Origin of the sequence: Pseudomonas sp. Q11, assembly GCF_024494355.1 — a bacterium.
GTDB classification, from domain to species: Bacteria; Pseudomonadota; Gammaproteobacteria; order Pseudomonadales; family Pseudomonadaceae; genus Aquipseudomonas; species Aquipseudomonas hefeiensis.
Map to the genome: position 1 here is coordinate 1 of NZ_JAKNQY010000031.1, position 57,671 is coordinate 57,671.

45 protein-coding genes, 3 tRNA genes and 1 pseudogene (1 of these 49 running past the window's edge) are annotated in these 57,671 nt (G+C 59.5%); 24 read left to right on the forward strand and 25 right to left on the reverse strand.

Features of this window, described 5'->3' with window-relative positions; translation table 11 throughout:
• Positions 1 to 805 precede the first annotated feature (805 nt).
• The 11 genes from glgA to MA884_RS24410 all read left to right on the forward strand — a co-directional run bounded on the left by glgA (position 806) and on the right by MA884_RS24410 (position 19,475).
• A complete protein-coding gene (gene glgA / locus MA884_RS24360) occupies positions 806 to 2,377 on the forward strand; it encodes a glycogen synthase GlgA (protein ID WP_256232908.1) in 1,572 nt (523 codons plus the stop codon).
• A gap of 7 nt (positions 2,378 to 2,384) precedes the next feature.
• Entirely contained in the window at positions 2,385 to 4,187 is a 1,803-nt protein-coding gene (treZ, locus tag MA884_RS24365; protein ID WP_256232909.1) for a malto-oligosyltrehalose trehalohydrolase, read from the forward strand.
• On the forward strand, positions 4,184 to 6,262 hold the full coding sequence (gene malQ / locus MA884_RS24370) for a 4-alpha-glucanotransferase (RefSeq protein ID WP_256232910.1): 2,079 nt from the start codon (positions 4,184 to 4,186) through the stop codon (positions 6,260 to 6,262). Before treZ ends, malQ begins: the two co-directional genes overlap by 4 nt.
• Positions 6,259 to 9,045: a malto-oligosyltrehalose synthase gene (locus tag MA884_RS24375; protein ID WP_256232911.1), complete on the forward strand. Its 2,787-nt coding sequence runs from the start codon at positions 6,259 to 6,261 to the stop codon at positions 9,043 to 9,045. Before malQ ends, MA884_RS24375 begins: the two co-directional genes overlap by 4 nt.
• A 20-nt stretch (positions 9,046 to 9,065) precedes the next feature.
• Positions 9,066 to 9,407 carry a DUF2934 domain-containing protein gene (locus MA884_RS24380; RefSeq protein ID WP_256232912.1) on the forward strand — a complete coding sequence of 114 codons (342 nt, stop codon included), beginning with the start codon at positions 9,066 to 9,068 and terminating at the stop codon, positions 9,405 to 9,407.
• A gap of 276 nt (positions 9,408 to 9,683) precedes the next feature.
• Positions 9,684 to 11,843 carry a glycogen debranching protein GlgX gene (gene glgX, locus MA884_RS24385; RefSeq protein ID WP_256232913.1) on the forward strand — a complete coding sequence of 720 codons (2,160 nt, stop codon included), beginning with the start codon at positions 9,684 to 9,686 and terminating at the stop codon, positions 11,841 to 11,843.
• A 250-nt stretch (positions 11,844 to 12,093) separates the two neighbouring features.
• Positions 12,094 to 12,858, forward strand: a complete 765-nt coding sequence (locus MA884_RS24390; RefSeq protein WP_256232914.1) for a PIG-L deacetylase family protein — start codon at positions 12,094 to 12,096, stop codon at positions 12,856 to 12,858.
• A gap of 215 nt (positions 12,859 to 13,073) precedes the next feature.
• Positions 13,074 to 13,838, forward strand: a complete 765-nt coding sequence (locus MA884_RS24395) for an endonuclease/exonuclease/phosphatase family protein (protein ID WP_371134816.1) — start codon at positions 13,074 to 13,076, stop codon at positions 13,836 to 13,838.
• A gap of 165 nt (positions 13,839 to 14,003) precedes the next feature.
• Positions 14,004 to 16,427, forward strand: a complete 2,424-nt coding sequence (locus MA884_RS24400; RefSeq protein ID WP_256232916.1) for an autotransporter outer membrane beta-barrel domain-containing protein — start codon at positions 14,004 to 14,006, stop codon at positions 16,425 to 16,427.
• Positions 16,428 to 16,721: 294 nt separating this feature from the next.
• Positions 16,722 to 17,636 (forward strand): autotransporter outer membrane beta-barrel domain-containing protein, encoded by a 915-nt coding sequence (locus MA884_RS24405; protein ID WP_256232917.1) that lies wholly within the window; start codon positions 16,722 to 16,724, stop codon positions 17,634 to 17,636.
• Between the two features lie 213 nt (positions 17,637 to 17,849).
• Complete coding sequence (locus MA884_RS24410) at positions 17,850 to 19,475, forward strand: NADP-dependent glyceraldehyde-3-phosphate dehydrogenase (protein ID WP_256232918.1); 1,626 nt, start codon at positions 17,850 to 17,852, stop codon at positions 19,473 to 19,475.
• A gap of 18 nt (positions 19,476 to 19,493) precedes the next feature.
• On the opposite strand, the gene MA884_RS24415 is transcribed toward MA884_RS24410, so the two are convergent.
• A complete protein-coding gene (locus MA884_RS24415) occupies positions 19,494 to 20,387 on the reverse strand; it encodes a DMT family transporter (protein WP_256232919.1) in 894 nt (297 codons plus the stop codon).
• Between the two features lie 134 nt (positions 20,388 to 20,521).
• Between MA884_RS24415 and MA884_RS24420 the strand changes: the two genes are divergently transcribed.
• Positions 20,522 to 20,959, forward strand: a complete 438-nt coding sequence (locus tag MA884_RS24420; protein WP_256232920.1) for an Lrp/AsnC family transcriptional regulator — start codon at positions 20,522 to 20,524, stop codon at positions 20,957 to 20,959.
• A 41-nt stretch (positions 20,960 to 21,000) separates the two neighbouring features.
• Here MA884_RS24420 and MA884_RS24425 read toward each other — a convergent pair whose 3' ends face one another.
• Entirely contained in the window at positions 21,001 to 22,350 is a 1,350-nt protein-coding gene (locus MA884_RS24425) for a hypothetical protein (protein ID WP_371134815.1), read from the reverse strand.
• Positions 22,351 to 22,756: 406 nt separating this feature from the next.
• Positions 22,757 to 23,428: a Bax inhibitor-1/YccA family protein gene (locus tag MA884_RS24430; RefSeq protein WP_256232921.1), complete on the reverse strand. Its 672-nt coding sequence runs from the start codon at positions 23,426 to 23,428 to the stop codon at positions 22,757 to 22,759.
• A gap of 124 nt (positions 23,429 to 23,552) precedes the next feature.
• On the opposite strand from MA884_RS24430, the gene MA884_RS24435 reads away from it, so the two are divergent.
• The 3 genes from MA884_RS24435 to MA884_RS24445 all read left to right on the forward strand — a co-directional run bounded on the left by MA884_RS24435 (position 23,553) and on the right by MA884_RS24445 (position 25,232).
• Positions 23,553 to 23,640: transfer RNA gene (locus tag MA884_RS24435), tRNA-Ser, on the forward strand.
• Positions 23,641 to 23,906: 266 nt separating this feature from the next.
• Complete coding sequence (locus tag MA884_RS28115; RefSeq protein WP_256232960.1) at positions 23,907 to 24,011, forward strand: hypothetical protein; 105 nt, start codon at positions 23,907 to 23,909, stop codon at positions 24,009 to 24,011.
• Between the two features lie 237 nt (positions 24,012 to 24,248).
• Positions 24,249 to 25,232, forward strand: a complete 984-nt coding sequence (locus MA884_RS24445) for an LLM class oxidoreductase (protein WP_256232922.1) — start codon at positions 24,249 to 24,251, stop codon at positions 25,230 to 25,232.
• 43 nt (positions 25,233 to 25,275) lie between these two features.
• Here MA884_RS24445 and MA884_RS24450 read toward each other — a convergent pair.
• A pseudogene (locus MA884_RS24450) lies at positions 25,276 to 25,473 on the reverse strand (putative quinol monooxygenase); the annotation flags it as partial.
• 84 nt (positions 25,474 to 25,557) lie between these two features.
• Positions 25,558 to 26,565, reverse strand: a complete 1,008-nt coding sequence (locus tag MA884_RS24455) for a zinc-binding alcohol dehydrogenase family protein (protein WP_256232923.1) — start codon at positions 26,563 to 26,565, stop codon at positions 25,558 to 25,560.
• Between the two features lie 110 nt (positions 26,566 to 26,675).
• Between MA884_RS24455 and MA884_RS24460 the strand changes: the two genes are divergently transcribed.
• A complete protein-coding gene (locus tag MA884_RS24460; RefSeq protein WP_256232924.1) occupies positions 26,676 to 27,575 on the forward strand; it encodes a LysR family transcriptional regulator in 900 nt (299 codons plus the stop codon).
• Between the two features lie 6 nt (positions 27,576 to 27,581).
• On the opposite strand, the gene MA884_RS24465 is transcribed toward MA884_RS24460, so the two are convergent.
• Positions 27,582 to 29,360, reverse strand: coding sequence for a monovalent cation:proton antiporter-2 (CPA2) family protein (locus tag MA884_RS24465; RefSeq protein ID WP_256232925.1), 1,779 nt, complete (start codon positions 29,358 to 29,360; stop codon positions 27,582 to 27,584).
• A 586-nt stretch (positions 29,361 to 29,946) separates the two neighbouring features.
• Here MA884_RS24465 and MA884_RS24470 point away from each other — a divergent pair.
• Complete coding sequence (locus tag MA884_RS24470; protein WP_256232926.1) at positions 29,947 to 30,690, forward strand: SPOR domain-containing protein; 744 nt, start codon at positions 29,947 to 29,949, stop codon at positions 30,688 to 30,690.
• Between the two features lie 70 nt (positions 30,691 to 30,760).
• Positions 30,761 to 31,054: a DUF6388 family protein gene (locus MA884_RS24475; RefSeq protein ID WP_256232927.1), complete on the forward strand. Its 294-nt coding sequence runs from the start codon at positions 30,761 to 30,763 to the stop codon at positions 31,052 to 31,054.
• A 96-nt stretch (positions 31,055 to 31,150) separates the two neighbouring features.
• Here the strand turns inward: MA884_RS24475 and MA884_RS24480 are convergent, their stop codons facing one another.
• From MA884_RS24480 to MA884_RS24520, 9 genes are all read right to left on the reverse strand, one after another.
• On the reverse strand, positions 31,151 to 32,005 hold the full coding sequence (locus tag MA884_RS24480; protein ID WP_256232928.1) for an AraC family transcriptional regulator: 855 nt from the start codon (positions 32,003 to 32,005) through the stop codon (positions 31,151 to 31,153).
• 188 nt (positions 32,006 to 32,193) lie between these two features.
• Positions 32,194 to 33,165 carry an XdhC family protein gene (locus MA884_RS24485; RefSeq protein WP_256232929.1) on the reverse strand — a complete coding sequence of 324 codons (972 nt, stop codon included), beginning with the start codon at positions 33,163 to 33,165 and terminating at the stop codon, positions 32,194 to 32,196.
• A gap of 218 nt (positions 33,166 to 33,383) precedes the next feature.
• Positions 33,384 to 34,736, reverse strand: a complete 1,353-nt coding sequence (locus tag MA884_RS24490) for an MFS transporter (RefSeq protein WP_256232930.1) — start codon at positions 34,734 to 34,736, stop codon at positions 33,384 to 33,386.
• A gap of 183 nt (positions 34,737 to 34,919) precedes the next feature.
• Positions 34,920 to 35,723, reverse strand: coding sequence for an enoyl-CoA hydratase/isomerase family protein (locus tag MA884_RS24495; protein WP_256232931.1), 804 nt, complete (start codon positions 35,721 to 35,723; stop codon positions 34,920 to 34,922).
• A gap of 19 nt (positions 35,724 to 35,742) precedes the next feature.
• Positions 35,743 to 37,281 (reverse strand): AMP-binding protein, encoded by a 1,539-nt coding sequence (locus MA884_RS24500; RefSeq protein WP_256232932.1) that lies wholly within the window; start codon positions 37,279 to 37,281, stop codon positions 35,743 to 35,745.
• A 5-nt stretch (positions 37,282 to 37,286) separates the two neighbouring features.
• Positions 37,287 to 37,787 carry a (2Fe-2S)-binding protein gene (locus MA884_RS24505; RefSeq protein ID WP_256232933.1) on the reverse strand — a complete coding sequence of 167 codons (501 nt, stop codon included), beginning with the start codon at positions 37,785 to 37,787 and terminating at the stop codon, positions 37,287 to 37,289.
• Between the two features lie 2 nt (positions 37,788 to 37,789).
• Entirely contained in the window at positions 37,790 to 38,596 is an 807-nt protein-coding gene (locus MA884_RS24510) for a xanthine dehydrogenase family protein subunit M (protein WP_256232934.1), read from the reverse strand.
• The gene (locus tag MA884_RS24515; protein WP_256232935.1) at positions 38,593 to 41,592 is read right to left on the reverse strand and encodes a molybdopterin cofactor-binding domain-containing protein; all 3,000 of its coding nucleotides are present in this window, start codon (positions 41,590 to 41,592) and stop codon (positions 38,593 to 38,595) included. Before MA884_RS24515 ends, MA884_RS24510 begins: the two co-directional genes overlap by 4 nt.
• A gap of 162 nt (positions 41,593 to 41,754) precedes the next feature.
• The gene (locus tag MA884_RS24520; protein ID WP_256232936.1) at positions 41,755 to 43,965 is read right to left on the reverse strand and encodes a bifunctional diguanylate cyclase/phosphodiesterase; all 2,211 of its coding nucleotides are present in this window, start codon (positions 43,963 to 43,965) and stop codon (positions 41,755 to 41,757) included.
• Between the two features lie 518 nt (positions 43,966 to 44,483).
• Between MA884_RS24520 and MA884_RS24525 the strand changes: the two genes are divergently transcribed.
• Positions 44,484 to 46,280 (forward strand): DAHL domain-containing protein, encoded by a 1,797-nt coding sequence (locus tag MA884_RS24525; RefSeq protein WP_256232937.1) that lies wholly within the window; start codon positions 44,484 to 44,486, stop codon positions 46,278 to 46,280.
• 93 nt (positions 46,281 to 46,373) lie between these two features.
• Here MA884_RS24525 and MA884_RS24530 read toward each other — a convergent pair whose 3' ends face one another.
• Together MA884_RS24530 and MA884_RS24535 are read right to left on the reverse strand one after the other, a co-directional pair.
• Positions 46,374 to 46,565 (reverse strand): DUF2188 domain-containing protein, encoded by a 192-nt coding sequence (locus MA884_RS24530; RefSeq protein WP_256232938.1) that lies wholly within the window; start codon positions 46,563 to 46,565, stop codon positions 46,374 to 46,376.
• Between the two features lie 103 nt (positions 46,566 to 46,668).
• Entirely contained in the window at positions 46,669 to 47,568 is a 900-nt protein-coding gene (locus MA884_RS24535) for a polysaccharide deacetylase family protein (protein WP_256232939.1), read from the reverse strand.
• Between the two features lie 208 nt (positions 47,569 to 47,776).
• Between MA884_RS24535 and MA884_RS24540 the strand changes: the two genes are divergently transcribed.
• The 3 genes from MA884_RS24540 (at position 47,777) to MA884_RS24550 (ending at position 48,956) form a co-directional block, all read left to right on the forward strand.
• Positions 47,777 to 48,031, forward strand: a complete 255-nt coding sequence (locus MA884_RS24540) for a DUF6555 family protein (RefSeq protein WP_256232940.1) — start codon at positions 47,777 to 47,779, stop codon at positions 48,029 to 48,031.
• A gap of 146 nt (positions 48,032 to 48,177) precedes the next feature.
• Entirely contained in the window at positions 48,178 to 48,408 is a 231-nt protein-coding gene (locus MA884_RS24545) for a hypothetical protein (protein WP_047226593.1), read from the forward strand.
• Positions 48,409 to 48,530: 122 nt separating this feature from the next.
• On the forward strand, positions 48,531 to 48,956 hold the full coding sequence (locus MA884_RS24550; RefSeq protein WP_256232941.1) for a hypothetical protein: 426 nt from the start codon (positions 48,531 to 48,533) through the stop codon (positions 48,954 to 48,956).
• 15 nt (positions 48,957 to 48,971) lie between these two features.
• Here MA884_RS24550 and MA884_RS24555 read toward each other — a convergent pair whose 3' ends face one another.
• Complete coding sequence (locus tag MA884_RS24555; RefSeq protein WP_256232942.1) at positions 48,972 to 49,199, reverse strand: PLD nuclease N-terminal domain-containing protein; 228 nt, start codon at positions 49,197 to 49,199, stop codon at positions 48,972 to 48,974.
• A gap of 92 nt (positions 49,200 to 49,291) precedes the next feature.
• Positions 49,292 to 49,477, reverse strand: coding sequence for a hypothetical protein (locus MA884_RS24560; RefSeq protein WP_214912223.1), 186 nt, complete (start codon positions 49,475 to 49,477; stop codon positions 49,292 to 49,294).
• 270 nt (positions 49,478 to 49,747) lie between these two features.
• On the opposite strand from MA884_RS24560, the gene MA884_RS24565 reads away from it, so the two are divergent.
• The gene (locus MA884_RS24565; RefSeq protein ID WP_256232961.1) at positions 49,748 to 50,110 is read left to right on the forward strand and encodes an NUDIX hydrolase; all 363 of its coding nucleotides are present in this window, start codon (positions 49,748 to 49,750) and stop codon (positions 50,108 to 50,110) included.
• An 85-nt stretch (positions 50,111 to 50,195) separates the two neighbouring features.
• Here the strand turns inward: MA884_RS24565 and MA884_RS24570 are convergent.
• A tRNA-Leu gene (locus MA884_RS24570) sits at positions 50,196 to 50,282 on the reverse strand.
• A 194-nt stretch (positions 50,283 to 50,476) separates the two neighbouring features.
• Positions 50,477 to 50,550 (reverse strand) — tRNA-Cys (locus MA884_RS24575).
• Between the two features lie 378 nt (positions 50,551 to 50,928).
• On the opposite strand from MA884_RS24575, the gene MA884_RS24580 reads away from it, so the two are divergent.
• Entirely contained in the window at positions 50,929 to 51,708 is a 780-nt protein-coding gene (locus MA884_RS24580; protein ID WP_256232943.1) for a TSUP family transporter, read from the forward strand.
• On the opposite strand, the gene nudC is transcribed toward MA884_RS24580, so the two are convergent.
• The 4 genes from nudC to MA884_RS24600 form a co-directional block, all read right to left on the reverse strand.
• Complete coding sequence (nudC, locus tag MA884_RS24585) at positions 51,676 to 52,506, reverse strand: NAD(+) diphosphatase (protein ID WP_256232944.1); 831 nt, start codon at positions 52,504 to 52,506, stop codon at positions 51,676 to 51,678. The two genes, MA884_RS24580 and nudC, sit on opposite strands and share 33 nt — an antisense overlap.
• Positions 52,507 to 52,512: 6 nt before the next feature.
• On the reverse strand, positions 52,513 to 53,325 hold the full coding sequence (locus tag MA884_RS24590) for a crotonase/enoyl-CoA hydratase family protein (RefSeq protein WP_256232945.1): 813 nt from the start codon (positions 53,323 to 53,325) through the stop codon (positions 52,513 to 52,515).
• 249 nt (positions 53,326 to 53,574) lie between these two features.
• Positions 53,575 to 55,050: an efflux transporter outer membrane subunit gene (locus tag MA884_RS24595; RefSeq protein ID WP_256232946.1), complete on the reverse strand. Its 1,476-nt coding sequence runs from the start codon at positions 55,048 to 55,050 to the stop codon at positions 53,575 to 53,577.
• A protein-coding gene (locus MA884_RS24600; RefSeq protein ID WP_256232947.1) for an efflux RND transporter permease subunit crosses the window boundary here: on the reverse strand, positions 55,047 to 57,671 show its 3' portion. It continues 480 nt past the right edge of the window; only the last 2,625 of its 3,105 coding nucleotides appear in the window; the start codon falls outside the window, past its right edge — the gene reads right to left on this strand; the stop codon is at positions 55,047 to 55,049. The genes MA884_RS24595 and MA884_RS24600 overlap by 4 nt, the downstream gene beginning before the upstream one ends.

Sequence of the window (57,671 nt, forward strand, 5' to 3'; positions counted from 1 at the left end):
CAGCTTGCATCCATGCTGAATGTGCCGCCGTCATCGCGGGCAAGCCTTGCTCCCACACTGGTTTTTCAGGGTTAACCGATTCGGTGTTCACCTCAAATCCCTTGTGGGAGCGGGCTTGCCCGCGAAAGCGCTGGGTCAGCTTGCATCCTTGCTGAATGTGCCGTCGTCATCGCGGGCAAGCCTTGCTCCCACAGGTTTTTTTCAGGGTTAACCGATTTGGTGTTCACCTCAATTCCCCTGTGGCGGGCTTGCTCGCGAAAGCGGTGTTAAGTGCGCCACAGAAACAGCACATTTCCAGTGCCAACAATGGCCACTAAAATGCCTCCATCTCGCTCGCCCCCCGATGGTGCATCCCGCCATCCCAGCGCGCACGCCGATGAAACAGCCCCTTCCCCATACACCCATTTCATTTCCAGAAACTGCACTTCGTCGGTGCGTATCCCCCTTTGTCGCGTAAGACATTACCGACAATGAACCTGATTGTCGGACAATTCGACGAAGCGCGCCGCACCGCTCTAGGTTCTGACCTAGACTGCCCAACCGGGGAGAAAACCGACCAGTCACCCAGACGAAAAAAAGTGGAAACTTTTCGCAACGGCGACTGGTCAGGTTAGAGGTAGGGCAACAGCGGCTGGTGCAGTCCTTGCAAGTCCTTGTAGCAGCCCTTTCACCTGATTCGCTTAACCGCATTGGGCAGCGTTTTGCTTACCTTGCGTAGCGCTTGTGCGCCTGGCCGCAGGATTCGGCCAATGAAACAACAGCTCTGGCGCTTGCCGGAAACAGATCGAGAAAATGGGAGAAATTTATGATCAGTGCTGCCTTGGAACCACAACAAGTCCGTTCTCAACTTCCGCCGGCGGCTGAATCGCCGACGGCACCGGTGCTAGCCACCGGCGGCAAGGCACTGCTCCCCGTCGTCAGGCAGAACCCCAATCGCAAGAAAGTATTGTTCGTAACCTCGGAAATCGCCGATCTGGTGAAGACCGGTGGCCTGGGTGACGTCTCGTCCGCCCTGCCCCGAGCCATGGCCGGCCTGCATGATGTCCGGGTGCTGATCCCCGGTTACCCGCAGGTAATGAACAGCGGCAACCCGATCCACATCATCGGTGAACTGGGCGGTCACGCAGCGCTGCCTCCTTGCAAGATCGGTCGTATGGACATGGCCGACGGTCTGGTGATTTACGTACTGATCTGTCCGGAACTCTTTGCCCGTGAAGGCTCACCTTACGGCGCCAACAACGGTCGCGACTGGCCCGACAACCACATTCGCTTCGCCCGACTGGGCCTGGCCGCGGCTGACATCGCCGCCAACCTCGCCCAAATCCACTGGTGCCCCGATCTGGTCCACGCCCATGACTGGCCGGCCGGGCTGGCGCCGGCCTACATGCACTGGCGCGGGCAACGCACGCCCACCCTGTTCACTATCCACAACCTGGCGTACCAGGGCGTGGTGAGTCTGGCATCCTGCCCGGAGCTGGGTATCCCGGAGCATGCATTGCAACAGGAAGGCATGGAGTTCTACGGCAAGTTGTCGTTTCTCAAGGCCGGCATGGCCTACTCCAGCCATATCACCACGGTCAGCGCCACCTACGCCCAGGAAATCACCACGCCGGCATTCGGTTGCGGGCTCGACGGTTTCCTCGCGGCCAAAACACAACAGGGCCTGCTCAGCGGCATTCCCAATGGCATCGATGAGAGTTGGGACTCGGCCACCGATACGCACCTGTTCCGCCAGTTCGCCATGGGCGACTGGGAGGGCAAGGCAGTGAATGCTGCCCATGTGCGCGACCTGTTCGGCCTCGACGATTCCAGCGGCCCGCTGTTCGCCGTGGTTTCGCGCCTGGTGTACCAGAAAGGCCTGGACCTGACCGAAGCCGTCGCCGAGTTCATCGTCGAATCCGGGGGCCAAATCGCGATTATTGGTCGCGGTGAACCGGAGGAAGAACAAGCCATGCGTGAGCTGGCACTGCGTTTTCCCGGACGAATCGGCGTGCGCATCGGCTTCAACGAAACGGATGCGCGGCGGATGTTCGCCGGCAGCGACTTTCTGCTGATGCCTTCGCGCTACGAGCCCTGCGGCTTAAGTCAGATGTACGCCCAGCGCTTTGGCTCGTTGCCGGTGGCACGCAATACCGGCGGGTTGGCGGACACCATCGAGGACGGCATCACTGGTTTCCTGTTCGATGAATCCACTGCCGACAGCTACAAACTGGCATTGAGCCGGGCCTTCAAGGTCTTCGAGTTTCCTGACCTGCTCAACGCGATGCGCTGCCGGGCCATGTCGGCGCCATTCAACTGGTGCAAGGCCGTGGAACCCTACGCCGAACTCTATGAACAGCTAGTGGCCAAGTCACTGGGTAAATCGGCCAGACAATGAGGTAACAATGCCGTCAAGGACGCCTGAAACCTGGACCCATGGCGCGGTCATGCTCGATGCCGAGCACACCCGCTTCGCCCTCTGGGCCCCGGATGCTTTTTTTGTGAGTGTCGAACTCGACACTGGAGACTCAATACCGCTACTGCCCCAGGCCGATGGCTGGTTCATGATCCAGACCCGCTGCCCCGCCGGCACCCGTTATCGCTACAACATCGACGGCGAACTGGAGGTGCCCGACCCGGCGTCCCGCGCCCAGGCCGGTGACATTGACCGCCACAGCGTGGTGGTCGATCCTCATGCTTACCCATGGCGCCATACCCACTGGTCCGGGCGCCCCTGGCACGAAGCCGTGATCTATGAATTGCACGTCGGCGCCCTCGGTGGTTTCCAAGGCGTCGAACAGCACTTGGCGCGCCTGGCCGGATTGGGCGTGACCGCCATCGAACTGATGCCGCTGTCGCAATTTCCGGGTGACCGCAACTGGGGCTACGACGGTGTCCTGCCCTACGCACCCCAGGCCTCCTACGGCACGCCGGAACAGCTCAAGCACCTGATCGACAGCGCCCACGGCCATGGGCTGGCGGTGATTGTGGACGTGGTCTACAACCACTTCGGCCCCGACGGCAATTATCTGCATCGCTACGCAAAAGGTTTCTTCCGCGAAGACAAGCACACGCCCTGGGGCGCGGCGATTGACTTCCGGCGCCGCGAGGTGCGGGACTTCTTTATCGACAATGCGCTCATGTGGCTGTTGGAATACCGTTTCGACGGTCTGCGCCTGGACGCCGTGCATGCGATCGAAGACCCGGACTTCCTCCAGGAACTGGCCGCCAGGGTGCGCGAACAGGTAGACCCGGTACGGCATGTCTGGCTGACCGTGGAAAACGAACACAACCAGGCCAGCCTGCTGGAGCACGGCTACGACGCCCAGTGGAACGATGACGGGCACAACGCGCTGCACGTGCTGCTGACCGGCGAAACCGACGCCTATTACGCTGACTATGCCGAGGAGCCGACGGAACAATTGGCACGCTGCCTCAGCCAGGGTTTTGTCTTCCAGGGCCATATCAACCGCCACGGCGAACCTCGGGGCGAACCCAGCGGCCACCTGCCCCCCAGCGCTTTCGTATTGTTCCTGCAGAACCATGACCAGATTGGCAACCGCGCCCTGGGTGAACGCCTGCATCAGTTGGCGCCACCCCAGGCTCTGCAAGCGGCGACCGTATTGTTGCTCTTGTCGCCGATGATTCCGCTGCTGTTCATGGGCGATGAGGTGGCGGCCGGGCAACCCTTTCTGTTTTTCACCAGCCATCACGGCGAATTGGCGGAACTGGTTCGCGAAGGCCGGCGCAACGAGTTCAAGGCGTTCAGTGCCTTTGCCGATCCCGAAAAGCGCGCGCGCATTCCCGATCCCAATGCGGCCGACACCTTCGACGCATCGCGCCCTAACCTGGAGGCGCAACACCCTGAACAACACGCCAGCGAGGCACTGTATCGCCAGTTGCTGAAAATCCGCCGTGAAGCGATCGTCCCGCGCTTGCCTGGGGCTCAGGCCCTGGGCGCCGAAGTGCTGGGCCATGGCGCAGTCAGCGCACGCTGGCGACTGAGCGACGGCAGCGTATTGCGCATTGACCTGAACCTCAGCAATCAGTCGGTCAGGTACACCGCTCACGAAGAGGCCGAGATTCTTTTCGAACATCCGCAGCATGCCGTGGGTCTGTTGCAACAGGGCGCCCTTGCGCCCTACAGCGCGCTGGTCAGTCTGACGCAAGCGGCAAACTTGCCCAACACCACTGGAGAGCGCCTATGAGCGATGCGCAACTGGAGATCCTCGCCGGCCAGGCCGGCCTGGCGGTGGACTGGATCGACGCCAACGGCCGGGCACAAAAAGTCTCGCCCGCCGTCTTGCGTTCGGTCCTCACCGGTCTGGGCCATCCAGCCGGTACCGCCCAGGAAATCGATGCCAGCCTGCTGCAATTGCAGCAGGCTCAACAGAACCATCAACTGCCACCGCTGATCACCGCCGATGTCGGGACCAGCGTGGACCTGAGCCGCTATTTCGCAGCTGCAACGCCCTGCGAAATCCAGCTCGAAGATGGCGCCACGCTGAACCTGAAACTCGACGCCGAAGCCAGGTTGCCGGGGATGGTCCCGGTGGGTTACCAGCACATCAGCATCCAGGACCAGCATTTCATCCTGGCGGTCGCACCGGCACGTTGCTACAGCGTCGCCGACGCCGTGGATGACCCGACGCCCCGCGCCTGGGGCCTGAGCGCGCAGCTATATGGGTTGCGCCGTCCGGGCGACGGCGGTTTTGGCGATACCCAGGCCCTGGAAGAGTTGGCACGAGTGGCCGGCGAGCGCGGTGCCGATGCCTTGGCCATCAGCCCGATGCACGCGATGTTCAGCAGCGACACCGGCCGTTACAGCCCCTACTCACCGTCCAGTCGACTCTTCCTCAACAGCCTCTATGCCGCGCCGGGCACCATCCTGGGTGAACGCGCGCTGCGCACCGCCATCGATGCCACTGGCTTGACCAATCAACTGCGCAACCTGGAAGAGCAGCCGCTGGTGGATTGGCCTGTGGCGGCCCAAGCCAAGCAGAAGGTCCTGCGAGCCCTGTACGACGGCTTTAGTCAGGGCGAGCACCCACTGCATGAGGACTTCAGCAGTTTCCGCCATACCAGCGGCGAAGCCCTGGAGAACCATTGCCGCTTCGAAGCTTTGCAGGCCGAACGCGCGGCTCGGGGAGAAAGCCTCGACTGGCGCCACTGGCCCGAAGAATGGCGCAACCCTCGCAGCGCGACGCTGGCGCATTTTGCCGAGGAGAACGCCGACGAAATCGGCTTCTACGCGTTTTGCCAGTGGCTGATCACCCGATGCCTGGAGCGCGTCCAGAGCGCGGCTAAATCCAGCGGCATGGGCATTGGCCTGATCGCCGACCTGGCGGTAGGCGCCGATGGTGGAGGCAGTCAGGCCTGGAGTCGACAGGATGAACTGCTCGCCTCGCTGACCGTGGGCGCACCACCGGACATCCTCAACCGCTCCGGCCAAGGTTGGGGCATCTCGGCGTTCTCGCCGGAGGGATTGGTACGCAACGGCTTTCGCGCTTTCATTGAAATGCTGCGGGCCAATTTCGCCCACGCCGGCGGCTTGCGCATCGATCACGTGATGGGCTTGCAGCGCTTGTGGGTGATTCCCAACGACGCCCCACCCTGCGATGGCGCATACCTCTATTACCCGGTGGATGACTTGCTGCGCTTGCTGGCCCTCGAATCCCATCGCCATCAGGCCATCGTGCTGGGCGAAGACCTCGGCACTGTGCCTGAAGGCCTTCGAGAAAAACTCAGTGCCCGGTCAATCCTGGGCATGCGCGTGCTCTTGTTCGAACAGGACAATACCCACTTCAAACCCATTCTCGACTGGCCGGACAACGCACTGGCCACGACCAGTACCCATGACTTGCCGACCCTCAATGGCTGGTGGCACGGCCATGATATCGACTGGAACGCACGACTGGACCTGATCGACTCCCACACCGAGATGGACTGGCGCAGACACCGAGAACGTGAACGTGAAGGCCTGAGCAATGTGTTGAATCAGGACCCGCAGAACTTTCGGGAAGAACACCGGGAACCCGACGAGATACTCGATGCCAGTGTGCGCTTTCTCGGTCACACCCGTGCGCCGCTGGTGTTGCTGCCACTGGAGGACGCCCTAGGCATCGACGAGCAGGCTAACCTGCCCGGCACCACCGATACCCACCCCAACTGGCGGCGTCGCCTGGCGTGCGACAGCCAGGCGTTGCTGGATGACCCGGACGCTGCCCGGCGTCTGGAAATACTCGCCTGCGCAAGGCTTCAGGCGAACGAGCGTGACCAATGAATCAAACGTTGATCCAACCGCTGCGGGCAACCCTTCGCCTGCAGTTTCATAAAGGCTTTACCCTGGACGACGCCATACCGCAGGTGCCCTACTTCGCATCGTTGGGCATCAGCCACATTTATGCCTCGCCGCTGCTTAAAGCCCGGGCCGGTTCCATGCACGGCTACGATGTGGTCGATCCGACCCAGGTCAACCCGGAACTGGGCGGGGAAGACGCCCTACGGCGCCTGGTCGCCAGCCTGCGTGAGCATGGGATGGGACTGATCCTCGACATCGTGTCCAACCACATGGCCGTCGGCGGCAACGACAACCCGTGGTGGCAGGATCTGCTGGAGTGGGGACGCTTGAGCCCCTACGGTCAGTTCTTTGACATTCAGTGGCATTCCCCCGACCCGTTGATGGAGGGCCAGCTATTGCTGCCATTTTTGGGCAGCGACTACGGTGTGGCCTTGCAGGAAGGCACGCTGAAGCTGCGTTTCGATGCCGGGCAAGGCAACTTTTTAGTCGAACATTACGAACATCACTTTCCGATCTGCCCGATGCAGTATGGCGAATTGCTCAAACCCGCTGAAACGCTGCCATCCGAACAAGCCGAATCCCTCAAGGCTCTGGCCGAGCGCTTTACCACGCTGAACTACCAGACTGACGCCCATACCCTGTCCCGGCCACTGCAACAGCAATTGCAAGCACTGGCCAGCCAACCGGGCATCCTGGCCGCCATCGAAGAGAACTTGCGCGCGTACGACTCCCGGCAACCCGAGGGCTTCGAGCGCCTGCATCAGTTGCTGGAGCGCCAGAGCTACCGGCTCGCCAGTTGGCGCACGGCGGCGGACGACATCAACTGGCGGCGTTTTTTCGACGTCAATGAGCTGGGCGGCCTGCGGGTCGAGCGCCCGGCAGTGTTCGAAGCCACCCACGCAAAAATTTTTGAATTGATCGCCGAAGGCCTGGTGGACGGGTTGCGCATCGATCACATCGACGGTCTTGCCGATCCTCGTGGTTATTGCCGTAAATTGCGCAGGCGTGTCGATTCGCTTTCACCCTCGCGGCACCTGCCCATTTTTATTGAAAAAATCCTCGGCGATGGCGAAACCTTGCGTCAGGACTGGAACATCGACGGCAGTACCGGTTACGAGTTCATGAACCAGATCTCGTTGCTGCAACATGACCCGGCCGGTGCCGAGCCCCTCGCCCAATTGTGGAGTCGCCACAGCGAACGGCCGGCGCACTTCATCGAAGAAGCCCGCCTGGCCCGTCAACAGATTCTCAACGGTTCCCTGGCCGGAGACTTCGAAAGCGTTGCCCAGGCCCTGCTTCAGGTCGCGCGGGACGACGTGATGACCCGTGACCTGACCCTCGGCGCGATTCGCCGGGCGTTGCAGGAACTGATCGTGCATTTCCCGGTGTACCGCACGTACATCAACCCGTTGGGGCGTTCAAGCGAAGACGATGTGTTTTTTCGCCAGGCCCTGGAAGGCGCCCGACAAACCCTCAGCGAAGCCGACTGGCCGGTGCTCGACTACCTGGCCGACTGGCTCGGCGGCATGCCCTGGCGGGATCGTCCACGGGGCAGCCAGCGCAAACGGCTGCGCCATGCCTGCGTGCGCTTCCAGCAACTGACCTCGCCAGCCGCCGCCAAGGCCGTGGAAGACACGGCGCTTTATCGTTCGGCAGTGCTGCTGTCGCGCAACGACGTGGGCTACAACACCGAGCGGTTCAGCGCCCCGCCCCAGGAATTCCATAATGCCTGCCTCGAACGGCTGGAGCATTTCCCTGACAACCTGATGACCACCGCCACCCACGACCACAAGCGCGGCGAAGACACCAGGGCAAGGCTTGCGGTGCTCAGCGAACGGGCTGACAGGTACACCGCATACGTGGAGCAATGGCGCATCCTTGCGCCTTCATTGCACAGCGACCCCGCCGCCCCTTCGGCCGGTGATGAATTGATTTTGTACCAGGCGCTACTGGGAAGTTGGCCGCTGGACCTTGATGTGCGCGACCACAAGGCATTGGCCGACTACAACGAGCGCCTGTGGCAATGGCAACGCAAGGCTTTGCGCGAAGCCAAGTTGCAGAGCAGTTGGGCGGCCGTCAACGACGCCTATGAGCAGGCGACCCAGATGTTCCTGGAGCGGCTGTTGCTCGGTGATGAGGGGCTGCCCCTGCGCAGCGCCATCGCCGAAGCGGTCCAGGCCATCGCCCCGGCGGGCGCCCTCAACAGTCTGGCGCAAACCTTGCTGCGTATGACCGTACCCGGTGTGCCGGACCTGTACCAGGGTAACGAGTTCTGGGATTTCAGCCTGGTGGATCCGGACAACCGCCGTCCGGTGGACTTCATGGTGCGCCGCGAGGCGATACAAGCCCAAAGCACCCCGGCGCAACTGCTAGGCACCTGGCGCGATGGCAGGGTCAAGCAAGCATTGATCGCCAGGACGCTGGCCATGCGCACCGAACACCCGCAACTGTTCCAACAGGGTCGCTACCAGCCACTCCAAGTGGTTGGCGAGCAGTCAGAACGGGTCTTGGCGTTTATGCGTGAGCATGAGCAACAAAGGGCGATCATAGTGGTACCGATCCATGCGGCCACCCTGCTGGAAAACGGTGCTGTGCCACTGGTAGCTGCATCGCGTTGGGGCAATACCCGCGTGTCGTTACCGTTCGCCACCGGGGATGCAAAACTGAAGGGACTTTTTTCAAGCGCAGCAGTCACACCCCAAGGAGAGCTGATGGTCAGCGCCGCGCTGGGGGACTTCCCGGTCAATGTCTTTATCCAATGTTGAGTTCAGTCAGGAGCACTGCGATGAGTACCGACGATAAACGCATTCGTGAGTTCGCCTATCAGATCTGGGAATCCGAGGGTAAGCCTGCGGGGCAGGAAACACGCCACTGGGAGATGGCCCGCAAACTTGCCGAAGCCGAAGCCCTGGCACCGAGCAAACCTGCCAAGGCGGCCGCAAAACCAACGGCCAGCAAAACTGATGGCGTCAAGTCAGGCGTAGCCAAGAGCAGCGCCGCCAAAACCGCCACGAAAAGCACGACGCCCAAGGCCAAGCCTGCGGCAAAACCTGTTGCCACTACCTCGGCGGCTCAAAAGCCTGCCGACAAGAAGCCACGAGCGCCGCGCAAGCCACCGGCGAGTTGATTCATCGGCTGATCGGTCTCAAGCAAGCGCTTCTTCGTGGCCGTGTGACGAGGGAGGTATCCCGCTAGGAGCTGACGAGTAGAACAAGGCTGCGATCTTGTCCCAGACAATTGAATCTGGAGCGAAAGATCAAGATTCAAAGATCGCAGCCTTCGCCAGTTCCACACAGCGCACGCCACGGGGCGGTGCGACGTTTCACCAAATCCGGTAGCGCACAGACCCCCGTCCTAATTTGAACAGCATTGCCATCTCTGTATGTCTTTTGCAGGAGCACCTATGACCCAACCAAAAAACACCACGCCGCCGCCCGTTATCGAGGCCTCGCGGATTCGTGAAGGCCTGCCTTTCCCGCTCGGTGCAACCTGGGATGGCCTGGGGGTCAATTTCGCGCTGTTCTCCGCTAACGCCACCAAGGTTGAACTGTGTATTTTCGATGATGCCGGCGAAGTCGAACTCGAACGTATCGAGCTGCCGGAGTACACCGACGAGATTTATCACGGCTATCTGCCTGACGCCCATCCGGGAATGATCTACGGCTACCGGGTCTATGGCGCCTATGACCCGGAAAATGGTCATCGCTTCAACCCCAATAAACTGCTGATCGACCCTTACGCCAAGCAACTGGTCGGCGAGCTGAAGTGGTCCGAAGCGCTGTTTGGCTACACCATCGGCCATCCGGATGGCGACCTGAGTTTCGATGAGCGCGACAGCGCGCCGTTCGTGCCCAAATGCAAGGTCATCGACCCGGCCCACACCTGGGGCAACGACCAGCGTGTCAGCGTGCCGTGGGACAAGACCATCCTGTATGAAACCCATGTTCGCGGTATCAGCATGCGTCATCCCTCGGTGCCGGAAAACCTGCGAGGCACCTTCGCCGGATTGATGGTGGACGATGTGCTCGAACACATCCGCAAGCTGGGCGTTTCATCGGTGGAGCTGCTGCCTGTCCACGCGTTCGTCAATGACCAGCACCTGCTGCACAAGGGCATGACCAACTACTGGGGCTACAACAGCATCGCCTTCTTTGCCCCGGACCCGCGCTACCTGGCCAGCGGCAAAATCGCCGAGTTCAAGGAGATGGTCGCGCACCTGCACGAGGCCAACCTGGAAGTCATTCTCGACGTGGTCTACAACCACACCGCTGAAGGCAACGAACAAGGTCCTACCCTGTCCATGCGCGGCATCGACAATGCCTCGTACTACCGGCTGATGCCTGACGACAAACGCTATTACATCAACGATTCCGGCACCGGCAACACCCTGGACCTGAGTCACCCATGCGTGCTTCAGATGGTCACCGACTCCCTGCGCTACTGGGCCACGGAAATGCACGTCGATGGTTTCCGTTTCGACCTGGCAACCATTCTGGGCCGCTACCATGACGGCTTCGACGAGCGTCACAGCTTCCTCGTCGCCTGTCGCCAGGACCCGGTGCTGCGCCAGGTGAAAATGATCGCCGAGCCTTGGGATTGCGGCCCTGGTGGTTATCAGGTGGGAGGGTTCCCACCGGGTTGGGTGGAGTGGAACGACAAGTTCCGCGACACGGTACGCGCTTTCTGGAAAGGCGACGACGGCCAGCTAGCCGACTTCGCCAGCCGCATGACTGCCTCAGGCGAGATGTTCAACCAGCGCGGTCGTCGCCCCTACGCCTCGGTGAACTTCGTGACCGCCCACGACGGTTTTACCCTGCATGACCTGGTGTCGTACAACGACAAGCACAATGAAGCCAACGACGAAAACAACCAGGACGGCAGCAACAACAACCTGTCCTGGAATCACGGCGTCGAAGGCCCGACGGACGATCCCGAGATCAATGAACTGCGTCATCGGCAGATGCGCAACTTCTTCGCGACCTTGCTGCTGGCCCAAGGCACGCCGATGATCGTCGCTGGCGATGAGTTCGCTCGGACCCAGCATGGCAACAACAACGCCTATTGCCAGGACAGTGAGATCGGCTGGGTCAATTGGGACCTGAGCGAAGATGGCGAGGCGCTGCTCAAGTTCGTCAAGCGTCTGATCAAATTGCGCCTGACCTATCCGATCCTGCGACGCGGGCGGTTCCTGGTGGGTAATTACAACGAGGACATCGGCGTCAAGGACGTCACCTGGCTGGCCCCCGATGGCAGCGAGATGACCACCGAACAATGGCACGACGGCCACGGTCGGTGCCTGGGGATGCTGATGGACGGGCGCGCCCAGGAAACCGGCATTCGCCGCAAGGGCGGCAACGCGACCCTGCTTTTGGTGGTCAATGCCCATCACGACATCGTTAACTTCCGCCTGCCGGAAGTGCCTGAGGGGAGTTTCTGGACATGCATGGTCGATACTAACCAGCCGAAAGTACGTGGCCAGGAGCGTTTCGAGTTCGACTACGAATACTCCGTCACCGGCCGCTCGTTGCTGTTGTTCGAGCTGCAGCGCGAGGAAGAGGAATAACTCCGCGATAAACGGTTTGAGGAGCGAGAACCGCAGGGACGCGGCTCGTTGTCTACACAGCTCAGAGAGTGGAAAAAAGTACGGTTCAGACAAACATGTGAGGCGACGAATCGCCCAACATGATCAATACTTCGCGTGCGGTAGATTCCAGGATTCGGAGCATCGCAGATCGCAGTCAGCCCTTATGGGCGCCACTGGGCAATCGGCCCGGTGCACGGCTGAAAGATTGAATACAACAAGGACGTCTCCCATGAAACTCGCTTCTCGCTTGCAAGGTCGGCAGCATCCGCAAATATGGAACAGCGCCCCCCAGTTGGCCGACATTCCCATTATCAGCACCCAGACACTCATTCCCGCTGGCGCCCGCGCCGTCATCCTCGCACCGCACCCTGGCGATGAGGTCGGAGCCTGTGGTGGCCTGCTCCAATTGCTAAGCAATCTGGACCATCCCATATTGCTGGTCTCGGTCACTGACGGCAGCATCAGCCATCCCGGCTCACCGTTGTGGGCCGATGAGCGTCAGCATACCTACCGCCCTCATCCTCAGGAAAGCGTGGACGCCCTGCATCGCCTGGGGGTACCGGCCCATGGCTTTCAGTGGGTGCGCGGCGGCTTCCCGGAAAAAAACCTTGCCGAACATGAGGCACAACTGAGCGCTTTCATCGCTCGGTACTTGAAGCCGGGAGACGTTGTGTTCAGCACCTGGCGCAAGGATGGTGACAGCGACCATGATACGGTCGGCCGCGCCGGAGCCCTGGCCGCCGAAGGCATCGAGGCGGTGTTCATTGAGTTACCGGTGTGGGCCTGGCACTGGCCGGTACGCGAGCAAAACAAGATCCCTTGGCACCGGGCACGCAAGCTGCGTCTTGATATCTGGACCACCGCCCGCAAACGCCACGCCATGCACGCCTACGCCAGCCAACTCAACGGCGAACCCGCCAGCGGCATCGCGCCACTGGTGCCACGGGTCATTCTTGACCGCATGGGTTTGCCTTATGAGATTGTGTTCATCTGACCACTGCCACTGTGGGGGATGTCACAAAAGCTGCATCCACCACTGTCCTGTGGGAGCGAGCCTGCTCGCGATAACGGTGGGTCAGCGTGTGACGTGAGTGACTCGGCAACGGGAAAAATCCGGAACTGCGGCAGTCTCCATAAGTCGCATGAACAGGTATGTCTGATTCAGGAGTGAACGTGACTGGTGATCCCAACTGGCAAGCCGCCAAATCAATGCCTTTGGACACACCCGCAGCGGTCCATCGGCTACGGGTTCTGACGGTCAATACCCACAAGGGTTTTACCGCCCTCAACCGTCGCTTCATCCTGCCCGAGCTGCGTGAAGCGGTACGCAGCACCGGTGCCGATCTGGTGTTCCTGCAAGAAGTGCTGGGCGAACACGATCGTCACGCGTCGCGCTACGAGAACTGGCCTCAAACGTCCCAGTACGAGTTCCTTGCCGACAGCATGTGGAGCGACTTTGCCTATGGCCGTAACGCGGTGTATCCCGATGGCCATCATGGCAACGCATTACTGTCTAAATACCCGATCCGCCAGTTCCGTAACCTCGACGTTTCCATCACCGGTCCCGAGCGGCGCGGACTGCTGCATTGCGTGCTGGACGTACCGGGCCACGCCGAAGTCCATGGGATCTGCGTGCATTTGAGCCTTCTGGAAAGCCATCGCCAGTTGCAGCTCAAGCTTCTCTGCCAACTGCTTGATTCGCTGCCCGAAGACGCGCCGGTGATCATCGCCGGTGACTTCAACGACTGGCAGTTGCGCGGCAATACCGCCCTCGCCCGACGCCAATACCTGCACGAAGCCTTCGAACACCACCACGGTCGTCCGGCGAGGACCTACCCGGCCCGCTTCCCCCTGCTGCGCCTGGACCGCATTTACCTGCGCAACGCGACCAGCCATGCCCCGCAGATCCTGGGCAGCAAACCCTGGACGCACTTGAGCGATCACCTGCCGCTGTTCGTGGAGGTGCATTTGTGATGCCCAACACCGCGCAGCACCTGTAAGTTCTGACAGTAGCGACGCTCGTTATTCGTTGATAGGGTCCTTTCCATACAGCGAGCGTTGCCAGGCCCTGCGTGCCTTCTGTAGTGCAACCGATGCTGAAACCGGCATAACACGGGTGCCGATGCAGAGGGATAGCACATGAGCTTGCGCGATCAGGGTTTCAATCGGCTGTTCCACGCCTTATGCGTATCGGCCCCCTTCCTGTTATCCGCTTCATCTGCCATGGCGGCTTGCACATTGACGCCAACGGCGGGCGATGACGTGTATGTCTGTGACAGCGGTACCAGCCCCGGGCTGACAGACCTTTTGGGCAACAACAGCCTGACAATGCCGGCCAACGGCAGCGGTATCATTCAGGGCGATGTCGTCTTCGACGCCGGAACCGACCGCGTCGAGATCAACGCCAATGGCGTGATTGACGGCGACGTCGAGCAAGGTTCGGAAGCCGACGTGTTCGTGATGAATGGCGGCAGGATTCTCTCCATCTCCCAAGGCGATGGCCTCGATCAGTTCACGATGACCGGCGGCACCATCGTCGATGCATTCGAAGACGGCGACATTGCGCGGATGTCCGGCGGCAGCATCGGTCGAGTTGATATGAAACTCGATGACAACGTGTTCGACATGTCGGGCGGGCAGATCATCGGCAACCTGGTGGCCGGTTTCGGCCACGACACCATCATCCTGTCCGCAGGCCGCATTGGCGGTAATGTCAGCGTCAGCGGGGGCAACGACCGCATCACCGTGAGCGGTGGCGAAATCATCGGCGAAGTCCGGGCCAGTGCCGGCGATGACCGATTGCAGTGGAGCGGTGGCCTCATCCACTCGGCCGTTCTGATGGGTGAAGGCAGCGACACCGCCGTGTTGCGCGCCCTTGACGAAACACGGCTCGCCATCACGCCGAGTGTGGATGGCGGGATGGGCCAGGACCTATTGACCTTTCAGGACAGCACCTCCGGCACGGGTGCCCGTTATGCCAACTGGGAAACAATCAACCTGATCCGGGACTCACGCCTGGATCTGGATGACACACTGGTACTGGGTGACAGCGCCACCGGCACAGGGGCCCTGACGATCGATGGCAGCAGCACACTGACGTCGACCCAGGGCAGCGTTGCCCCGTTTACCGCCGGCCAGTTGGCTACACTTAACAACAACGGCGTCATTGACCTCACCCGCGAGAACACCCGCACCGACGATACCCTCACCGTGCAAGGCAACTATGTCGGTACGAACGGCCAGTTACGCCTGCAGACGGTGGTCGGCGCCGACGATTCTGCCAGCGACAAGCTGGTGGTCAATGGCGGAACACTCACGGGCAGCACATCAATCGCGGTCACGAATCTGGGCGGGGTAGGCGCACAGACCACCCAGAACGGCATCGAACTGGTCCAGGCTCAGGGTGGCGCGGTCAGCGACATTGGTGCCTTCTCGCTGGCGCAATCGGTCTCGGCCGGCGCCTTCGAGTACCAGTTGTTCAAAGGAGGCGTGGCCGGCAATGAAAACAGCTGGTACCTGCGCTCAGATGTGGTAGCCGGGCCGATAGCGGTGCCCAGCCCGACGTTGCCGGCCTTGCCGGTGGCAGTGCCCGGTGCTGCGCCCATTCCCTTGTACCGCCCGGAAGTGCCCACCTGGTCGGTGTTGCCTCCCGCGGTGGCACAACTGACGCTGATGGCTCTGGGCACGTTCCATGACCGTCAGGGCGACCAGCGCCTGCTCACCGAAACCGGTGCGTTTGGAGCAGGTTGGGGCCGGGTCTATGGCAAGGATCTGGACCAGACCTGGCCCGGCACGGTGACCCCGCGTCTGGACGGCTCCATCAAGGGCTTTCAGGTGGGCAATGATTTGTACAGCGCGCCGATGTCCGGCGGCCAGACCCAGCGCATCGGTTTCTTCGTCGGCCATACCGAACTCAACGGCAATGTCGACGGTTTCAACCTGGGCTGGCAGGGCCGACGCGCCGGCAAGATAGAGCTCGACGGCGACAGCTACGGGTTGTACTGGACCCTAACCGATCCCAGCGGTGGCTACGTTGACGCGGTGGTCATGGGCACACGGCTCAACGGCGACAACCGCTCCGAGCGCGGCCTTAAAATCGATAATCGCGGGCACGCCCTGACCTTGTCGGCGGAGGCCGGTTATCCATTCGCCGTAGCGGCTGATTGGGAGTTGGAACCCCAGGTCCAGGTCATCCATCAGAAGGTTTCCCTGGATACGCAGGACGACGGGGTCTCAAGGGTCGAATTCGACTCCGACAGCGCCTGGACCGGTCGCCTCGGCGCCCGGCTCAAGGGGCGCTACCTGGTCAGCGGCACGCCCGTGGAGCCTTATCTGCGGGCCAACGTCTGGCACACCTTTTCCGGCACCGATACGGTGACATTCGACGATGCCCATCGGATCGAGACCCAGCAACGCGCCTCCACCGGCGACCTGGGCGTCGGCGTCATCGTGAGCCTGGCACCCACGGTCAGCGTCTATGCGGCTGCGGACTACAGCCATGACCTCGACAGCACTCAACAGCGGAGTGTGGCGGGCAATCTTGGAGTCCGAATCAGTTGGTGAGTCGATGAACGAAACGGTTGATTGACGTCAATTCACCGATCTGGATAACTGAAAAAAATCAGTTATTTATTGACACTGATTTCAGTTTGCCATTCATCGTTCATTTTCTTGACGCGACGGCACCCGTCTTCTTGACTACAACGTACTACCCCCGGAAATACAGTCAGGGGCAGGCCTCGGAACCCCGCTACAGCGGGCCGCCCGAGGCTTGCCTCAATCCATTCGGTCGCCCCTCATTCGGGGTAGGAGAGACGCCATAAGCGAGAAACGCATGCGATTGCAAGGCAGGCCTCCATGAAAACTTCCCTCCGTCCACAAGAGATCACCACCACTCTCTACACCCTCTCGACTTCGTTGCTGCTGTGTTCATCCATGGAGGTGCGGGCCTGGTCCGCCGAGGAAGCGTCGCAACCCTGGTATGGCCGAACACCTTCCGACAGCCAGGACACCGCCTCCATAGACAACGACCCCGCTTCCAGCAAGAGTCCCGCCCTCTTCACCCTGCGAAACGGCAGCGGTCACACCCAGCGCATGGGCCTGATCAGTGGACAGAATCAAGTCATCACCCGCGTCAATGGCATGCTGGTGACACCGGCCATGGTCGAGCCAGGCAAGGACAAGCTGAATCTGCAAGGCGACCATCTGGGCGCCTACTGGAGCCTGACCGGCCCCGCAGGCTGGCACGTGGACCTGAGCGCCAGCGGCGGGCGAGTCAACGGTTACAGCCGTACCGAACAAGGCCAGCGCCAGGCGGCCGAAGGCAATGCCGTCACCCTGTCGGTCGAAGGTGGATTTCCCATCGGCATCAGCGACCACTGGGTGGTCGAACCCCAGGCGCAACTGATCAACCAGCGCATCACCCTCGACAGCCCCAATGCCGAGAACGGCACCAACAATGAACTGAACACCTGGAGCGGGCGCGTCGGCGCGCGACTCAAAGGCTCATACCAGGTCAATGGCCTGGGCGTGGAACCCTACGTGCGTACCAACCTGTGGCACACCGTCCAGATCGCCGATAACTTGACCCTGGACAAAGTCGACAAGATCAGCAGCAGCCGCAAATCTTCCACTGTCGAAGTAGGCCTTGGGTTGGTGGCGCGGGTTACGCCGGTTGTGAGTCTCTACATCAGCGCCGACTACAGCAGCGACGTCGATGACAACGACCTGAACGGCCTCATCGGCAGCCTGGGGGTACGGATGCGTTGGTAAACCACCGCTTCAGGGCGGGTCGCAGCCATGTATTGGCGGCTCGCCATGCCTGCCGGCAATGAATCCCGCCTCCCCACGCCCCTGGCGTCGAAAAAAGCCCTGTCCCTCGCCCCCGGCACTTAAAAAGCACCGCCATTTGGGCGTATAACCCTAAAAGCGATTTACGCCTGCAAGCCGTCAGCCCATGGCTCATTTCATTGATGGAGTAACGACATGACCCAAGCCAACTTTCTCGCCAACCTGTTTCCCGGCGCTGCCGACATTCCGCACGCCTACCGCCTTGATGGACCGCTCGAGCAGCGCGAATACCTGATCGATGGCGTCCTGCAAACCTGGCAAGGGCCGTTGGCGGTTGTTCGCAGCCCGGTGTACCTGGCAGGCCCGCAGGGTGACGAACAAGTGATACTTGGCAGCACGCCGCTGCTGGATGCACAGACCGCGCTCACCGCCCTGGACGCAGCCGTCCGCGCGTATGACCGCGGCCAGGGGCAGTGGCCGACGATGCGCGTTGCTGAACGCATCCGCCATGTTGAGGCTTTTCTGGTGCGCATGCGCGAACAACGCGAGGCGGTGGTCAAGTTGCTGATGTGGGAAATCGGCAAGAACCTCAAGGACTCCCAAAAAGAATTCGACCGCACTTGCGATTACATCGTCGACACCATCAATGCCCTCAAGGAATTGGACCGTCGCTCCAGCCGCTTTGAGCTGGAACAGGATACGCTCGGACAGATCCGCCGTGTGCCGCTGGGCGTGGCCTTGTGCATGGGCCCCTACAACTATCCGCTCAACGAAACCTTCACCACGTTGATTCCGGCATTGATCATGGGCAACACCGTGGTGTTCAAGCCGGCCAAGCTCGGCGTACTACTGGTGCGGCCGCTGCTGGAAGCCTTTCGAGACAGCTTCCCGGCCGGTGTGATCAATGTAATCTACGGCAGTGGCCGGGAAACCGTCAGCGCGCTGATGGCCAGCGGCAAGATCGACATCTTTGCCTTCATCGGCACCAACAAGGCCGCCAGCGACCTGAAAAAACTCCATCCGCGCCCGCACCGTTTGCGTGCTGCCCTGGGCCTGGACGCGAAGAACCCCGGCCTGGTGCTGCCGGACGTGGATCTGGACAACGCCGTCAGCGAGGCACTGACCGGCTCGCTGTCTTTCAATGGCCAGCGCTGCACAGCGCTGAAAATCCTGTTTGTCCACGAAGACCTGGCACCGGCATTCATCGAGAAATTCAACGCTGGTCTCGCCGCCCTGAAACCCGGCATGCCGTGGGAAGATGGCGTGGCACTGACACCGTTACCCGAGGCGGGCAAGGTCGATTATCTGCATTCGCTGGTGGCCGATGCCGTCGCCAAAGGCGCGCAGGTGATGAATAAACACGGTGGCGAATCCCGGGGTTCGTTCTTCTACCCGGCCGTGCTCTACCCGGTGAACACTGCAATGCGGGTCTACCACGAAGAACAGTTCGGCCCGGTCGTCCCCATCGTGCCGTACCGCGACCTCAACACCGTGGTCGATTACGTGCTTGAGTCCGACTTCGGCCAGCAGTTGAGCATCTTCGGCAACAACCCGGCCGAAGTCGGCAGGCTGGTGGACATCTTCGCCAACCAGGTCGGACGCATCAACATCAACGCCCAGTGCCAGCGGGGCCCGGATACGTTCCCGTTCAACGGCCGGAAAAACTCGGCCGAGGGCACGTTGTCGGTTCACGATGCGCTGCGCACCTTTTCGATCCGCACCCTGGTAGCGACCAAGTTCCAGGACAGCAACAAGGCGCTGATCAGCGACATTATCCGCCAGCGGGACTCGAACTTCCTGACCACCGACTACATCTTCTGACCCGGCCCGGACGATGGATTATGGCAGGGCTGGACGGCGCTGTTTGATGCCCCAGCCCTGTTGCATGCCGGCGGCCGCCAAAAGGATTGCCGCCACCCCCAGCCATTGCAGCGGTTCGAGGCGATGACCGAAGGCGAACCAGTCAACGAAAATCGCCGCGATCGGATAGATGAACGACAACGCGCCGGTCACTGCGGTGGGCAGCCGTTGAATCGCGCTATACAGCAACACGTACATCACACCGGTATGAACCATGCCCAAGGTTATCAGGCTAGCCCAGGCCTCGGGCCGCTGCGGCAATGCCGAGAAGTTCGCCCAGGGCGCCAACAGCAATACACCGGTGCTGACCTGGATCAGCGCGATCAAGTGCGGCGGTGTCCCGGTCAGACGCTTGATGATCAACGCGGCAATGGCGTACAGCAACGCAGCCCCCAGCGCCAAGGCGATACCTGTCAGATAGTCCCCGCCACCCTGCCCTTGCTCACCGTGGGCGCTGACGATTGCCAACATGCCGAGAAACGACACCGCCAGCCAGAACAGCTTTTGGGCGGTGATTTTTTCCCCCAGCAACAACGCCGCCAACCCTACCAGCATGAACGGCTGAACGTTGTATACCGCCGTACCGATGGCAATCGAGGCGCGGGAGTAGGAGGCAAACAGCAGCACCCAGTTGCCCACGATCGCCACGCCACTGAGGACCGCCAAAAGGAAAGTGGTGCGCGTCAGGATACCCGGGCGCAAGAACCCGAAACCGGCGCAAATCAACAGCAAAGTCGCGGCGCCGAACACGCAGCGCCAGAACACCACGTCCAGTACGGGAACGCCCGAAACCAGCACGAACCAGCCTATGGTTCCGGAAATCAACATGGCGGCGGTCATTTCCAGCGAACCGCGACGTAAGGTCTTGTCCATCTTCAAGCTCCTTCAGCAAGTGGGCACAGTATGCCGAGCCGAAGGGGCGATCCTCCATGACATGAAAAAGGCTAAACTGGCTTTCAACCTTTTTTATCAAGGCAATTGCGAGCATTGACCTAACGGAGCGGAAAATGACTGACGACATCGACCAAATTCTCATCAGCGCCCTGATGGAAGACTCCCGACTTTCACTCAAGGCCCTGGCTAACCTGAGCGGCCTGTCCTCCCCCAGCGTCGCCGAGCGGCTTCGAAGGCTCGAGGAGCGTGGCGTGCTCAGGGCATACACCGTTGAAGTGGATCCCAAGTGTTTCGGCTATCAGCTCCAGGCGATTGTGCGCATCCGCCCGCTACCGGGGCAGTTGCAGGAAGTGGAACGACAAATCCAGGCCATCGCTGAATTTACCGAATGCGACAAGGTGACCGGCGATGACTGCTTCATCGCCCGCCTGCATGTGCGCTCGATGGAGCAGCTGGACACCTTGCTGGACAAGCTCAATGTTCTGGCGGAAACCAACACCGCCATCGTCAAGAAGACACCGGTCAAGCGGCGACTGCCGCCCATGGCCTGAGCCTGACCCGGCCTCGGTGTCATCCGAGGCCGGGTTTTATGCTACTCGAGGTCTTCCAGCTCAGGACTGCGCTGCACTTTTTGCACCTCATCCTGAGGCGCGTTGCTTGCCTTCATCAACTTCAGAGGCACGATTTTTTCGCAAGCATTCTTGCCGTCGGCATAGACGCCACTGTGATTACATTTCCAGTCATAGAAGTTGGCCAAGGCTGCGGACAATTGCAGGCTGTAGTCCGTGCTTTGGGTACCCGGGGTAAAGGGTTGGCCGGCGGGGATGTTCTGGAACCATTTCATCCACTCTTCAGTACCCGGCGCTGGTGGGTTGGCCTGGAAGGTCGGGTTCATGATCGCCAGTTGCTGGTATTCACCAGTCATGTGACAGCTCAGGCATGAAGCCTGGGGGTTGTCCACCGGACCATTGAGGCGTCCGTTCCACCCCAGGTGGGTCGGCGGCAACTCCTTGGCATTGGCATTGATCGCGCTCTGCTTCAACGCAGGGTTGATTTTGGTTTCTGTCGGGGTCGGATTGGTGAACTCGCTGCTGGTCACTTCAGGGTCGTTCCCCCACATGATTCCGACCGGCACCAGGTTTTCCCAGTCGCCTTTGCTTTTATCGATGCCGTTGTATTGAAAGGTCCCAAAGAGCCATCCGGTCTCGCTGATACGTGTGTCACGCACGGCAATGTCCATTTGGATCAACGCCACTTTTTTCACGACTCGATCAGTGGATGTGAACGTGACCGCGGTGTAGGCATCCAGCAGCAAGGGATTGGCCAGCGACGGCACCGAATTGACATCGATGTCCGCATACAACGCCTTACACACCACGGTGCCGTTGGAGAAGCTCTTGGGTTTTGAAGTGAAGCTTGGGTCAGGATTCTGTGGATCTTTCCAGACCTGGCCGATGGTATAGGCACCGATATCGTTATAGATCCCCACCGCATAAGTCTGACCGGACTCCAACTGCGTGTGGGCGAGTTGTTTGGGTTGGATGGGCGCCTCTCGGGTCAGCCCGTGGATGCCTTCACGCCCGCTCGGCCCGTAATGCTGCCAGGGCATGTGATACCACTGGCGGACGGTGTTTTCCTGCACATTCCAGTTGGTCTCGGCGTTGCCCTCCAGACAATACTGTTTGACGCCCTCCATGTAGGCCCGCCAGGTTTCAAAATCGTTGCTGCGCGTCGTGGGCAGAATCTTGAAGAACGCCGGCATCGATGCAGCACCAGGGGCTGTGGTGGGATAGCTCTGGCTGAGCTGGAACGCAGGGCCGGAATATTCACTCTTGGGAGGGGCGAAGCCGAAATCAGGGAAGGCGCCGGCATGGGCATTGGCCATGGACAACCCGCCTGCCAAGGCCATGAGTGCAACGATTTTTGCGTGGGACTGAATCATCGGTATCTCCTTATAGGGACAACGCCTGCGAAAATCATCGATCTCCTGATTGATGCGCAGGGCTTCCTTTGTTATTGGGCCAAAGCGCATTGCCCCGGCCGGCTCACGGATAACGCTCATTGATGTGTCCTACACCTCCTTTGGCACCTGAAAAACGGGCGCAGTCAGACCTGGCTCTGATAGCCGAATGCGAACGATATCGGGGGAGAACGTGGCGAAGATTTCGCGCAGTGATTGACCGGTCAACCTCATGCCGCCCTTGGCAATGCAATCCCTTGTCATAGTTGTAGATCAATTATTCAAAGCCGCCATCATGATTCGGCTTTTTTGCGGGCCATTGGCCATAACGGAAAACTACAGACGAAAAAAAGCCCGCCGAAGCGGGCTTTCCATATCGCGCATGCAATCAGTCGTCGCGACCCATCAGGCCGAACAGTTGCAACAGGCTGATGAACAGGTTGTAGATCGATACATACAGGCTGATGGTCGCCATGATGTAGTTGCGCTCGCCGCCGTGAATGATGGCGCTGGTCTGGTACAGGATGCAGACCGACGAGAACAGCACGAAGCCGGCGCTGATTGCCAGTTGCAGGCCGCTGATCTGGAAGAAGAAGCTGGCAACTACCGCACCGAGCAACACGAAGAAACCGGCGGTGATGAAACCGCTCAGGAAGCTCATGTCCTTGCGGGAGATCAGTACGTAGGCCGACAGACCACCGAACACCAGCGCAGTCATGGCGAATGCCGAGCTGACCACTTCAGCGCCACCCTGCATGCCCAGGTAACGGTTGAGGATCGGGCCGAGCAGAAAGCCCATGAACCCGGTCAGGGCGAAGGCCGAAACCAGGCCCCAGGCCGAATCACGGAGCTTGTTGGTGAGGAAGAAAAGACCGTAGAAACCGATCAGCACCACGAAGATGTTCGGGTAGCCGACACGCATCTGTTGTGCAACGAAGGCCATCACACCGCTGAAAGCGAGCGTGAGTGCCAGCAGGCCATAAGTGTTGCGCAGGACGCGGCTAACCTCTAGCTGCTCAGCCTGCACGCTGTTGTTCACTGCGTAATCCTGTTCGCGCATGGCGACACTCCTCCGGTTTTGAAACATTCAGTGGCAAGGATGATAACAGACGCTCTGTAACAAGCTACGTAGAGAGTTTGACAGTGTGTTTCATTCGGGTATTATGGCGCCCGCAACGCAATACGGAGGTGTGGCCGAGTGGTTTAAGGCAACGGTCTTGAAAACCGTCGACTGTAACAGGTCCATGAGTTCGAATCCCATCGCCTCCGCCATCTTTATACGACAAAGCCCTGATTTTTCAGGGCTTTGTCGTTTCTTGGGTTCGCAGTTTCTGTTGGGCCATCTCCGGGTCGTTTCCGCATCTTTCAATCATGTTCGCAACCCCACCCCTGCGATATCACTTTCCCGGCCAAACCAAATAGCTCGACCAAAATGTGAAGAATGAGCCACCTTGGGGCGTTCAAGCCAAAAGCATGAACTGGATTGCAAATGCCGGGATCGAGGCGGTGTCGAACTGCACTGCACGAACGGCTTCCTCGTGACCCCGTTCATCTGCGCCCATGCCAATCGTCGTGACAACAAATATGGTGGTGCACTGCAAAACCGCCTACGCTTGTTGAATGATCCCCATGCCCTTGTTTAGATAATGGATCGGACTGGAGCGATCTGATTTCCTTCGACCGTCCGCTCATCGCCAAGTCCGGACCTGCCCACGCGTATCGCCAACAACTGGCCTCTCAAGTCGGTCGACCCGACCAGCATATACGGCGCAACGAGAAGGCTACACGCACTACCCCACCTGTCGCTCCCAAGCGGCCGATGCCGCAGCACCTCTGGAAATGGAGGCGCTGTTCACGTTCTCCCATTGAGGAAGATGAGTATGTATCGGCCGAGCACGATTCCTTATCAGCAGCATAGAGGGTTCGGCCGAACCTTCACTCCGGGCCATTTGAGCTTGGGATTGTTCTTTCCTTTGGAGGCCTTCGATGGGGACACTCCGAGCATGCTCAACCAGGTCGCATTGGCCAAACGAGCAGAGGCGCTGGGCTTCTGCGCGCTCTGGTTTCGCGACGTGCCCCTTCGGGACCCTGGTTTCGGCGATGTCGGCCAAGTCTTCGACCCCTGGGTTTACCTGGGCTATATGGCCGCTCATACGTCGGAGATAGCGCTTGGCACCGCATCCATTGCCATCCCTTTACATCATCCTCTGCACACGGCCAAGGCGTCAGCCAGCGTCGATCAGTTGAGCACCGGTCGCTTGATCCTGGGGGTAGCTTCCGGCGATCGCCCGGTGGAGTTTTCGGCTTTTGGCGTCGATCCCGAAAGGCGCGCAGAAATCTTTCGAGAGCACTACGAGGTGATTCGCCAAGCCCACAGCACCAGCTTTGAACCCATCCGCTGGAGCGGTGGCGAGATGCGGGGCGCAGACCTCATTCCGAAACCCACCACCCAAGTCATTCCAATGCTCGTGACCGGCAATAGCCGCCAGTCACTGGATTGGATCGCGCGCGAAAGTACCGGATGGATCAACTATCCACGCATACCGAACATGCAGCGACTGATCGTGGAAGATTGGCGGCTGGAGGTCATGAAGCAATGTGGTCCCGTCTATAAGCCCTTCACTCAGTCGCTTTACATCGATCTCGATGAGACCCCGTCCACCCAGCCCTCTCGCATTCATTTGGAGTTCAGACTCGGACGCGACCATCTCCGGTACTTGCTGGAGTCACTTGAGGAAATCGGAGTGGACCACGTTATCCTGAATCTCAAATATGGAAAGCGCCCTGCTGAGGAAGTCATTGAGGAACTGGGTACTCACATCGTTCCGCAATTCGGAGTACAGCCGCGTCCCGAAGCGAATTGATACGCCGGCCGCTTCCACGCTAGGCCAAGGTGGTGCGGTTCACCGCCTGATCCCTGAAAGCCTCGCGCATGTAAAACGTTCCCTGCTCGTCACGCAGCTTGAACAACACATAATCGATATTTCCCGGCTCTGCGCGGGTCGGCTCGACCAGCGCCAGCAGTTCTTGTTTCAATGCCAACTCTTTGCCTGCCTTGGCCTTGAGCACGGCAATCGATACCAACACGTTACTGGACGTGTTCATCGTCAACTCTCCAACATTAAACTTGGCTAATGATGCCGCAGGCGGTTCAGCGGGCCCGCAACCGCGCTCACCTGAAGAGCGGAATCAGAACCCCTCGAGAACGATCTTGCCCCAGGCTTTGCCGCTCTCGACCAGTGCATGGGCACGACGCATGTTTGCCGCATTGATCGCACCGAAGTGCTCCCCCACGGTGGTTTGCAGAACACCTTGGTCAATCAGAGCGCTGACCCGATCGAGCAGATGATGCTGGTTGATCATGTCCGGGGTTTCGTACAGCGAGCGGGTGAACATCAGTTCCCAATGCAACGACAGCGACTTGCGCTTGAGCGGCATCACATCGAGGCTTTCGGGATCGTCAATCACACCCAGACGCCCCTGCGGCTTGAGCACGTCGATCAGTTGTGCAAAGTGCTGTTCGGTGTGGGTCAGGCTGGCGACATAATCGATCTCCGGCACGCCGAGCGCTTGCAACTGTGCGAGCAGTGGCTGGCTGTGATCGATCACGTGATGTGCACCCAACTGCCGCACCCAATCAGCGGTTTGCTGCCGTGAGGCGGTACCGATGACGGTAAGGCGGGTCAACTGTCGGGCCAGTTGCACCAGCATCGAACCAACGCCGCCAGCCGCTCCAGTGATCAACAGGTACTTGCCCTCCCCCGCTCCTTCGACGACACCGAGCCGGTCGAACAACAATTCCCAGGCGGTGATCGAGGTCAACGGCAACGCTGCCGCATCGGCAGCACTCAGTGAACGAGGCTTGTGCCCGACGATACGCTCATCGACCAAATGGAATTCGCTGTAGCTGCCGGTGCGGGCAATCGAGCCGGCATAGAACACTTCATCGCCCGGCTGAAACAGCGTCACTTCAGAGCCGACCTCGCGGACAATGCCTGCGGCATCCCAACCGAGGATTTTCGGTTCTTTAGTGAAAGTACCGGCACGCACTTTGGTATCGACCGGATTCACTGATACCGCGCGAACTTCAACCAATAGATCCCGTGGGCCAGCTGTGGGCACCGGGAGGCTGATGTCAATCAATGCTTGTGGATTGTCGATGGGCAAAGCGTGTTGGGTAAAGGTGATGGCTTTCATGGAAACTCGCTGTCTGAAGGGATGATGCGCTCACTTGCAGCCATCTTCGACTTCCCATCTACAAAGAAAAACAAGCAGAATGCGCCAACACTTTCACTGCAGGAGTGAAAATGATCCGCATCGATGATCTTGGTTTATTCCTCCGCAGCGCCGCGCTGGGCAGTTTCACTGCAGCGGCGCTGGAGGCTGATCTACTGCCTGGTCAGGTCGCCGCCGCAATCAAACGTCTGGAGCGCGAGCTGGACGTGCGCCTGTTCGCCCGCACCACTCGCAGCCTGCGATTGACTGCCGAGGGCGAGCAGTATCTGCCCACCGCTCACTCAGTGCTTGAGACCCTGAAGCAAGGCAAGGAAAGCCTGCGTGGTGAGAACGCCACACTGCGGGGCGTACTGCAAGTGACAGCGCCGTCCGATCTGGGGCGCAATATACTGCTGCCGTGGTTGACGCTGTTCCGCCGTCAGCATCCAGAATTGACGTTGCGTTTTTTCCTGTCGGACCAGATGGCCAATCTGTTTCGCGACCCGGTGGACGTGGCGATTCGATACGGCCCGAATGAAGACGCCAACTACGTGGCACTGCCGCTTGCACCGTGGAACCATCGGGTGCTGGTTGCCTCGCCGGAGTATGTGCAACGCTGTGGTTCTCCCCAAACGCCAGCTGACTTGAGCAAGCATTCCTGCCTGCTCTATCTGCAAAATGGCCGGGTCTACGACAAGTGGAACCTGGGCGGGCAAACCGTGCAAGTTTCAGGTCCATTGTTCAGCGATGACGCCGATGTCGTACGACGCTGGTCGTTGGAGGGTGAAGGTGTCGCCTACAAATCCTGGCTGGATGTCAGTGCAGATATCGCCGCAGAGCGACTGCTTGTGCTGTTGCCAGATCATCCTGGAGAAGTTTCACCGTTGAGCCTGGTGTGCCCACATCGCAAGCAGATCAGCCCTGCGGTTTCTCAGCTTTATACGTGGTTGAGTGGTCAGTTTGCGGCTCTGGAGCGCAATGACTGCGATTGATGTCCGCTAAGCATCCCGCGCTTCATGGCTCGGCGGATCAATGTGTTCAATATTCCCCAGTACCAACGCTCGTCCGGCAAACAGGCCGCCCGAGGTTTCCAAGGCAAAACGTTCAGCATCGCGTTTGCGCACTTCGTCGATTACCGCGTCGGCTTCATGCTCAGACGCCCCCAGAGTTAGCACGGCCTGACGGCCGAGCAGCAGAGCGGCCTCAAAGGTTTCCCGCACGATGTAGTCGGCGTCGTGTTTGACCAATTCCAGCGAGTGTTCGCGGTCAAAAGCGCGCACCACCAATTTCACCTGCGGGCAGTAGCGCCGCGTACTTTCGACAATGCGTGTCGCGGCTTTTTTATCATCCACACAAATAATGATGGCGCGGGCGTGATGGGCGCCAGCAGCATCCAATATCTCATGGCGGGCGCCATCGCCATAATAGACCTTGAAACCATAGGGTGACACGGCGCGGATGACCTCGGGATTTATATCGATGATAGAAATTTTCGCTCCCTGAGCGAGCGGCGCCTGGCAGGCAATCTGCCCGACACGGCCAAAACCGATGATCAGTACATTGCATTTCAGATTCTGTGCGGCTTCCACACCGTCCATGGAAACGGTCCGCGCGCGAGCAAACCGTTTGTACAGCAATAAAGTCACCGGCGTAATGACCATGGAGAGCACCACAATAGCCGTCATATTGGCGTTGACTTCAGGACTGATGGCCCTGAGTTTGAGCGCTTCGGCAAACAGCACAAAAGCAAATTCGCCACCCTGCGCCATAAGCAAGGCGCGATCCAGTGCGTCGTCATGAGCGCTTTTCGCGAGGCGCGCGACCCCATAAATACACAGCGCCTTGACCAGCATCAGTGCCAGTACACCGGAGATGATGAGCTTCCAGGCCTCGGCCACCAATTGCAGATCCAACGACATGCCGACTCCGAGGAAAAACAGCCCCAGCAGCAGGCCGCGAAACGGCTCAATGTCGGCCTCCAACTGGTGGCGGAAGGTGGATTCGGACAGCAGCACACCAGCCGCGAAAGCACCCATCGCCATTGAAAGGCCGCCGAGCTCCATCAGCAACGCAGCGCCCAACACAACCAGCAACGCAGCGGCAGTCATTACCTCACGCGCTTTGACTTGGGCCAATACCCGAAACAGGGGATTGAGCAGCCACAATCCGATGGCCACCAATGCGCCCAGGGACAGTGCTGCGATACCTATGCGTTGCCAAAGGGGAGACGTGGGTCCATTCGCCAACTCAGTGGGCGCCAGAAATGCCACCACCGCCAGCAAAGGGGCTATCAACAGGTCCTCAAACAGCAAAATGGACACGACGTGCTGCCCTCTCGGCTCGGTTATGTCGCCACGTTCCGAGAGAACTTGCATAACCAGGGCCGTGGAGGTGAGTACAAAACCCGCTGCGCAGACAAATGACACCTGCCAAGGGAATCCAAAAGCCATGCCGACAAAAGTGAGCAGACAAGCACAAACCACCACCTGCAGGCTGCCCAGCCCAAAGATCTGCCTGCGCAGATCCCACAGGTGCGAGGGCTTCATCTCCAGTCCAATCACAAAAAGAAACATGACCACACCCAACTCGGCCACATCGAGGATGGTATGAGGGTCATTGAACAGTTGCAGACCGAAGGGGCCAATGATCAGGCCAGCCGCCAGGTAACCGACCACGGAGCCGAGCCCGATGCGTTTGAACAGCGGCACTACCAGCACGGCTGCGGCAAGCAAAATGACGACACCCACTAATTGTCCTGCATTGCCTTCAACGGCCATAGCATTGACCCTCATCCCACATCAGGACCGGTAATGCTTCCACGGCCAGGCGTGTTGAGCAGAGCTTCCAAGCTGAGCGCTCAGTCCCGCAAATTCTTCAGGACCAAGCACAGTATCTGGAGCGTTCACCAAGAAAGCTCCAGGGTAGGAATGCCATCTGAAGTGTAGTGCAGGACACCGGCATCGTTTGAAGGGGGCACAAAAAAATCAGTAGCGTTTCCCCCTCCTTACCGTAAAGGGCTGACGAACAATCCTTTCATTTAACTGATCGCGTAGGCCTGGCCTTGAATTTTGGACAACGAACTTTGGCCACGACACCCACCTTAAATACAAGTGGTTTATGGATCACTCTGCAACCCATCTGATACGGTTTGTTTTCGATCACCTGAGCCTTTTTCGTCAACCAACACGCTGTAAAGTGCAAGCCGATGTTCTTTCAAACAACAATAAAGTAGCCAACTAGCTCTGGCGCTTGGGCACACTGACGCACTCAAAAATCTAGACCACTCCAGGATCAACAATAGAATCCTGCTTACCCGAAAGAACTGCAAAAAAATAACGACTCACTTGACGTGGAGATAGTGCCGTGCAAAAGCTTGGCTTGGGCTTCCTGGTGACTGGCGTTTTTGGACAGCTATCAGTACTGCTATTGACCTACACGTCCACAGGACCGACCTGTCAAAATAACGTTGAAAATTCATACATCCAGAAGAAAGTGGCAACGCTCGAACAACTGCTCGATGACACCGCTAATAAAGTTTCGGCTGAACTCAGTACAAAACATTCCGACGGGCTCGCGCACCTTGCCAAAAACGAATCCCGCATATCCGGCTCGACGGAGGCTGACGCCGTTCAGTTTTTGCTCGAAAAACCCGACAAAACAGCAGTGTTTACACTGCCTTCATTGCCCACACAGGCAAACAAATGGACATCTATTCTAAGCGGTCTGCTTGTTTGCGCCGGCCTTCTCTTGGCACTCTTCGCCCGCAAAAAAACGATTGTTCCGCAATGGCACGTCTTTCGCACCGTGCCAGGCTCGATAATCACGCTGGAGCGCCCGTGTTTGACGTGCAGCGGTTTCATTTCACACGCTGCAAAACCTGCTTCAGCCATGCCTTCATCCGGCCTGTGGGTGATCGAAATTGCGTTGAACACACCAAGCCGTCATCGCGCCACAAAAGCCATTAAGCAGCTGGAGTTGCCGGTAGCGCGTAAAGAAAACAACTTTGTCGTCATCGGCCCGTATAAACAAAAGCAGGACGCGGCTCGAGTCGTGAAAGAGCTGAATGAAAGTCATAGCATTCGGGGATGGTTGATGGCAGGAAATTGACATAGTCCGATTGAACGCCGGGCCGGCCTCGAACAACCAACTACTTATTGCACGCCGCAAGAGAGCATTCATGATCACAAAAGAACTTAGAGCCGAACTCGCCCTGAAGAAATTCCTGGACGCAAACTTACGGATACAACTTGAACTTAGCGAGCTAAACTACAGCCTCGCTGAAAATTGCGGGCTCTCGCCAGAAGAGTATCGCCTTCAATTTCTGCAAGAAGCATTTGAAGCAGAGGCGGATGCTCACGACTGTGATTACTGGGACTTCATTCTGCAGTGGGTAGCCGAAACCAAGGAAGAACTTGAGTTAATGCGCGAAGAGCGCATGAAAGAGATTTATGACTTCCTGGGAAATCAATAAACCCTACACATTTCATAGCCTATAAAACCGCAGCTTAAGATGAAAGACTCACTTCATCGGCGGGAATATGCCCAATACCCCCGCCCTCCTCTCGGTTCAAACCGTCGCATAACAATCCACTACACGCCGATACTGGCTGGGTGAAGCTCCGATGTGCTGACGGAAAAACCGTGTGAAATGACCTTGCTCGGAGAACCCAAGGTTCTCCGACAACAGGCCCAACGTTCCACTGCGCTCACGCTCAAGCCAGGCAAAAGCCCGGCGCATGCGCGCGTCGTTAAGCAACAGGGTCGGCGTCATGCCGGTGTCTTTCTTGAACAGCGCAAAGAAGTGTGCCCGAGACAGGCCACAAGCCCGCGCGGCGTTGTCGATCGGGTTCGGATCATCGAGGTGCTCAAGCAACCAGGCCGTGCCACGACGCACGCGCGCATCCCGGAACTCACCTGTGTTGGGCGCACCCAGTAGAGACAAATGCCGCCAGCTGGAAAAGGCCTCGATCAGTTCGATCAGGAAGTCGAACAGCATGAACTCCAAGCGCTCTTTCGGCACGATCCCACAACCATGCGCTTCGGCGACCAGGATGTCGGCCAGGGTGCGATTACGACTCGACAGCTCGATGCACGACTGGGCAAAAAAGTCCGGCCGGCCGCTGAGCGCCAGCGACTGCTGGGCAGTGGCCAGCCAGGCGGGCTCGATGTATAGCGCCAGGATGACGGTGGCACCGGCACCCGGCTGCGGATCGTAGAAATGCGGCTCCCAGGCGTTGACCAGCACCGCCGTGCGATCGCTGAGCGGAACCCGCCGACCGTTGACGTTGAAGTAAGTGTCTTCGCCAGATACTTTGACCAGCACATGGCATTCGGAATGGGTGTGGGTGACCAGCGAACGATCCATATTCAGCAAGGCGACCCGGCCAAACTTGCCGTGGAAAACCCGTTGGGCAATCGACATCAGATTCCTCCGCTCGCTAAAAGCGATATTGTTACCGACCACAATGCATATCATCGGGGCGTCTATCTATTTCTCAACCCCGGCGATCGCTCTATGGTTCAGCAACATTTGGCTGGCCACTATCGCGCGCGAATGACCGAGCGTCTACCTCGACTTTCGCAGCCCCCACGTTCGTCGGAGAAACCGCCTTACAAGGCATGGCGTTCTTTGCCGTGATAAACCCGCAGGATGTCCGCCACCACCGCCAGAGCGATTTCCGCCGGGGCCTTACTGCCCAGATCGAGGCCGATGGGCATGTGTAAACGGGCGATCTGTTCATCCGTCAGACCACCGATGCGTTTGAGCCGTTCGGCGCGCTTGGCCGAGGTTGCCTGAGACCCCATGGCGCCTATGTAGAATGCCGGGGTGTGAACCGCTTCCATCAGCGCCAGATCATCGATTCGCGGATCATGAGTCAGCGCCACCACCGCGGTCGCTGCGTGGCAACCGCCAGCGGCAATGAACATCGAGGGCAGTACACGTTGCATCTCCACGCCCTCGAGCTGAACATGCAGCATTTCTTCCCGGGGATCGCAGGCGATGACTTCGCAGCCGATGGCGCGGGCGAAACTGGCGCAGACTTCAGCGACCGGCGACAGTCCTGCCAGAATCAACCGCAACGCAGGGCCAACACTGATGCGCACCGTCTCATCGACGACTTGCACCCGCTCGTTGCCGTGTCCGGTGTCCGGGTCCAGGCGCAACGCACCGCTGCTGAGCTCGACCTGACGCAGCAGACGGCGCTGGCCGAGTAACGCCGCTTGCAGACTCTCCAGGTGCATGAGCCATTCGTGACTGGCAGCGCGGTGCTCGACCAGCACGATCAGCACGCCACCACAGGGCAATCGCAGACGGTGGCGTTGCTCGACGCTGTCGCCATAACTGACGATCTGCGCCGGCTCGCGTAACTCACCCCGTGCCAGACTTTCGAGAAACGCCTCTTCGACGCAGCCACCCGACAGGGAGCCGACGTGTTCGCCCGAGCCATTGGTCACCAGCATCGCACCCGGCGCGCGCGGCGCCGAGCCATAAGTGGAGAGCACCGTGCATAGCCACTGCTCCTGCCCGGCGCGAGCCCATTGCAGTGCCTGGTCGATCACCTGAACATCGAGATGGCGCATGTTTTCTATACCTCAAGCAAAGCGTGGTAAAGCCGCTGCTGGTGATTCAGGGTCGCAAAGACTACTACCCCACGCCCGTGCAACTGGTGGTCATCCAGTGACAGGTGCCTGGGCCGTGCAGCTGTGTGTTGCTGGATAACTGCCGCACTTTCCCCAGACCGAAGCAACCGAACGGACCTTGCACCTGATCTGCGAACTCCTGGAGCGCCTCCCCGCCCTTATTTGAAGTTTCCTTGGGTTTCCGCAATCACCACGCTGCCGATCAGATAGATCACCGACAGACCGGCGGCGAAAATCGCCAGTACCACGGGGATCTGCGCCGGGCTGCTGCTGACCAGGGACACAAACGTCGGCATGGTTCCGCCGAGGGCGAAACCGATGTTCCAAGACAACCCAGTGCCGCTGGCGCGCAACTCGGTGGCAAAGCGTTCGTTGAGGAAGATCAGGATCGGCGCGATGATCGCCCCGCCCATAAAGGCAATGCCCACGCAATACGACGCAGTGCGGGTCAGCGAACCCGCCTCGGCGACACCAAGGAACATCATCGGCAGGCTCACCAGGTTGATCACACCCAGCAGCATGAAGGTCTTCTTGCGACCGATCAGGTCACTCAGGTAACCGAAGGCCAGTGCGCCGACAATCGTCGCTACCGACCCGTACATGAGCATCTGCGAAGTCTGGGTATGAGGAACTTTGGCGACCACGTTGAGCAAGGTCGGCAGATAACCGCAGGCCAGGTAATACGTAGCCCCGCCGCCGAACGTAATCAGCAGGTTGACCAGCATCACGCCGCGGTACTCGCGACCGAACAGACGCTTGAGTGGCGACACGGCCACCACCGCCGGACCCTTGGTTTTGCGGGCTTGTTGCAGTTGCTGCCAGACCGGGGTTTCTTCCAGGTAACGGAACATCACCAGACCGAAGAACGTGCTGAGCAAGCCGCAGAAGAACATGAAGCGCCAGCCCCAGACGTCAAATTCCTCCCCGGGAAAGATCTCCGACAACACCAGATAAGTAAATGACGCCAACAGCGCGCCCATGCCGGCACCGGCACCACCGATCAACCCGGACATCAAGCCGCGATAGCGCGGCGAGATGGATTCGGTGCCGATGGTGTGAGTGGAGGCGACGATGCCGCCAACGAAAACGCCCTGAATGATCCGCAAGATCAAAAACAGTATCGGGGCCAACACCCCGACCTGGTGAATGGTCGGCAAGGCGCCGAACAGTGCCGTGGAAATACCGACGCCGACCATCGACACCATCAACGCACGCTTGCGCCCGTGTTTGTCGGCATACGCGCCGAAGATCGCCGAGCCCAGCGGACGTACCAGCAAGGCCACGGCGAACGAGGCATACACCGCGGCCAGCGACAGTGTCGGGGTGTCCGAGGGGAAGAACATACGGCCGATGATCGGCGCCACGTAGAGCAGAATGAACAGGTCGAACAAATCCAGCGCCCAGCCGAATGTCGAGGCAAATGCCGCGAGCAAAGCCTTGCCCGGTGGAATCTGCGGTGTATCGATAGCGGCGTCGGTGGGTGATGCAGTTATTGTTGTTGTCGTAGTCATGGTTGCCTCACACAAACGGTGAATCGAAACGTTCTGCATCCCGGTGCGCGGGTTGCGGGTAATCAGCAGGTCAGCGGTGTTACCTTGATGTGCCCTTTTAGTTGCATTGAAGGGGCGGCAGGCCCTGCTCCGTAAGGTGTACGCCGTTACCAACATACCCCCGGGCCTGTTCGCCGGTACGATTTACTCGCCGATAAACACGGCCGCACGCTTGCTGTGAAACGCTTCAACGCCTTCCTTGAAGTCCTTGGAGCTACGCAGACGGCTGTAGCAGTGACCTTCCATTTCGATCGCGACGGTCAGCGGTGCATCTTCGTTGTCGTTGATCAGTTTTTTCGCCGTGCGTTGGGCCAGCGGCGAGAAGCGACGCAGTTCGTCGACCAACGCATCGACGGTGCTTTCCAATTCGGTGTCTGGCACGACCTCGGTCGCGATACCCCAGGCATAGGCCTGGTCGCCCGTGATGCGTTTGGCGCGCATCACCATGTGCTTGGTGCGGGTGATGCCGATGATTTTCTGCAGACGCGCGGAGCCACCCGAGCCTGGGATCTGGCCCAGGTTCTGCTCAGGCAGGGCGTAGCGAGTGGTTTGCGAAGCGATGCGGAAATCGCAGGCCAGGGACAGTTCGAAGCCGACGCCGAAGGTGTAACCACGGTTGGCAACGATCACCGGTTTTTCGCAACGTGCCGGTGCCGCCACGTTCCAGGCCAGCTTTGAAACGTGCTCTGGCGACGCCTCGAGGAAACCCTTGATGTCGCCGCCGCTGGAGAAATGTTCACCCACCGAGCGCAGCACGATGACGCGCACATCGTTGTGTGCATCGAGGGCTTCGAAGACCAGACGCAGTTGATCGCGCTGCCCCATGGAAATGACGTTCAACGGCGCCCGGTTGAGGATGATGTCAGCGCGCTCGCGAGACACATCAACGTCAACCTGGAAGCCATCGAACTGGGTGTCGAGAAATTTCTGGATCGCTTGTTGTTGCATGGGAATGTCCTCTGGATGATTAGCTGATGGCCTTCAAGGCCTGTTCCTGGAATTGGGCCAGCAGCACGCGCCGCAGCACCTTGCCCACTGGAGATTTGGGAACCTGGTCGATGAACTGGTAACGCCGTGGCCGCTTGAATTTGGCCAGGCCCGAAGCGATGCAATGGGCATCAAGGTCGCCTTCCGAGACCTCGGCGCGCAGCTTGATAAACGCGGCAATAATCTTGCCCCATTGCTCGTCGGGCAGACCGACCACCACCACCTCTTCCACCGCCGGGTGCAGAGAGAGCATGTTTTCGATTTCTGCCGGGCTGACGTTTTCGCCGCCGGTGATGATCAAGTCATCGACACGCCCCGTGACGAACAGATCGCCCTCCAGATCGAAGTAGCCGATGTCACCGGTGAAATACCATCCGTCACGCAACGCCTTGGCGGTCGCTTCAGGGCGGTTCAGGTAACCTTCGAACGCCTCGTCACTCGCCAGGTCGGCGATGATCTGGCCCTCCTCCAATGGGTTTACCTGCACGTCGGCCGTTTCAGCATCGATCGGCACCACGCGCACGCGCTGGTTCATTGCACTGCGCCCTGACGAACCGGGTTTGCGGCTGGCTTGCTGGTCGATGGTGAAGGTGTAGATCTCCGAGCTGCCGTAATGATTGACGAACAACTGCGGCTGGAACGCCTGCTCGACGCGACGCATCAAACCGTCGCTCATCGGCGCACCGGCAAAGCCGATTTTCTCCACACTGGCTACTCGCTCACGGGCAAAGGCCGGGTGTTCGATGAGCATGTGGTAGAGCGTCGGCACCAAGTACAGATTGCTGACCTTTTCCCGCTCGATGGCCTGCAGCGTGGCTTCCACGTCAAACTTCGGCACACAGACGAAATGTCCGTCGATCAGCGCCATGGACAGCAGCGATCGCACGCCCATGGTGTGGTAAAGCGGCATGACACCTAGCGTGCACTCGTTCTGGCGGTAGAGGTTTTGCGCTACGTGGGCAACCGCCGCGGCGCGCTCACAACGGTGCCGACGGGGCACGCCCTTGGGCTTGCTGGTGGTTCCGGAGGTGTACAGCAACAGTGAAATGTCTTCGGCGTCGGCCTGCAAAATGATGCCGGAGGGGGTCTGCGAACACAGTTCCTCGAAACTCAGGTCGGTGTTGGCGGCACGGAGTCCGGCGGCGATCCGTGGCAGCCTTGTGGCGGCGCTGCAACCGGCCACGACAGTCACGGTAGCGTCGTCGTAAGCCACCGCACGGATTTGCGCATCTTCGATGCAGTAGCCCAGTTCATCGGCAGTCGAACGCCAGTTCAACGGGGTCATGACGATGCCCGCAAACTGACAGGCCCAATGCAGGGTTGCCATCTGCCAGCGGTTTTGCATCGCTACCAGCAGTCGATCACCGCGTTGCAGCCCGAGGCATTGCAAGCCCCAAGCGGCGCTCTGGATATCAACGAACCAGTCTTCATAGGTTTTCTTCAACGCACCGTCACTGACCGCCACGGCGTGCGGTCGGCGTTCAACGGCAGCGAGGAAACTGCGTCCGAGATCGAACATTTTTGTTATACCCCTTTGTTCGTTTGGCGCTGGGCAGCGACTTCGAGCACGGCCTGGACGATGCCGGTGTAGCCGGTGCAGCGACATAGATGCCCCGAAAGCATGTCGCGTACCTGGGTCTCGTCCGGGTTGGGTACCCGTTCGAGGAAATCCACGCAGGACATGAGAATGCCCGCAGTGCAAAAGCCGCACTGCAAGGCGTGATGACGACGAAAAGCTTGTTGCAGGTCGCTCAGCGTGTCGTCGTCAGCCAGGGACTCGACAGTCTCGATACGCCGCTGGTGCCCCTGTACCGCTAGCATCAGGCAGGAACGCATGGCGACCCCGTCCACCAGCACCGTGCAGGCACCGCAGACGCCGTGTTCACATCCGACATGGACGCCGGTGGCACCGAGGTCGTGGCGCAGGAAGTCGCAGAGTTGGGTCCGCGGTTCAGCCAGGGCTTCACGGGAGCGGCCATTGAGTTCCAGGCGAATCGCAAAGGTTTGGTCGGCAGTTACACGCATGTTCAGACTCCTTCAATCAGCTGATGACCCAGCTCGCGAATCAGTTGGCGGCGATAGGCAGCGCTGGCGTGCACGTCGTCCTGTGCATCAAGCGACCAGGCGGTTTGATTGAGCGCGTCCGGCAACGCCGCACCGCGAGGCAGGCTGCGACGTTGCGGACGGTCGGCGACCCCGCCGATGCCAAGTTCGACCTGGTCCGCGCCAATGGCCGCGGCCAGGGAGACAATTGCAAAGTCGCCGTGGCGCATGGCGATTTCGCGGAAGCGATAAGTGATGCCTTCGCGCTTGAGCGGAAAACGCACCTCGACAACCAGTTCATCTGCACGCTTGTCGGTGGTGAGAATGCCTTGGAAGAAGTCGGCAGCCTTGACGATGCGCTTGCCTTTTTTCGACTCCAGAACGATCTCACCGCCCAGCGTCACCAGGCACAGCGGCAACTCGGCGCTGGGGTCGGCGTGAGCCACCGAACCGCAGACCGTGCCGCGATTACGCGTCTGGAAGTGGCCGATCCAGGGCATCGCCAGTGCCAGTAAAGGCACCTCGTCCATCAGGGTCGAACGCGCCAGCAGTTGCGCCTGTCGTACCCCGGCGCCTACGGCCAGGCAATCCTTGCGCAGTTCGATATAGGCCAGTTCAGCCACATGATTGATGTCGATCAGCAACTTGGGTTGAGCCAGGCGCATGTTCAGCACCGCCATCAGCGATTGGCCACCGGCGATGATGCGAGCCTCCTGGCCGTACTCGGCGAGCAGTTCAACCACCTGACGACGAGTGTCAGCCCGAACGTAATCGAAAGCAGCCGGTTTCATTGCGCACCTCCCTTGCCAAACAGCGCGCCAAGCGAGGCCCGCATCCGCGCCCACCAGCCGGTGGAGATGGCTTGGCCGCTGACCCGTTGTGACAGGCGAGTAAATATTTGTCCGATGATCACTTTCGAGGCCCCTTGCAGCATTCGGCCGCCGACTGCGGCGATTTTGCCGCTGACCGCCACCTGGTATTGGTATTCCAGACGCGTGTGGCCATTTTCCAGTTCGACGAAACGCACCTTGGCCTGCCCCTGGGCCGAACCCATCGAGCTGCTGCCGGAACCGGACAGACGCAATGAATGCGGAGGGTCCAGATCACTCAGGGCAACCTTGGCCTCGAAGCGCGCGCGGATCATGCCGACGCCGACGGTGACGTCTGCGCGATAACGGTTTTCACCTTCAAGCACGAGGTCGTGACAACCGGGAATGATCGCCGCCAGCGTTTGCGGGTCGAGCAAGGTATCGAAGACCTGTTGCGGCGAAGCAGGAATCACCACCGCGTCGTTGGCCCGCAGTGCCGGTCCAGCGGCAGGTGCCGCGTCCAGGTTTTCATCGGGCTCCATGCCCGCGGGCCTTGGCGGCTCGTCAATCCCGATAAGCGTGCGTACTTTTGATGGCGTCAGTGGCAGACGAATGTCCGAGCGACCAAGGGCGTCGGCCACCGCGTTGGCGATGCATACCGGCGTGCTCATATTGTTACCCTCGCCCACCCCCTTGGCGCCCAGTGGGGTGAATGGCGATGGCGTTTCCATGTGCAGGATCACCGGTTCGATCGCTTCCGGTGCGGTCGGCACCAGATAATCGGCGAATGTGCCAGAGAGGAAGCTGCCGTCCTCGCCATAGGCGAACTCTTCCATCAGTGCCGCGCCGAGGCCCTGGGTGAAGCCACCACGAATCTGGCCATCGACCAGCGCCGGGTTGAGCAGGCGGCCGGCGTCATGACAGGTGACGTAGCGATCGATGTGGATCTCACCAGTCATGCGGTCGATTTCCAAACCACAGATATCGAAGACAAAGCCGTAGCACAGCGAGCTATTGACCTGGTCCTGATCGTCCGGTGCCACCAATTGCGGCGGGCTCCAGAAGGCGGTTTCGCGCAGACCGCCGCTTTCACCTTCCGGCAGCAGGCCCGGCGACCAGTGGGTCGCACCGGCAATCCGATGGAATGGCGCCACCGCCCCGCCATTGACCACGAAAATCTTGCCGCCCGCGAAACGAATATCTTCAGGACGGGCCTGCAAATGCTCGGCGGCAATCGCAGCGAGGCGATCGCGGACTTTCAGCGCCGCCTTGTAGACTGCACCGGCCACAGCACCGGCAAAGCGGCTGGAATAGTTGCCCGAGGCAATCGACCAAGCGTCCTTCTGGGTATCCAGTTCGACGTTGACCACGATGGATTCCAGCGCAACCCCAAGCACTTCGGCGACGACCTGCGCCACGGTGGTTTGATGGCCCTGCCCTTGCGGTGCCGAGGACACGTGCACACTGACGTCACCCAAAGGGCCAACGTTGATGGTTGCGGTTGCGACAGCGCCGTTCTTCGGACCGGCCTTGCGCCGCTCTTCGGGTGTCATCGCGGTTGTGATGTATCCCATGTTGGAAATCGAGGGTTCAATGACGGCGGCATAACCAATGCCATAGATTCGGCCTTCGGCACGCGCCTGATCACGACGTTTGAGCAACTCGTCGAGACCGCCATCAGCCGCCGCCAAGGCAATGCCAGCCTGGTAATTGCCGGAGTCGAGCAACGCACCGGCAGCCGCGCGATAAGGGAAGGCATCGGCCGGCACCAGGTTGCGGTGGATCACGTCCAACGGATCAAGCTTCAACTGCACTGCGATGTGTTGCAGCAGCCGCTCCAGGGCGAAATACACCTGCGGTCCACCGAAACCACGGTTCAGGCCGGAAGGGGTTTTGTTGGTCAGCACCACCCGGTTACGCACTTGCAAATTGCGGATCGCGTAGGCTCCCGTCAGGTTGCCGTGCATGCGGTAAAAAGTCGCCGGTTCGGGCGCTCTCAGGTAGGCGCCACAATCGTCGATCTGGTCATAACGCAACGCGGTGATGCGGCCATCGGCTTCTACCGCCGCTTCAATTTCGGTCACCCGATTGGTGGCCGAAGAAGCTCCCTGAAGATGTTCCAGACGGTCCTCGACCCACTTCACCGGTGCACCGACCTTGCGTGACGCCAGGCCCATCATCACCACGTATGGGAAAACCCCTTGCTTGATGCCAAAGCTGCCGCCGGAATCTTTCGGTGTGCGTAAACGCAAGCGGTTACCGGGCACATTCAGTGCCCTGGCCATGACCGTGTGCAACGCATAAGGGCCCTGGAAATTGGCGAGCACGTCATAAATGCCGGTGGCGCGCTCGTACTGAGCCAGCACCACATAGCATTCGATGGGGGTGCAGGAACTGCGCGGAAACTTCACTTTGAGCGAGACCTTGTGCGGTGCCTGCTCGAAGGCCTGCTCCGGCTCGCCATAACGAAAGCGCCGTTCGTTGACCACGTTGCTGCCGACTGCTTCGTGCAGGATCGGCGCCTGTTCGGCAGTGGCCAGTTCGGGATCGATGATCGGGGGCAGCGGTTCGTATTCAATGCGCACACCTTCGATCGCGTCCTCGGCCAGATAGCGGCTCTCAGCGATCACCACGGCCACCGGCTCTCCGACATAACGCACCTTGTCCACGGCGACGCACCAGTGCTCCATCGGCTGCCGCACACCCACCGGGAACGGCAGCGCCCAGCGTTTGACATCTTCGCCGACCAGCACGCCGTGCACGCCTTTCATCAGCAGCGCACTGGAAAAATCCACCGAGGTGATTCGCGCATGAGCGTGGGGTGAACGGATGATCGCCGCATGTAACGTACCCGGAGGGATCGCAGCGTCATCGGCATAGCAGCCGAGGCCGCGCAACAATGCGGCATCCTCGACACGAGTCTGACGGGCGCCGATGTGGCCGGTCGGGCTTTCGGTAGCAGGCTGGAAACTAGTCATTTTTTCGCGGCTCTTGTTGTTGTGCAGCGCGATAGCGTTAGAGCCGAGTGTGTGAGAAAGGCGCAGGGAGCGCCTTGCCTGGGGAGAGGGAGTTCTGCGCTGGTGTCTGAAAATTTGCCTTGGCGTCTGATTTTCAGGTGTGGGACCAGACAGAATTGGCGGTCAGGGATGGGACGCGAGCTGGCTCAGGAAAGCTTCGATTTCTGTAGAGGGCATCGGTTTGGCAAAGTAATACCCCTGAAAAATATCGCAGCGGCTGCCCTTCAGAAAAGCCACCTGAGACGCAGTTTCCACGCCTTCTGCAACCACCGTCAGGCTGAGGTGATGGGCCATGGAAATAATGCCTTGGGTGATCGCTGCATCGTGATGGTCGGTGGCGATTTCCTGGATGAACGAGCGGTCAATCTTGATTTTGTCGATGGGCAAACGCTTGAGGTAGCTGAGGCTGGAAAAACCGGTGCCGAAATCATCGAGCGCAATTCGCACCCCCAAGGCCTTGACCCGGTGCAACGTATCGATCGCCTGTTCAACGTTATGCAGCAAGAGCGACTCGGTAATCTCCAGCTCCAACTGTCCGGCGCTAAGTCCGTGTTTGCTCAGCGCCGTCTGGATACACTCGACGAACTGGCCACGCTGGAAATGCATCGGCGAAATATTCACGGCCATCGAGATTCCTGTGACGCCCTGCTCGCCTAGCTGGCGCAGCTGCGCGCAGGCTGTATCGAGAACCCAAAGGCTCAGTGGGATGATCTGACCACTATCCTCCGCCACCGGCACAAACACCGCCGGTGAGATGAATCCTTTTTCCGGATGTTCCCAACGCAGCAACGCTTCGATCCCGACCACTCGCCCCGTGCGCGCGTCTATCTGCGGTTGATAGTGCAGCCTGAACGACTGAGTTTCGATAGCCTTTTGCAGGTCATTGCGCAGGCTCGCGTGCTCGCAAACGCGCTGATTAAGATCGCTGGTGTACCATTGGAAGTTGTTGCGGCCTTGCTGCTTGGCTTTGTACATGGCCATGTCAGCCTGCTGGATCAGCTGCATCGGCTGCTCGATGTGACCATCGCTCAGAGTGATACCGACACTTGCACTCACGTGCAGGTCCATGCCCTGGATGCAGTAGGGTTTGGCAATGCTGGCCATCAAGCGCTCGGCCACCGGTACAACGTCCTCATCACGAAGCAGGTCCGGCAGCAGCACGATAAATTCATCACCGCCCATGCGCACGATGGTATCACCAGGACGAACCTGCTGGGTCATACGCTGCGCCACCTCAATCAGCACCTGATCGCCGAAGTAGTGCCCGATCGAATCGTTGATGGATTTGAATCCGTCCAGATCAATGCACATCACCGCCAGACGACGCTTACGCCGACGACTGATGTGACAGTCCAGAATGAGCTGGTCTTCAAGCGAAACACGGTTAAGCAAACCAGTCAGCCGATCATGGCTGGCGTTAAAGCTCAATTGGCGCTCGAAATGCTTCTGCTCGCTGATGTCCCGGGCAATGCCAAATACCCCAACGATCTCTCCATTGACCATGATCGGCAGGTTAGAGATGTCCATGGTCAACAGTTTCTCTCCCTCATCGCGAACCCGTGCCTCGAAGCGTTGAGGCGCTCCGGCGCGGGCTGCGGAAAAATGCTGACTGACCCGTTGCAGGTCTTCTTCGAGCACCAGATGGGAAAAGTGATGGCCAATAAAATCGGTTGCGGTGTGCGGCTTTAGCTTAAGGCCTGCTGGATTCACACTCTGGATGTTGCCGGCCAGATCGAGGGCGAACACCGGGTTGGGGTTGTAAGTGAACAATGAACGAAAACGTTGTTCGCTTTCCTCCAGACGTTGGCCGTCACGCTCATGGCGGATCGCAATGACTGCCAGTTGGGCCGCGCGGCCCAGTCGTTGAATCTGCGCCTCATTCGGAAAGTGGGTCCGGTTCTGGTACAGGGCAAATGTACCCAACACGCTTCCTTGATGGGAGAGCAAAGGCACCGACCAGCAGGAACGCAGGTTATGCCCCAGCGCCAGGCTGCGAAAACGCTCCCAGTTTGGGTCCCGGGCGATGTCTTCGGTGACCACCAGCTCGCGCCGGAACGCTGCGGCGCCGCAGGTTCCTTCCTGTGGACCAATGGCCATTCCATGAATCGCCTCGCTGTACTCGGCCGGCAGGCTGGGCGCCGAGCCGTTCAGCAGGTGTTTACCCTCGGCATCAGTGAGCAGGATAGAGCAGAAGGTTTCGGGGGCCTGTGCGTCGTGCATCTGGCAGATGGCGCAGAGTATTTCGCCCAGATGATGATCGGTCGCGATCATACCGAGAATGTCACGTTGCGACTCGGGGAAGGTCTTGCTGTGAAAGCTGGGACGAGTATTCATGGTGATTCCTGAAGACTCTCGAGGTCGTCCGGTCTTCAGAGAGCCAGAAATAGTGGCGGCCGATCACTGTCCACTAGTGCGTCGGACGGGCACTCTATAGAGCACCGACTCACTAAAAAAAGCCTCAGATCCAACATAAAAAACAGTATCAGATTGCAGCCGTTTGGCTGATTTCGCTTTCTCGACTCACCGCAATTTCTCGGCCATACAGGGTTCTCCCGCGAGAAAACTACGCGCCTGAGTGGGAGCTAAAAGTCGGCCGCCACTGTGGCGGCCGACTTAATCTGCGCCCGCCGCCGGCCTCCCCCATCGCCCCGCCTCCTTAGCGCTACACTCACGTCATTGACGTACCACGCCACCGTTAGCAGGGAGCTCAACGTGCACCCAGGCAAAAGCAGACCCACGCCACCTATACAACACCAAGCAGACACTCCACCCATCGTCCCAAGCGCCGCAATCCTGCCTTGTCTTGGCAACTCACCGATCTGCCCGATCAAGAGCCTTGACGGGAGGACCGCGTGACCAACCTCATCAAAAAATATAAATGGCCCGCCTTATTGGCTGTCGCGCTTGCAGTGTTTTCGGCCTTGATATTCTTTTTAGTCAAGTCCTACACCTACGACTCCTCCACCTATTTCGAATCCCGGGATTTCATCCGGCAACTCAAACAATCGGACGCCAACTGGAACGTCAAAATCCTGCGAAAAAAGATCGGCATCAATAACAATTTGTCGCTGACCCCGCCACCGGAAGCGGCCAGTCGATGGGAGCAATTGGAACAGCTCAACAATAGCGGCCCGCTGGCGGCCCTTTGGGCGTCCAGGCGCCAGGGCTATGTGGATGCGGTGAAGAACAAAAGCCTGCTGGTGGAGCAGTTCCAGCAACACAACACCCGTCTACGCACCGCTCTGGATGCGTTGCCGCTTACCGAGGACGAGATCCAGGCACAGCTCAAAGAGACGGACGCCGAAAGTCCGATGGATCGCCTGGCGGTTGCTTCCAGTATCCTGGATCTGACATTGACAACGCTTGAATACGCACTTTATGTCACCTCGGACAAGGCCCAGGAAGTACAGAGCCAGTTGGATGCACTGGAGCAATACATCGATCGCTTGCCTGTCTCCCACCGGCCGTCTTTCACCGCCCTGACACAACATGTCGAAGCCATCATCCAGGAACAACCGATCGTCAATGACTTCCTCGATCGAATCAGCGTTATCCCGGTCGCCCAAGAGCTCGACAGTATTAACGAGCTGTTGAACGAAACCCAACGCAGGACAGCCGCGACAGATCGCCAATATCATATTTACTTGGCCGTGTGTGCCGGCCTCATGGCCGTTTTGATGATCTACCTTGCCGCGCGGTTGGTTCGCAGCTCCGCGCTCATCACTCAGATTAACCATGAACTGCAATCCTCCAACGACCGGTTGGAGGAACGGGTGGAGGATCGCACTCGCGAGTTGATACAGGCCGAACGCGAGCTGGTGGAGGCGGCGCGAATGGCCGGCATGGCCGAGATCGCCACCAACGTGTTGCATAACGTCGGGAACGTTCTCAACAGCGTGAATATTTCGGCGGACCTGGTAACCCGCAAACTGAAAAACAGCAAGACGCTCGGCCTCGGGAAGGCGGTGAAGATGATGAATGAGCATGCCGGGGACCTCGGCCAGTTCATCACGCTTGATGAAAAAGGCAAATTGCTGCCCCGTTATTTCAATGAACTGGTCGATTCCATCAGTGCCGAACAAGGGCTGCTCATTGAAGAGTTGGCACAACTGACCAAGAGCATTGATCACATCAAGGAAATCGTCACCACCCAACAGACCTATGCCGGAGCCGCAAGATTGATTGAGCCGCTCAACGTCAGTGACCTGTTCGAAGATGCATTACGTATGAACTCGGGCGCACTGAGCCGGCATCATGTCACGGTCATCAAGGATTTCCAGGACGCCCCCACGATCCTGGGAGACAAGCACAGGTTGCTGTTGATCCTGATCAATCTGATCAGCAACGCCAAATTTGCAATGTCGAATGTTTCCGGGCATCCGCGGGAAATGACGCTGGGGATACGGATCGTCGCTCAGAGCACGTTATGCCTCAGCGTCAAGGATCGAGGCGAAGGCATCGCGCCCGAGCATCAAGCCCGTATCTTCAATCATGGTTTTACAACCCGCAAGAACGGCCACGGATTTGGCTTGCACAGCTGTGCTTTGGCTGCGGTTGAAATGAATGGCCGTCTCCACGCCCAGAGCGATGGGCCTGGTCAGGGAGCCCTGTTCACCTTGGAGATCCCATTGGAACTGGCCAATACCTGAACCACTGCGGCGAGTTGGCTGCCTGCGCAGCATCCTTCTGGGTTACGCACAATGCAGCCAACCCTGCCCAGCGAACACGACCTTCTGGCGGCGCTATTTGGTGTTAACCGACCGCTCGCTTCGGTTCCTGCGCACCGGTAACGCCGCTGCGTAAGCCAGCGCTTCCTCACGGGAAGCAAAGGAGCCTAGCCGGTCCACCTGGGTGCAGACCCGCCATGGACCGCTGTTCACACTGAGTACGTCATAACCGTTGATGTGTACTTTCGTTAGCATCGCAGCACTCATAGTTACCTCCTGCCAGATAAACCTAAGGTACGCCCTTACCTTACACTCAGTTGGCACCCGGGCATCAACCGGGCGTCGCAATTTCCAAGGAGCGGCATACCCCTCACGGTGGGCTCGAACCCCATAGTCTGTTCCACAACCCAGGCAGTTGCACCGGCTCGGTGCCGTCTTTGACAGTGCGAGCCAGCGTTGCTCGCTCAAGCGCCTGACGGTCGTCATAAAATGGCTTGGTGTCGGTCTTCACCCCGGTAGCCTGGGCAGCGTCGATCAGAATCTGCAGGTACTCCCGGGCGTGTCGTGCGGTGTAGCGATTGAGGTCATGAAAGGTCACCACCACTGGGATGACCCCGTCAACGGCAGGTATCTGCCCGACGGCGATACGTTCGCGCACTTCGCTGAGCTGACGCATGAGGTTGATTCGCCGTCTCGGACTGGCCGTGATACCCCAGACTTTGCCGTCGTTGGCGCTCAGATCGGTGAGCAACATGTGCAGGCCATGGCGCCGGTAGGCCGCGAAGGTGCGGGTGTCGAAGCTCCAGAACGGCGGCCTCACCAGGCTGGGAGCTGCTCCCGTGATGGCCGCAATGTCGGCGCGCCCCTTGAGCAGCGACTGCTCCAGTTCATCAGGGCTGAGGAACCGGTGGTTGCTGTGCCCGGAGGTCGCGGTATGAAAGCCCAGCACATGCCCTTCCTGCTGTTCACGACGCATCACCGAACGCCCGATATCGCTGCCACCGGCCCGCGACGCTCGAGTCTGCACGAAAAATATCGCCTTGATCCCCGGCTGCACCGGATTCTGCGCCAGGGCATCGAGCACGCCCATACTCGGGTTCCAGAAAGATGATGCGCTGGGGCCGTCATCGAACGTCAGCAGAAAGCGGATCGGCGGTTGCGTACGAAGGCGTTGTTCGGTCTGCGCAGTCAGTTCGATGGGCGCGCCAATGCACCCCAGCAAACCGCTGGCAAGGGCTACGAGAGACAGCACCCTGGCGATAATTTTCATTGTGTGCCTTTTATGGTGATCGCACTGACTCGCCTACGATCCATGGCCCTTGGTGCCCAAGCCCAGCTTGGAGAAGGTTAACCGGGTTTGGTTCCCGGCCGCGAGCCTCGCCGCTGCCCCTCCCAGGATTTTTTGACCGTCTGGAGATCCGATGGAATTTTCCGCACGCCTCTGCATCCATCCGTATAGAACTAATTAGGGAGGATTTATGGGCGGGCCATCGCTTTACATCATCGAATACATGCTCCATGGCGAGCCCAAGTCATTCATCATTCGTGCCGAAGTGATGAACAACTCCGAAGCCTGGCATTGGGCCAGTTGCGACGCGGGTGTCGGGCGCATCCCTAAATTCGGGAGGGAAAAGGTCAAGCGGGTTTCAAAACCACTGGCAGAAAAATACGGGATTACCGATGTGCGCTGGCGAGCCAGCGTCGCGCCGGCCTGGATAAAGGAGTCGGGCTGAGCCAGCCCCTCTTCGGCGCACCGGCCGTCCGGCCGGGCGCCGTTTTCCTCGTCAGACCCGAAATAACTCAACTACGCTTAATTATCGGTACAACCCGCTTCTGGCGGGCTTTGTGCTGCCTCATCCACTCTGAATGGAGGTGTGACATGTCTGAAAAAGAGTCCATCACCACTGTGCTCACTTTGCTGGAATCGCGTCAGGCGCGATTGGCGGCAGCCTGCAAGGAAATCGCTGACTGGGTCGACCACCAGGGCGGGCACCCTACCGCCGTGCGGATCCGGGACCGCCTTAATGACATCGAAAAAGACGCCCCCTCTATCCAGAGTGCGTTGACGTCCCTCAAGCCCGCCGAGCGGCCATTGCCCAAGTTCCGCTAACGCACTGCGCTGCACAGGTTCTTCCCAAAGCTCTACCGGTTGGAAAACCGATGGAACGCCAGCGTTCTTTGCGCCTCGATATTGATATGTATCGGAGTGAAGCCGCCAAAAGGAGAACCACCATGAACGCCAGAATCCTGCTGCTGATTGCCTGTGCCAGCCCTGCCGCCGCCATGGCGCAAGGCTGTGATGTCATTACGCGGTCCCAGAGCCAAGCGATACCGAAGGTCGAAACCCATAGTTGTTACGAATACAGAGGCGTGCCAGCCGAGGCGATTGGCTGGTCGTGCAGCAACGAAAGCAAAGGTGCACTGAGCACTGAAAAGAACCAGGTCGAACGTTGCGCCCAAGACTATGTAGCGACATGCCAGGCCCGGCTGACTCAGGAAGCGCTGGCCAATCCGCACTCAACCAGCAAGGACCGTAGCGGCGAGTCAGCCAACATCCCTGACGATGCGCAAGTCACCCGGTACTACTACAACACCGAGCAATTGGCGCAAGCACAGAAAGATTGCGAAACCACCGGTGGACGCTGGAAAAACCAGTGAATGAAAGGCCCTGTCCTAGCCTTTGCTGTGCTCTGGCGACGACGGGCCCTCCTTCACACCGCGAGGGCCGGCCACGCCCCAGATGACCAGGCCTACCACAGGCAAGATGATCAACAGCAGCGCCCAGCCTGCCTTGGTCCCGACCGTCTTGTCACTGCGAAAGACACTGATGATCGCCCACAAATCCACAAGCAGCAAAAGCACCACAACGCCGATCCAGAAATAACTGACTAATTCAGACATGGCCCAATCCTCTTAAGGTCTATGGTTTAGGCACACCCCCTGACGGTCCGTTCAAAGAATCTGCCATCGCTTCCCCACGCCCGACCTGTCGTCTATCCCCGCTCATTCAGATAGGCGACCCACCGTTCGTAAGCGTCGTGCTGGCGCTGGACGGCCTGCTCCCAAATCACCCCGCTCGTTTGATGTGCGTCGATGAGCGCCATCATTTCTGACGTGGTCGCGTCCAGTTCCACAAGCAGCTCGTGGGATTTGATTTTGAAGTCTTCAACCGTGGTCATGTCTTCTCACTTCCCCTCTACCCGAGGTTGGCTATCCACCCAACATGGATACGTTTTTTCCAAGCTGATTCAGTCGAGGCGATGATCGGTTTAATGCCCAGTCCTGACAGATAGCGAGTGCGGGCTTGAAATGAAGTTCAGTCTTTCGCCGATTACTGCGGTCGTACAGAGAGGCCCCCGATAAATCTGGAGTGGACAGTCCGTATGACATCGGGCTCAAATATTGCAGTTATATTTCATATTAATGACAGTCACTGATTGAGCAAGGCCATGAAAATTCGAGCGACCGTCATCTGTGAGGAAGATCGCCACATCTTGCTCGTGCGCAAGCCAAACAGCCGATGGGCACTGCCTGGAGGCACAGTGGAGCGCGGCGAAACCCATGCCGGGGCGGCGCTACGCGAGTTGGCAGAAGAAACCGGGCTGGACGCGCATAACCTGCTTTATCTGATGCGCATCAGCGACGGCGAAACCGAACACCACGTATTCGAAGCCTCGGTCACCGACTCAAAGACGGCCAGGCCACAGAATGAAATCAGCGACTGCCTCTGGCATCCGCTGGACGCTATCGCGCAACTGCAAATGAAAAAGGGAACCCGGGAAATTCTCGAGGCATTTCGGCGCAGGCTGTGAGCACAGCTTGGATAAGGGGGGTTTCACGGAGCAGAAACAAACAAGGGTTTGCATTAGCTTTCGCTCGCAAACCCTTGATTTTAGATGGTGCCCGAAGCCGGAATCGAACCGGCACGCCCTTACGAGCGGGGGATTTTAAGTCCCATGCGTCTACCAGTTTCGCCATTCGGGCGGTAGCGCGGTCAACCTTATGGACATCAGCGTGGAGCAGATGTGCCAGTCAAGGCTGGTGCAGCAAGAGGGGGAATATATACATCCCTTCCCGGCGAAGCAAGGTCGCCTCTGTCCTTTTCAAGACAAAAAGCTGTCGCTGCTTCGAAAATAAAAAAGCTCCGTAAATCATGGATCTACGGAGCTGTTTTAAAGTGGAGGCCGAAGTCGGAATCGAACCGGCGTAGGTGGATTTGCAATCCACTGCATAACCATTTTGCTATTCGGCCTCAAGACGTTTGATGCAAGAACGCTACATCAACCGCGTACAAACCTGATCAGGAAACAAGATGCTTACGAAGCTCTATCTCCTTGAAAACATTGAGATTTTTTACGTCCCAGCGCGTTCGATGGGCGCAATTATGTACTCATTTGCCTAGGCTGACAACCCCTTGATTTCAAAAAAAATTCGTCCAACGGCCAGCTTCCGCCAGACAGTCACATTGCTGTACGAAGGCTTCTGGGGGCTGCTTCGCCCCCCAGCGGGAGCAAGCTCCCTCGCCACGGAACTTCAGGGATCCTGGAGACAGTCGCAGCCCTGCCCCATTTATGGGTAACATACCGGCCGTCCCCGCAGCCACCTGCGCCCTGCCAAATAAGCCCATTTCATGCCCTTCGAACTCAGCGTTGACCTTACCACCCTCGCTATCCTGATTGTCGTCGCCTTCATTGCCGGTTTCATCGATGCCATTGCCGGCGGAGGTGGCTTGTTGACCACCCCGGCTCTGCTGACCGCCGGGTTACCGCCTCATTTGGTCCTGGGCACCAACAAGCTCAGCTCGACCTTCGGCTCGGCCACGGCCAGTTTCACGTTCTACAAGCGCAAGCTGTTCCATCCAAGGCAGTGGACCCATGCCCTCGTCGGCACGCTGGTCGGTGCCTTGGCCGGCGCAATCGTTGCCCATTACCTGCCTGCCGAGTGGCTGAACAAAATGCTGCCGGTGATCGTCTTCGCCTGTGGCCTGTACCTGTTGTTCGGTGGCACGCCCAAGGCGCCGCTGGACAGTGATGCGCCGATCAGCAAGACCTGGCAAGCGCCCCAGGGTTTCAGCCTGGGCTTCTACGACGGCGTGGCCGGCCCTGGCACGGGTGCGTTCTGGACCGTCAGCAGCCTGCTGCTCTACCCGATCGATCTGGTCAAGGCCAGCGGTGTGGCGCGCAGCATGAATTTCGTCAGCAACATCGCGGCCCTGTCGGTGTTTATTTTTTCGGGGCAAGTGGATTGGATCATCGGCCTGAGCATGGGGCTGTCGGTGATGGTAGGGGCATTCTTCGGCGCGCGCACCGCCATCAGCGGCGGCGCGAAATTCATCCGCCCGGTATTCATCACCGTGGTGCTGGGCTTGACCGTGCGTCTAGCCTGGCAGCACTGGTTCAGCGTGGCCTAAGCGCCGCGCCACATAGAGGTCGATCAGGTAGCGGGCGATGGAACGCGAGGCCGGCAGCGGCGGCAGGTCGTGTACGTTGAACCACTGGGCATCTTCGATTTCATCTTCCTGCCTGACGATATCGCCACCGGCGTATTCGGCGTGGAAGCCCAGCATCATCGAATGGGGAAACGGCCAGCACTGACTGCCGACATACTGAATGTTCTTCACCTCGATGCTGACTTCTTCACGCACTTCGCGAATCAGGCAATCTTCGGCCGACTCACCTGGCTCGGCGAACCCGGCCAGCGTGCTGTAGACACCGGTGACGAAGCGAGGCGAACGGGCCAGCAGCACTTCATCGCCACGGGTGATCAGCACGATCATGCTCGGCGAAATCCGCGGGTAATGCCGCAAGTCACAGGCATCGCAATACATGGCCCGCTCCCGCGCAATCTGGCTCATGCGCTTGCCACAGCTGCCGCAGAAGCGATACTCCCGAGCCCAGGTGCCGATCTGCGCGGCATAGCCCAGGACCTTGTACAGCGTGTGGTCATCCTCGAGCATGAAGGCCCGCAGGCCCTTCCAGTTGCAGCCAGGGATGTCTTGAGAGCTGTGCAGTTCCAGCAGATAGACCGGCTCGCCATCCAGGTGGCCAATGCCATGCTCGGCGAGGATTGACAGGTCCTGGCGCTTGAGCCAGTCGCGGGGAAACAGCGCGCCGTTGTCATCGAACAGAAAGCCTTCCGGGCTGCGGGCCACGGCCCAGCCCCCGGGGAGATCGGTATCGAGTACTGCGGTGGTCCAGCGTGAAATCATGATCAGTCAATCCAGAAATTCAGGTTTCTGTTTGCTCATATGGGCGGCCATGGCCACACGCAGGTCGGTCGATTGCAGCATGGCGGCGTTCCAGGTGGCGACGTATTCCAGCCCGTCGTCGATGCGGTGGTCGCGCATGTAGCTGATCATTTCCTTGGTACCGGTCACGGCGATCGGCGACTTGGCGGCGATTTCCCGAGCGATGCCCATGACACCGTCAAGCAGGCTGGCGCTATCACTGTAGACACGATTGACCAGGCCGATGCTGCGCGCTTCGTCGGCACCGAAGGTGCGCCCCGTATAAGCGAGTTCACGCAGCATGCCGTCCCCGATGATCCGGGGCAAGCGTTGCAATGTGCCAACATCGGCCGCCATGCCGATATCGATTTCCTTGATGGAGAATTGCGCGTCCTCGGCGGCATAACGCATGTCGCAGGCGGAAATCAGGTCGATGGCGCCGCCCAGGCAATAACCCTGGACCGCCGCAAGTACCGGTTTGCGGCAGTTGTCCACGGCGTTGAACGAGGCTTGCAGTTGCAGGATCTTGCGTCGCAACAGGCGTGCGTTGCGGCCCACGTCCTTGCCCAGTTCATCAGCCACGGCGGCCAGCATCATCAGGTCGATGCCCGAGGAGAAGTGCTTGCCGGCCCCGCTCAGTACCACCACCCGCGCTTCATCGGTGTCGTCGATCCATTGGAAGATTTCGACGATCTCGCTCCAGAAAGCGGCATTCATTGCATTGATCTTGTCCGGTCGATTGATCTGCACATGGGCGATATTGTCTGCAAGTTCGACGGTGAACGCTTGGTATTGCGACATGGCAGTGATCCTTTACCGGCTGAAAAAAGAAGCCTGAACTATAACAAGCCAACGCACCGGGTCGTAGACAGTGCATCGGCCAAAAGCGGGACCTGGCGACCGGTCAGGTAAAGATGTCTCTGTGGCGAGGGGATTTATCCCCGTTGGGGCGCGAAGCGGCCCCTGCATCCCAACAGAGGTATTTGGGGTCTGCTGCGCAGCCCAGCGGGGATAAATCCCCTCGCCACAGGGATCACCTTCAATCACGGATTATTCACTCGCCTGCATCTGCCCATCCCAACCGCCACCCAACGCGGCGATCAGTTGCACACTCGCGATCAACCGGCTCTGTTGCAAGGTCAGCACACTGCGTTCGTTACTCAACGCGGTGGCCTGGACAGTGACGACATCCAGATAGGCAATCAGCCCTGCCCTGTACTGGTTCTGGGTCAGGCGCAGGGATTCGCGGGCGGCATCCAGGGCCTCCTGGCGTACGCGGGCTTCGTCTTCCAGAACTTTGAGCTGGATCATGTAGTTTTCCACTTCGCGGAAACCGTCGAGTACAGTCTGGCGATAGGTGGCGACGGTCTGGTCGTAGGCCGCGACGGTGCGGTCGACTTCCGCCGAACGCTGGCCGCCATCGAACAGCGTCATCGCCAGTTGCGGTCCCACCGACCAGAAGCGGTTCGGCACACTCACCCAGTTATCGTAGGTACTGCTGCTGTAACCGCCGCTCAAGCTCAGGGTCAGGTCCGGGTAATAGGCGGCCTTGACCACGCCGATGTTGGCGTTGGCCGCCATCACGGAGCGCTCTGCCGAGGCGATGTCCGGCCGGCGTTCAAGCAGTTGCGATGGCAGCGCCACGGGGATTTGCGGAAGGGTCGGGATGTCCTGGGTTTCTGCCAGGTTGAACTCGGCCGGCGGCAGGCCGATCAGCACCGCGATGGCGTTTTCAAACTGGGCCCGTTGCCAGATCAGGTCGATCAATTCGGCCTGGGTGGTCTTGAGCTGAGTCTGGGCCTGAGCCACCGCATCCCTGCCGGATACGCCGGCGCGGTATTGGTTTTCGGTCATCTTCAGCGAACGCTGATAGTTGTCAACGGTGGTCTGCAACAGGCGTTTTTGCTCATCGATCACCCGCAATTGGAGGTAGTTTTGCACCAGCTCCGATTGCTGGCTCAGGCGCATGGCGGCCAGATCGGCGAAGCTGGCTTCGGCGCTGGCCTCATTGGCTTGCAGGGTGCGACGCAACTTGCCCCAGACGTCCGCCTCCCAGCTGACACCGGCCTGGGCGCTGTAGGTGTCACGGATACCACTGGCCGAACTGCTCAGGCTCGAGTTGCTGCTGCCGGTGCCCTGGCTGGAGCGGTTCTTGCCGACGGTCAGGTCCACGGTGGGGAAAAACGCGCCTCGTGCGCTGCGAGCCAAGGCCTGGGCCTGACGGTACTGGGCTTCGGCCTGGGCCACGGTCTGGTTGGACGTATTGAGTTGCTCCACCAGGCCATTGAGCCGGGCATCACCGTACAACTCCCACCAGGCCCCCCGGGCCAGGGCGTCGCTGGGATTGGCCTGGCGCCAGCCCTCAGTCTCCTTGTACTGCACGGGCGCCGCAGCCGCTGGGCGCTGGTAATCCGGGCCGATGGCGCAGGCGCTGAGCATCGCCACGCACAGCGTCAGGCTCAGCAGCCGCGAGCCATGGGCGGTCGCCAGCGGTGCGACAAGATTGAAAAGCGAACGGTCGGTCATAGCGGAGTTTCCAGGGCAGCATCAGTGCGCACGCCGCGCCAGCGGTTGAAGCGATGGCGCAGTTTGTCGAGATAAAGGTAAACCACCGGAGTGGTGTAGAGGGTCAGGATCTGGCTGAACACCAGCCCACCGATGATGGTCAGGCCCAGCGGCTGGCGCATTTCCGAGCCTTCGGCGCTACCGAGCAACAGTGGCAAGGCTCCCAGGATCGCCGCCAGCGTGGTCATCAGGATCGGCCGCAAGCGCAGCAGGCAAGCGTTGCGGATCGACTCTTGTGGCGTCTGCCCGCCGCGCTCCAGTTGCAGCGCCAGGTCGATCATCAGGATCGCGTTTTTCTTCACTACGCCAATCAGCAGGAACAGCCCCAACAACGAGATCAGGCTGAACTCGCTGCCCAGCACGTAAATCGACAGCAGCGCGCCGACGCCGGCCGACGGCAATGTAGACAGGATGGTCAGCGGATGAATGTAGCTCTCATACAGCACACCCAGCACCAGGTACACCGCCAGCAATGCTCCCAGGATCATGAATGGCTGGCTTTTCTGGGTGGCCGCGAACGCATCGGCGGTGCCGGCCATTTTTGCAATGATGTCTTCGGGCATCCCGAGCCTGGCGATCGCCCGCTCGATGGCGGCCGTGCCCTGCTCCACCGTCACGCCCTCGGCCATGTCGAACGATATATCCTCGGAGGCGAACTGACCTTCGTGGCTGACTCGATCATCCTCCAGGCTGCTCTCATAATGCGCGATGGTCGACAGGGGCACCCGCGCGCCGTCAGCGGTAATGACCTGGACCTGCTCGAGGGTACTTGGGTCCTGGGCGTACTTGGGATTGACCTCCATCACCACCTGATACTGGTTGAGGCTGTCATAGATGGTGGATATCTGCCGCTGGCTGTAGGCGTTGTTCAACACCGAGGTGACCATGTCCATGTCGATGCCCAGGCGCTTGGCCTGGTCGCGGTCCACCACCAGCGTGATCTGCTGGGCGCCGCCGCCGTCGCGAGCATCAATGGCGGTCAGTTCCGGCAAGGCCCTGAAGGCCGCCGCGACTTTGGGGTACCACTGGCGTAGCGACGCCAGGTCACCGCTCTGCAGGATGTAGGAATACTGCGAAGTGGTCTGCTCACGGCCGCCACCAAACTGCAGGTCCTGGTCGGCCATCAGCATCAAGCGACCACCCGGCACCAGGGGCATTTCCTTGCGCAGGCGCTCGATGACTTTCTGCGCGGAGATCCCGCGCTCCTTGATCGGCTTGAGGCGCACCAGCATGAAGGCATTGTTGGTGCCGTTGTTGCCGCCGATGAACCCCGCCACGCTTTCTACTGCTTCGTCCTTGAGCACGGCGCGACGAAATATCTCCATCTTCGGCTGCATGACATTGAACGACAGGCCATCGTCGCCGCGCACGAAACCGATCAACTGGCCGGTGTCCTGCTGAGGCATGAAGGTTTTCGGCACCACCACGTAGAGTGCGATGTTCACCCCGATGGTCACCAGCAGGCTCAGCAAGGTCAGGCGCCGGTGACGCAGCACCCAGTCCAGGCTGCGCGCGTAACCACGCACCATCCGTTCGTTGAGGCGCCGGCTCCAGCACTGCAGGCGGTTCTCCTGCCCCGGCACGTGGGGCTTGAGCCAGCGAGCGCAGAGCATCGGCGTGAGCGTCAGCGACACCACCAGCGAGACCACGATGGCCGCCGCCAGGGTGATGGAAAACTCGCGAAACAGGCTCTCGATAATCCCGCCCATGAACAGGATCGAGAGAAACACCGCCACCAGCGAGACGTTCATCGACAACAGCGTAAAGCCCACCTCATCGGCGCCCAGGTAGGCTGCCTTCATCGGCGGCACGCCTTCGTCGATGTGCCGGGAAATGTTCTCCAGCACCACGATGGCGTCGTCCACCACCAGGCCGGTGGCGAGGATCAACGCCATCAACGACAGGTTGTTCAGGGAGAAGCCGTAGAGGTACATCACCGCAAACGTGCCCACCAGGGACACCGGCACCGCCAGGGTCGGGATCAGTGAGGCGCGGAAGTTACCCAGGAACAGGAACACCACCAGCACCACCAGGGCCACGGCGATCAGCAGGGTCATTTCCGCCTCGTGCAGCGTGGCCTTGATCACCGGTGAGCGGTCCATGGCCAGGTTCAGCTTGACGCTGGCCGGCAGCACGGCCTGCAACGCCGGCAGCTGGTTCTTGATCTCATTGACCGTCTCGATGATGTTGGCGCCAGCCTGGCGGTTGATCACCAGCAGCACGGCAGCGTCATCGTTGAAGAAACCGCTGTTGTAGCGGTCTTCGACGCCGTCGGTGACTTTTGCTACGTCCTTGAGCCGCAGTACCGAGCCGTCCTGGTAACGGATGATCAGCGTTTCGTAATCCTTGGCCTTCTCCAACTGATCGTTGGCCTGGATTTGCCACATGCGCTGTGCGTCCTCGACCGAACCCTTGGGCCGGCGCACGTTGCTGTCGGCAATGGCGCTGCGCACGTCATCCAGGGCCACGCCGTACTGGTTGAGCAGTTGCGGCTCCAGTTCGATACGCACCGCCGGCAAGGAACTGCCACCAATCTGCACCTCGCCCACGCCCGACACCTGGGACAGACTCTGGGACAGGAT

Coding starts and splice junctions, on each gene's coding strand:
- MA884_RS24485 (WP_256232929.1), bottom strand. CDS start 33,165: ATGCGCCATCTCGATGTTCAGGTGATCGACCAGGCACTGCAATGGGCT.
- MA884_RS24505 (WP_256232933.1), bottom strand. CDS start 37,787: ATGCGTGTAACTGCCGACCAAACCTTTGCGATTCGCCTGGAACTCAAT.
- MA884_RS24420 (WP_256232920.1), top strand. CDS start 20,522: ATGACTGACGACATCGACCAAATTCTCATCAGCGCCCTGATGGAAGAC.
- MA884_RS24390 (WP_256232914.1), top strand. CDS start 12,094: ATGAAACTCGCTTCTCGCTTGCAAGGTCGGCAGCATCCGCAAATATGG.
- MA884_RS24540 (WP_256232940.1), top strand. CDS start 47,777: ATGGGCGGGCCATCGCTTTACATCATCGAATACATGCTCCATGGCGAG.
- MA884_RS24510 (WP_256232934.1), bottom strand. CDS start 38,596: ATGAAACCGGCTGCTTTCGATTACGTTCGGGCTGACACTCGTCGTCAG.
- MA884_RS24455 (WP_256232923.1), bottom strand. CDS start 26,565: ATGAAAGCCATCACCTTTACCCAACACGCTTTGCCCATCGACAATCCA.
- MA884_RS24545 (WP_047226593.1), top strand. CDS start 48,178: ATGTCTGAAAAAGAGTCCATCACCACTGTGCTCACTTTGCTGGAATCG.
- MA884_RS24415 (WP_256232919.1), bottom strand. CDS start 20,387: ATGGACAAGACCTTACGTCGCGGTTCGCTGGAAATGACCGCCGCCATG.
- MA884_RS24405 (WP_256232917.1), top strand. CDS start 16,722: ATGAAAACTTCCCTCCGTCCACAAGAGATCACCACCACTCTCTACACC.
- MA884_RS24395 (WP_371134816.1), top strand. CDS start 13,074: ATGCCTTTGGACACACCCGCAGCGGTCCATCGGCTACGGGTTCTGACG.
- MA884_RS24550 (WP_256232941.1), top strand. CDS start 48,531: ATGAACGCCAGAATCCTGCTGCTGATTGCCTGTGCCAGCCCTGCCGCC.
- MA884_RS24555 (WP_256232942.1), bottom strand. CDS start 49,199: ATGTCTGAATTAGTCAGTTATTTCTGGATCGGCGTTGTGGTGCTTTTG.
- glgX (WP_256232913.1), top strand. CDS start 9,684: ATGACCCAACCAAAAAACACCACGCCGCCGCCCGTTATCGAGGCCTCG.
- MA884_RS24590 (WP_256232945.1), bottom strand. CDS start 53,325: ATGTCGCAATACCAAGCGTTCACCGTCGAACTTGCAGACAATATCGCC.
- MA884_RS24400 (WP_256232916.1), top strand. CDS start 14,004: ATGAGCTTGCGCGATCAGGGTTTCAATCGGCTGTTCCACGCCTTATGC.
- MA884_RS24515 (WP_256232935.1), bottom strand. CDS start 41,592: ATGACTAGTTTCCAGCCTGCTACCGAAAGCCCGACCGGCCACATCGGC.
- malQ (WP_256232910.1), top strand. CDS start 4,184: ATGAGCGATGCGCAACTGGAGATCCTCGCCGGCCAGGCCGGCCTGGCG.
- MA884_RS24565 (WP_256232961.1), top strand. CDS start 49,748: ATGAAAATTCGAGCGACCGTCATCTGTGAGGAAGATCGCCACATCTTG.
- MA884_RS24445 (WP_256232922.1), top strand. CDS start 24,249: ATGTATCGGCCGAGCACGATTCCTTATCAGCAGCATAGAGGGTTCGGC.
- MA884_RS24580 (WP_256232943.1), top strand. CDS start 50,929: ATGCCCTTCGAACTCAGCGTTGACCTTACCACCCTCGCTATCCTGATT.
- MA884_RS24535 (WP_256232939.1), bottom strand. CDS start 47,568: ATGAAAATTATCGCCAGGGTGCTGTCTCTCGTAGCCCTTGCCAGCGGT.
- MA884_RS24375 (WP_256232911.1), top strand. CDS start 6,259: ATGAATCAAACGTTGATCCAACCGCTGCGGGCAACCCTTCGCCTGCAG.
- MA884_RS24380 (WP_256232912.1), top strand. CDS start 9,066: ATGAGTACCGACGATAAACGCATTCGTGAGTTCGCCTATCAGATCTGG.
- MA884_RS24425 (WP_371134815.1), bottom strand. CDS start 22,350: ATGATTCAGTCCCACGCAAAAATCGTTGCACTCATGGCCTTGGCAGGC.
- MA884_RS24595 (WP_256232946.1), bottom strand. CDS start 55,050: ATGACCGACCGTTCGCTTTTCAATCTTGTCGCACCGCTGGCGACCGCC.
- nudC (WP_256232944.1), bottom strand. CDS start 52,506: ATGATTTCACGCTGGACCACCGCAGTACTCGATACCGATCTCCCCGGG.
- MA884_RS24560 (WP_214912223.1), bottom strand. CDS start 49,477: ATGACCACGGTTGAAGACTTCAAAATCAAATCCCACGAGCTGCTTGTG.
- MA884_RS24530 (WP_256232938.1), bottom strand. CDS start 46,565: ATGAGTGCTGCGATGCTAACGAAAGTACACATCAACGGTTATGACGTA.
- MA884_RS24520 (WP_256232936.1), bottom strand. CDS start 43,965: ATGAATACTCGTCCCAGCTTTCACAGCAAGACCTTCCCCGAGTCGCAA.
- MA884_RS24490 (WP_256232930.1), bottom strand. CDS start 34,736: ATGACTACGACAACAACAATAACTGCATCACCCACCGACGCCGCTATC.
- MA884_RS24410 (WP_256232918.1), top strand. CDS start 17,850: ATGACCCAAGCCAACTTTCTCGCCAACCTGTTTCCCGGCGCTGCCGAC.
- MA884_RS24495 (WP_256232931.1), bottom strand. CDS start 35,723: ATGCAACAACAAGCGATCCAGAAATTTCTCGACACCCAGTTCGATGGC.
- glgA (WP_256232908.1), top strand. CDS start 806: ATGATCAGTGCTGCCTTGGAACCACAACAAGTCCGTTCTCAACTTCCG.
- MA884_RS24500 (WP_256232932.1), bottom strand. CDS start 37,281: ATGTTCGATCTCGGACGCAGTTTCCTCGCTGCCGTTGAACGCCGACCG.
- treZ (WP_256232909.1), top strand. CDS start 2,385: ATGCCGTCAAGGACGCCTGAAACCTGGACCCATGGCGCGGTCATGCTC.
- MA884_RS24475 (WP_256232927.1), top strand. CDS start 30,761: ATGATCACAAAAGAACTTAGAGCCGAACTCGCCCTGAAGAAATTCCTG.
- MA884_RS24480 (WP_256232928.1), bottom strand. CDS start 32,005: ATGTCGATTGCCCAACGGGTTTTCCACGGCAAGTTTGGCCGGGTCGCC.
- MA884_RS24430 (WP_256232921.1), bottom strand. CDS start 23,428: ATGCGCGAACAGGATTACGCAGTGAACAACAGCGTGCAGGCTGAGCAG.
- MA884_RS24465 (WP_256232925.1), bottom strand. CDS start 29,360: ATGGCCGTTGAAGGCAATGCAGGACAATTAGTGGGTGTCGTCATTTTG.
- MA884_RS24460 (WP_256232924.1), top strand. CDS start 26,676: ATGATCCGCATCGATGATCTTGGTTTATTCCTCCGCAGCGCCGCGCTG.